Origin of the sequence: Chromobacterium paludis, assembly GCF_008275125.1 — a bacterium.
GTDB classification, from domain to species: Bacteria; Pseudomonadota; Gammaproteobacteria; order Burkholderiales; family Chromobacteriaceae; genus Chromobacterium; species Chromobacterium paludis.
This window is the reverse complement of sequence record NZ_CP043473.1, coordinates 1,988,886-2,043,845: the sequence shown is the minus strand read 5'-3', so window position 1 is coordinate 2,043,845 and position 54,960 is coordinate 1,988,886. Positions and strand designations below refer to the sequence as shown.

The 54,960-nt window shown below is 65.7% G+C and carries 54 protein-coding genes and 6 tRNA genes (2 of these 60 running past the window's edge); 34 read left to right on the top strand and 26 right to left on the bottom strand.

Annotation, left to right across the window (positions count from 1 at the left end; all coding sequences use genetic code 11):
• Both hyfB and FYK34_RS09390 read right to left on the bottom strand, forming a co-directional pair.
• Positions 1-427, bottom strand: the start of a protein-coding gene (gene hyfB, locus FYK34_RS09395) for a hydrogenase 4 subunit B (RefSeq protein ID WP_149296128.1). 1,595 nt of this gene lie to the left of the window's left edge; only the first 427 of its 2,022 coding nucleotides appear in the window; its start codon is at positions 425-427; its stop codon lies off the left edge, out of view.
• A complete protein-coding gene (locus FYK34_RS09390; RefSeq protein ID WP_231137416.1) occupies positions 424-990 on the bottom strand; it encodes a 4Fe-4S dicluster domain-containing protein in 567 nt (188 codons plus the stop codon). The genes hyfB and FYK34_RS09390 overlap by 4 nt, the downstream gene beginning before the upstream one ends.
• 435 nt (positions 991-1,425) lie before the next feature.
• Here FYK34_RS09390 and FYK34_RS09385 point away from each other — a divergent pair, with 435 nt between their 5' ends.
• On the top strand, positions 1,426-2,076 hold the full coding sequence (locus FYK34_RS09385) for a hypothetical protein (protein ID WP_149296126.1): 651 nt from the start codon (positions 1,426-1,428) through the stop codon (positions 2,074-2,076).
• Positions 2,077-2,146: 70 nt separating this feature from the next.
• On the opposite strand, the gene FYK34_RS09380 is transcribed toward FYK34_RS09385, so the two are convergent.
• The 7 genes from FYK34_RS09380 to FYK34_RS09350 form a co-directional block, all read right to left on the bottom strand.
• A complete protein-coding gene (locus FYK34_RS09380) occupies positions 2,147-3,937 on the bottom strand; it encodes a carboxypeptidase-like regulatory domain-containing protein (protein ID WP_149296125.1) in 1,791 nt (596 codons plus the stop codon).
• A 315-nt stretch (positions 3,938-4,252) separates the two neighbouring features.
• Positions 4,253-5,284: a hydrogenase expression/formation protein HypE gene (gene hypE / locus FYK34_RS09375; RefSeq protein WP_149296124.1), complete on the bottom strand. Its 1,032-nt coding sequence runs from the start codon at positions 5,282-5,284 to the stop codon at positions 4,253-4,255.
• A complete protein-coding gene (gene hypD / locus FYK34_RS09370; protein ID WP_149296123.1) occupies positions 5,281-6,420 on the bottom strand; it encodes a hydrogenase formation protein HypD in 1,140 nt (379 codons plus the stop codon). Before hypD ends, hypE begins: the two co-directional genes overlap by 4 nt.
• Before the next feature lie 9 nt (positions 6,421-6,429).
• A complete protein-coding gene (locus FYK34_RS09365; RefSeq protein WP_149296122.1) occupies positions 6,430-6,672 on the bottom strand; it encodes a HypC/HybG/HupF family hydrogenase formation chaperone in 243 nt (80 codons plus the stop codon).
• 10 nt (positions 6,673-6,682) lie between these two features.
• Positions 6,683-8,977, bottom strand: a complete 2,295-nt coding sequence (hypF, locus tag FYK34_RS09360) for a carbamoyltransferase HypF (RefSeq protein ID WP_231137415.1) — start codon at positions 8,975-8,977, stop codon at positions 6,683-6,685.
• On the bottom strand, positions 8,959-9,795 hold the full coding sequence (gene hypB / locus FYK34_RS09355) for a hydrogenase nickel incorporation protein HypB (RefSeq protein WP_149296120.1): 837 nt from the start codon (positions 9,793-9,795) through the stop codon (positions 8,959-8,961). Before hypB ends, hypF begins: the two co-directional genes overlap by 19 nt.
• Before the next feature lie 12 nt (positions 9,796-9,807).
• Positions 9,808-10,149, bottom strand: coding sequence for a hydrogenase maturation nickel metallochaperone HypA/HybF (locus FYK34_RS09350; RefSeq protein ID WP_168209697.1), 342 nt, complete (start codon positions 10,147-10,149; stop codon positions 9,808-9,810).
• Between the two features lie 266 nt (positions 10,150-10,415).
• On the opposite strand from FYK34_RS09350, the gene FYK34_RS09345 reads away from it, so the two are divergent.
• The 6 genes from FYK34_RS09345 to FYK34_RS09320 all read left to right on the top strand — a co-directional run bounded on the left by FYK34_RS09345 (position 10,416) and on the right by FYK34_RS09320 (position 17,195).
• Positions 10,416-10,952 (top strand): 4Fe-4S dicluster domain-containing protein, encoded by a 537-nt coding sequence (locus tag FYK34_RS09345; RefSeq protein WP_149296118.1) that lies wholly within the window; start codon positions 10,416-10,418, stop codon positions 10,950-10,952.
• A 31-nt stretch (positions 10,953-10,983) separates the two neighbouring features.
• Positions 10,984-13,131, top strand: coding sequence for a formate dehydrogenase subunit alpha (gene fdhF, locus FYK34_RS09340; RefSeq protein WP_149296117.1), 2,148 nt, complete (start codon positions 10,984-10,986; stop codon positions 13,129-13,131).
• Between the two features lie 3 nt (positions 13,132-13,134).
• Entirely contained in the window at positions 13,135-14,121 is a 987-nt protein-coding gene (gene moaA / locus FYK34_RS09335; protein ID WP_149296116.1) for a GTP 3',8-cyclase MoaA, read from the top strand.
• A 36-nt stretch (positions 14,122-14,157) separates the two neighbouring features.
• The gene (locus FYK34_RS09330; protein ID WP_149296115.1) at positions 14,158-14,745 is read left to right on the top strand and encodes a HupE/UreJ family protein; all 588 of its coding nucleotides are present in this window, start codon (positions 14,158-14,160) and stop codon (positions 14,743-14,745) included.
• A 179-nt stretch (positions 14,746-14,924) separates the two neighbouring features.
• Entirely contained in the window at positions 14,925-16,088 is a 1,164-nt protein-coding gene (gene zapE / locus FYK34_RS09325; protein WP_149296114.1) for a cell division protein ZapE, read from the top strand.
• A gap of 195 nt (positions 16,089-16,283) precedes the next feature.
• Complete coding sequence (locus FYK34_RS09320) at positions 16,284-17,195, top strand: substrate-binding domain-containing protein (RefSeq protein WP_168209696.1); 912 nt, start codon at positions 16,284-16,286, stop codon at positions 17,193-17,195.
• A gap of 122 nt (positions 17,196-17,317) precedes the next feature.
• On the opposite strand, the gene FYK34_RS09315 is transcribed toward FYK34_RS09320, so the two are convergent.
• The 3 genes from FYK34_RS09315 to FYK34_RS09305 all read right to left on the bottom strand — a co-directional run bounded on the left by FYK34_RS09315 (position 17,318) and on the right by FYK34_RS09305 (position 21,334).
• Complete coding sequence (locus FYK34_RS09315; protein WP_149296112.1) at positions 17,318-18,508, bottom strand: MFS transporter; 1,191 nt, start codon at positions 18,506-18,508, stop codon at positions 17,318-17,320.
• Positions 18,509-18,598: 90 nt separating this feature from the next.
• Positions 18,599-19,987, bottom strand: coding sequence for a CoA transferase (locus FYK34_RS09310; RefSeq protein WP_149296111.1), 1,389 nt, complete (start codon positions 19,985-19,987; stop codon positions 18,599-18,601).
• 78 nt (positions 19,988-20,065) lie between these two features.
• On the bottom strand, positions 20,066-21,334 hold the full coding sequence (locus FYK34_RS09305; RefSeq protein ID WP_168209695.1) for a S10 family peptidase: 1,269 nt from the start codon (positions 21,332-21,334) through the stop codon (positions 20,066-20,068).
• Positions 21,335-21,535: 201 nt separating this feature from the next.
• Between FYK34_RS09305 and FYK34_RS09300 the strand changes: the two genes are divergently transcribed.
• From FYK34_RS09300 to FYK34_RS09285, 4 genes are all read left to right on the top strand, one after another.
• Positions 21,536-22,708, top strand: coding sequence for a flagellin N-terminal helical domain-containing protein (locus FYK34_RS09300; protein WP_149296109.1), 1,173 nt, complete (start codon positions 21,536-21,538; stop codon positions 22,706-22,708).
• 275 nt (positions 22,709-22,983) lie between these two features.
• On the top strand, positions 22,984-25,653 hold the full coding sequence (locus tag FYK34_RS09295; RefSeq protein ID WP_168209694.1) for a M9 family metallopeptidase N-terminal domain-containing protein: 2,670 nt from the start codon (positions 22,984-22,986) through the stop codon (positions 25,651-25,653).
• 167 nt (positions 25,654-25,820) lie between these two features.
• Positions 25,821-26,315 carry a hypothetical protein gene (locus tag FYK34_RS09290; RefSeq protein ID WP_149296107.1) on the top strand — a complete coding sequence of 165 codons (495 nt, stop codon included), beginning with the start codon at positions 25,821-25,823 and terminating at the stop codon, positions 26,313-26,315.
• Positions 26,312-28,045 carry an ATP-binding response regulator gene (locus tag FYK34_RS09285; protein ID WP_149296106.1) on the top strand — a complete coding sequence of 578 codons (1,734 nt, stop codon included), beginning with the start codon at positions 26,312-26,314 and terminating at the stop codon, positions 28,043-28,045. The genes FYK34_RS09290 and FYK34_RS09285 overlap by 4 nt, the downstream gene beginning before the upstream one ends.
• 67 nt (positions 28,046-28,112) lie before the next feature.
• Here FYK34_RS09285 and FYK34_RS09280 read toward each other — a convergent pair whose 3' ends face one another.
• The 8 genes from FYK34_RS09280 to FYK34_RS09245 all read right to left on the bottom strand — a co-directional run bounded on the left by FYK34_RS09280 (position 28,113) and on the right by FYK34_RS09245 (position 35,462).
• Positions 28,113-28,979, bottom strand: a complete 867-nt coding sequence (locus tag FYK34_RS09280; protein ID WP_149296105.1) for a response regulator — start codon at positions 28,977-28,979, stop codon at positions 28,113-28,115.
• A gap of 263 nt (positions 28,980-29,242) precedes the next feature.
• Positions 29,243-31,333: a flagellar biosynthesis protein FlhA gene (locus FYK34_RS09275; protein WP_149296104.1), complete on the bottom strand. Its 2,091-nt coding sequence runs from the start codon at positions 31,331-31,333 to the stop codon at positions 29,243-29,245.
• Positions 31,330-32,469 (bottom strand): flagellar type III secretion system protein FlhB, encoded by a 1,140-nt coding sequence (gene flhB, locus FYK34_RS09270; protein WP_149296103.1) that lies wholly within the window; start codon positions 32,467-32,469, stop codon positions 31,330-31,332. The genes FYK34_RS09275 and flhB overlap by 4 nt, the downstream gene beginning before the upstream one ends.
• The gene (gene fliR / locus FYK34_RS09265) at positions 32,462-33,241 is read right to left on the bottom strand and encodes a flagellar biosynthetic protein FliR (RefSeq protein ID WP_149296102.1); all 780 of its coding nucleotides are present in this window, start codon (positions 33,239-33,241) and stop codon (positions 32,462-32,464) included. Before fliR ends, flhB begins: the two co-directional genes overlap by 8 nt.
• Before the next feature lie 2 nt (positions 33,242-33,243).
• A complete protein-coding gene (fliQ, locus tag FYK34_RS09260) occupies positions 33,244-33,516 on the bottom strand; it encodes a flagellar biosynthesis protein FliQ (protein ID WP_149296101.1) in 273 nt (90 codons plus the stop codon).
• Positions 33,517-33,529: 13 nt separating this feature from the next.
• Positions 33,530-34,267, bottom strand: coding sequence for a flagellar type III secretion system pore protein FliP (gene fliP / locus FYK34_RS09255; protein ID WP_149296100.1), 738 nt, complete (start codon positions 34,265-34,267; stop codon positions 33,530-33,532).
• Complete coding sequence (fliN, locus tag FYK34_RS09250) at positions 34,267-34,608, bottom strand: flagellar motor switch protein FliN (protein WP_149296099.1); 342 nt, start codon at positions 34,606-34,608, stop codon at positions 34,267-34,269. Before fliN ends, fliP begins: the two co-directional genes overlap by 1 nt.
• Before the next feature lie 17 nt (positions 34,609-34,625).
• A complete protein-coding gene (locus FYK34_RS09245) occupies positions 34,626-35,462 on the bottom strand; it encodes a FliM/FliN family flagellar motor switch protein (protein WP_168209693.1) in 837 nt (278 codons plus the stop codon).
• A 228-nt stretch (positions 35,463-35,690) separates the two neighbouring features.
• On the opposite strand from FYK34_RS09245, the gene FYK34_RS09240 reads away from it, so the two are divergent.
• From FYK34_RS09240 to FYK34_RS09155, 18 genes are all read left to right on the top strand, one after another.
• Complete coding sequence (locus tag FYK34_RS09240; protein WP_149296097.1) at positions 35,691-36,032, top strand: flagellar hook-basal body complex protein FliE; 342 nt, start codon at positions 35,691-35,693, stop codon at positions 36,030-36,032.
• 11 nt (positions 36,033-36,043) lie between these two features.
• On the top strand, positions 36,044-37,717 hold the full coding sequence (gene fliF / locus FYK34_RS09235; protein WP_149296096.1) for a flagellar basal-body MS-ring/collar protein FliF: 1,674 nt from the start codon (positions 36,044-36,046) through the stop codon (positions 37,715-37,717).
• Positions 37,701-38,753 (top strand): flagellar motor switch protein FliG, encoded by a 1,053-nt coding sequence (locus FYK34_RS09230; RefSeq protein ID WP_149296095.1) that lies wholly within the window; start codon positions 37,701-37,703, stop codon positions 38,751-38,753. The genes fliF and FYK34_RS09230 overlap by 17 nt, the downstream gene beginning before the upstream one ends.
• The gene (gene fliH, locus FYK34_RS09225) at positions 38,750-39,421 is read left to right on the top strand and encodes a flagellar assembly protein FliH (RefSeq protein WP_149296094.1); all 672 of its coding nucleotides are present in this window, start codon (positions 38,750-38,752) and stop codon (positions 39,419-39,421) included. Before FYK34_RS09230 ends, fliH begins: the two co-directional genes overlap by 4 nt.
• Positions 39,422-39,424: 3 nt before the next feature.
• The gene (gene fliI, locus FYK34_RS09220; protein WP_149296093.1) at positions 39,425-40,738 is read left to right on the top strand and encodes a flagellar protein export ATPase FliI; all 1,314 of its coding nucleotides are present in this window, start codon (positions 39,425-39,427) and stop codon (positions 40,736-40,738) included.
• On the top strand, positions 40,735-41,172 hold the full coding sequence (fliJ, locus tag FYK34_RS09215) for a flagellar export protein FliJ (RefSeq protein ID WP_149296092.1): 438 nt from the start codon (positions 40,735-40,737) through the stop codon (positions 41,170-41,172). The genes fliI and fliJ overlap by 4 nt, the downstream gene beginning before the upstream one ends.
• 84 nt (positions 41,173-41,256) lie before the next feature.
• A complete protein-coding gene (gene fliD, locus FYK34_RS09210) occupies positions 41,257-42,606 on the top strand; it encodes a flagellar filament capping protein FliD (RefSeq protein WP_149296091.1) in 1,350 nt (449 codons plus the stop codon).
• A 25-nt stretch (positions 42,607-42,631) separates the two neighbouring features.
• The gene (gene fliS, locus FYK34_RS09205; protein ID WP_149296090.1) at positions 42,632-43,024 is read left to right on the top strand and encodes a flagellar export chaperone FliS; all 393 of its coding nucleotides are present in this window, start codon (positions 42,632-42,634) and stop codon (positions 43,022-43,024) included.
• Positions 43,011-43,298 (top strand): ABC transporter substrate-binding protein, encoded by a 288-nt coding sequence (locus FYK34_RS09200; protein ID WP_149296089.1) that lies wholly within the window; start codon positions 43,011-43,013, stop codon positions 43,296-43,298. Before fliS ends, FYK34_RS09200 begins: the two co-directional genes overlap by 14 nt.
• Positions 43,295-44,305 carry a flagellar hook-length control protein FliK gene (locus FYK34_RS09195; protein WP_231137414.1) on the top strand — a complete coding sequence of 337 codons (1,011 nt, stop codon included), beginning with the start codon at positions 43,295-43,297 and terminating at the stop codon, positions 44,303-44,305. Before FYK34_RS09200 ends, FYK34_RS09195 begins: the two co-directional genes overlap by 4 nt.
• Before the next feature lie 23 nt (positions 44,306-44,328).
• Positions 44,329-44,766: a flagellar basal body-associated FliL family protein gene (locus tag FYK34_RS09190; protein WP_149296087.1), complete on the top strand. Its 438-nt coding sequence runs from the start codon at positions 44,329-44,331 to the stop codon at positions 44,764-44,766.
• Positions 44,767-44,770: 4 nt separating this feature from the next.
• Complete coding sequence (locus FYK34_RS09185; RefSeq protein ID WP_149296086.1) at positions 44,771-45,466, top strand: RNA polymerase sigma factor FliA; 696 nt, start codon at positions 44,771-44,773, stop codon at positions 45,464-45,466.
• A gap of 15 nt (positions 45,467-45,481) precedes the next feature.
• Positions 45,482-46,345, top strand: a complete 864-nt coding sequence (gene motA, locus FYK34_RS09180; RefSeq protein WP_149296085.1) for a flagellar motor stator protein MotA — start codon at positions 45,482-45,484, stop codon at positions 46,343-46,345.
• Positions 46,346-46,348: 3 nt separating this feature from the next.
• Positions 46,349-47,335, top strand: coding sequence for a flagellar motor protein MotB (locus tag FYK34_RS09175; RefSeq protein ID WP_149296084.1), 987 nt, complete (start codon positions 46,349-46,351; stop codon positions 47,333-47,335).
• Between the two features lie 208 nt (positions 47,336-47,543).
• On the top strand, positions 47,544-48,230 hold the full coding sequence (locus FYK34_RS09170) for a Crp/Fnr family transcriptional regulator (RefSeq protein ID WP_149296083.1): 687 nt from the start codon (positions 47,544-47,546) through the stop codon (positions 48,228-48,230).
• A gap of 96 nt (positions 48,231-48,326) precedes the next feature.
• Positions 48,327-48,587 carry a flagellar biosynthesis anti-sigma factor FlgM gene (gene flgM, locus FYK34_RS09165; protein WP_149296082.1) on the top strand — a complete coding sequence of 87 codons (261 nt, stop codon included), beginning with the start codon at positions 48,327-48,329 and terminating at the stop codon, positions 48,585-48,587.
• Positions 48,587-49,012: a flagellar protein FlgN gene (locus tag FYK34_RS09160; protein WP_149296081.1), complete on the top strand. Its 426-nt coding sequence runs from the start codon at positions 48,587-48,589 to the stop codon at positions 49,010-49,012. The genes flgM and FYK34_RS09160 overlap by 1 nt, the downstream gene beginning before the upstream one ends.
• Positions 48,993-49,703, top strand: coding sequence for a glycoside hydrolase family 73 protein (locus FYK34_RS09155; protein ID WP_149296080.1), 711 nt, complete (start codon positions 48,993-48,995; stop codon positions 49,701-49,703). Before FYK34_RS09160 ends, FYK34_RS09155 begins: the two co-directional genes overlap by 20 nt.
• Before the next feature lie 94 nt (positions 49,704-49,797).
• On the opposite strand, the gene FYK34_RS09150 is transcribed toward FYK34_RS09155, so the two are convergent.
• The 6 genes from FYK34_RS09150 to FYK34_RS09125 all read right to left on the bottom strand — a co-directional run bounded on the left by FYK34_RS09150 (position 49,798) and on the right by FYK34_RS09125 (position 50,918).
• Positions 49,798-49,873: transfer RNA gene (locus FYK34_RS09150), tRNA-Ala, on the bottom strand.
• A 7-nt stretch (positions 49,874-49,880) separates the two neighbouring features.
• Positions 49,881-49,956: transfer RNA gene (locus FYK34_RS09145), tRNA-Glu, on the bottom strand.
• A gap of 23 nt (positions 49,957-49,979) precedes the next feature.
• Positions 49,980-50,055 (bottom strand) — tRNA-Ala (locus tag FYK34_RS09140).
• 11 nt (positions 50,056-50,066) lie between these two features.
• Positions 50,067-50,142: transfer RNA gene (locus FYK34_RS09135), tRNA-Glu, on the bottom strand.
• Positions 50,143-50,149: 7 nt separating this feature from the next.
• A tRNA-Ala gene (locus FYK34_RS09130) sits at positions 50,150-50,225 on the bottom strand.
• A gap of 617 nt (positions 50,226-50,842) precedes the next feature.
• A tRNA-Ala gene (locus FYK34_RS09125) sits at positions 50,843-50,918 on the bottom strand.
• Positions 50,919-51,114: 196 nt separating this feature from the next.
• Between FYK34_RS09125 and hpnC the strand changes: the two genes are divergently transcribed.
• The 5 genes from hpnC to FYK34_RS09100 form a co-directional block, all read left to right on the top strand.
• Positions 51,115-51,927 (top strand): squalene synthase HpnC, encoded by an 813-nt coding sequence (gene hpnC / locus FYK34_RS09120; RefSeq protein WP_149296079.1) that lies wholly within the window; start codon positions 51,115-51,117, stop codon positions 51,925-51,927.
• 65 nt (positions 51,928-51,992) lie between these two features.
• Entirely contained in the window at positions 51,993-52,838 is an 846-nt protein-coding gene (gene hpnD, locus FYK34_RS09115; protein WP_149296078.1) for a presqualene diphosphate synthase HpnD, read from the top strand.
• Positions 52,835-54,106 carry a hydroxysqualene dehydroxylase HpnE gene (gene hpnE / locus FYK34_RS09110; RefSeq protein ID WP_149296077.1) on the top strand — a complete coding sequence of 424 codons (1,272 nt, stop codon included), beginning with the start codon at positions 52,835-52,837 and terminating at the stop codon, positions 54,104-54,106. The genes hpnD and hpnE overlap by 4 nt, the downstream gene beginning before the upstream one ends.
• Positions 54,103-54,864: an SDR family oxidoreductase gene (locus FYK34_RS09105; protein ID WP_149296076.1), complete on the top strand. Its 762-nt coding sequence runs from the start codon at positions 54,103-54,105 to the stop codon at positions 54,862-54,864. Before hpnE ends, FYK34_RS09105 begins: the two co-directional genes overlap by 4 nt.
• A gap of 14 nt (positions 54,865-54,878) precedes the next feature.
• On the top strand, positions 54,879-54,960 hold the 5' portion of the coding sequence (locus FYK34_RS09100) for a hypothetical protein (RefSeq protein ID WP_149296075.1). It continues 452 nt past the right edge of the window; the window shows 82 of its 534 coding nt (coding positions 1-82); it begins with the start codon at positions 54,879-54,881; its stop codon lies off the right edge, out of view.

Sequence of the window (54,960 nt, the reverse complement as noted above, 5' to 3'; positions counted from 1 at the left end):
ACAGGATCAGGAAGTAAAACGCGTTGTCCATCGCCACCAGCCCTGTCATCGAGGCGATGAAGGCATTGGCGAAGAATCCCATCGCGCCGATGCCGCGGCCGCGGTATTCCCGCACATACGACCAGCCATACAGCGAGGCGAGCAGCGTCAGCGCCGAAATGGCCAGCAGCAGCAGCGCGGCCAGCGGGTCCAGCCGCGCGGCGAAATGGGCGAATGCGAACGGTCCGTCCATCACCAAGCGTTCTACCGTCCCGCTTTGCAATACCGGCAGCGAGGCGGCCAGTCCGCAGGCCGCGCCGGCGATGCCGAACAGCGACGACGCGGCGATGGCCAGCGTTTCCAGGCGGGCCAGCAGCAGGCTGAGCAGCGCGCCCGCGCCGTACAGACAGACGGCCAGCAACAGCCATTGCAGGGGCGCGAGGCTCATGGTCTTTCCTCCGGCATGTCCCACTCCGCGCCCAGCGCGAACAGCGCCGCCTGGCGGCGGACATCGGCGGCGCGCGCGAGCGCATCGTTGTCTTCCATCCGCAGCGCCCGCGTCGGGCACACCCGCATGCATTCCGGGCCATCGGCCAGGCCCTGGCACAGGTCGCACTTGATGGCGATGGCCTTCACGCCAGGCTCCCAGGCCAAGAGCGAGGACAGCGTGGCGTTGCTGTCGCGCGGCGCGGCGGCCGGCTCGGTTTCCGCCGGCGGCGGCTGCCAGGCCGGGCTGACGGCGGCCACGCCACCGCACGGCGTGCCGGAGAGCTGGATGGCGCCGAAAGGACAGGCGATGGCGCATAGCTTGCAGCCTATGCACAGCGTTTCATTAAGATCGACGGAATGGCCGGACAGCGAGATCGCCGCCACCGGACAGACGCGCGCGCAAGGCGCGTCGTCGCAATGGCGGCACAGCACCGGCGCGGTGACGGCGGCCGTGCGGGTGACGGCCAGTCGCGGATGCGCCTGCAGGCCGGCCGCGCGGTGCAGCGCGGAACAGGCGGCCATGCAGGTGTTGCACCCATTGCAAAGCTCGGGCTCTGCAATGACGAAGCGGTTCATGATTCCCCCAAGTAAAGCCAGGCGGGGCCCGGGATGGCTTGTGACTTGCAGGAGACGTGCCAGATGTGGGGCGTGCTGAAACTGTGTTTATTTTCAGTGGCTTGGCTTCGGCGCGGTGGCGGTGGAAGTGTCGAAGCGGTGTCGGCGGGTAAGCGGCGTCGTCAGAAGTGACGAAGGTGGAAGATAAAGACGGGGCGATGGCGCGGGTAAGGCTCTTGGTCTGCCTGCCTACTCGCTTGTACGGAGGGGCGTAAACAAAACATTCACGGTATTATGCTATTGGAATGATATATTGTTGATGTCCTTTTCTGGAATGTTTGATTTCAGAGGACTTCCAAATTTTCCATCATTTAATTTGTTTTTTGTCGATTAAATATCACCATGTTTAGGGATGATTTTATGCGATTTTTATTATTGTTTTCCCTTTTTTTAAGTTTTCCTGCTCTTGCCCAGATACAGTGTGACCAAAAGTCATGGTTGTCGACCGCTACTTGTGAAAACCTGGAAGTGAAAAAACTTATAGATGAAGTTTCAGCGGCGATATCCATGAAAAACTGTAAGGGTGATGACGCAATCGAAATGAAGGATTTGGCAAGGGCATGGGGTCGGGAGCAGTACCATTGTGGGCTGGAAGAGGGGGAGGCTGCTTGTGTCGAAGAGAGATTGAAAGAAGAGCTCAGTCTGTACGGGAAAATAGAAGGGTGCGATTTATCGAATCATGCGGTATTTTTTAAGCAGGTTGAGCCATTTTATTTATTAAAACATCTAGATTTTTATGCGGGGAAAGAGGTTGCAATGATTGGCCGCATGAAGGTTAACCACTGTGATGATGAGAGCGCATTCTCAGGCTCTATATCGGATATCGATTCTCATGTTGTTATTCCGGTGTTGTTTAAAGGCTTGGATGGCGATAAGAAGACTTTGCTCTGTCGATATGGCGAGGTTGTGTCAGGCTGGGATGGCAGGGTAATGATGGATTCGTCTAAGCATGGAGTCTTTATTGTCGGCGGTAAATCTCAGGAGGGAGATTAATTCCCTACCTGTCAAACTGTTAGGGATAATAATGCGGGCACGGCAATTGCGCGCCCGCTCAGGGTATTCCTTAGTTGAAGCTGTAGTTGCTCCAGATGTTGCGGCCATAACGGTCGAAGCCATATATATTCAGCGACAACTGGGTGTAAGTGTTCTGGCCAGCCTGTTTGTTCTGGCTCAATTTTCCGCTGAACTTGGCCGGGCTCGCCGGGTCGCTTGTCATATACTTGGCTGTGATGGACTCGTAGCGCGGTTGCGAGACACCATACATGGTCATTTCCAGAAGCCTGGGGGCGATGCCGGATGGCTGCTTCCAACTCAGGGTAATGTCGCTGCCAAGGTTTGCGTTGGACAGCGTCGAGATACTGGCGTCGTCCAGCTTGGCGTAGTTGCTGTTATCCATTGAGTCCGGCAGAAAAACGGGTTGGCTCACGGTAATATCCTTGGCCAATGCCTGGGTGAAGTCTGGTTGGGAAAATAGGCGCACTTTTACCTGACCGGTGCGCATAGCCTGATTAATTTGAAGCGCCACATTGTTCGGGAAGTAAAAACTGAAGCTGCATTTTCCACCCATGCTGTATTTGTGCTGGGTGTCGACCAGTAGGTTGCTGCCGCAAGTCTTGTCTTCTGCCAACGACAGTAGTGGCTGGCCATTCACCAACATTTGGGCGCTGCGCACTGTCGGGGTCGGGCTGTTATTCCCCAATGGCCATTGGCCGATTGCTAGCTGGAAATCGACGGAGAAGTTGACGCTGTTTTTAAGCGTTTTGCGGTCTATCTGGTGAAAGGCTTGCGACTCCGACATGATGGACATGTCTACAGGGTAATCATCACCGGCGATCTTCCATTGATTGCCTTCTCTGCTAACGATGTAGTTCTCCCGCTCGGCCCCCTCATTGATGGTGAATACCACTTCGCAACGATTTGCGCTCTCGCAGTTCAGCAGTTTCGGTTGGCCAAAACGTACGCCGACTAAAGGTGTTGGGCGATTATTCAGTTGAGCCAGAAACTGTGAGGCATTGGCTCCTGAATAGTTGAAGTCCTTGCTCAGCAGCGAGCCTATTCGGCCGGATTGGCCATCTGCAGTCTTGTATGCGTCGGTCAATTGCGCAGCCAGGATATCGAGCCCTGCGATATCCGGTGCGCCACCGGCCGGTATGCTTATTTGTGCTGGTTTTTGCTGTCGACTGACGCTTACGGCGGTGCCGCCCAGCTTGCTTTTCACCACAATGCTGCCCGGTTTGTCGCCGGCGCTGATGTCCACTAATTCCAGCAACTTGTCATGGCCAGTCTTGTTCGGCGTGAAAGCAGTAGATATCCAGTCGGACTGATCATCTAGCGCCAGGGCTTGGCTCAATGGAGACAATGCGGTTTTGAGGTTAGCCTGACTCTGCTTCAACGCGTCTGCGCTGATTGTTTGGGCGCATTTGTCTGCTTGCGCGAAGCATTGGCCAGCGTTATTGCCGCTGGTCAGCGTGACGATCGCCTCGGTCAACGGGGTGATATTGACCACACCATTTGAAGTGGCGACGGAATGCAGCAGCAGCGGGCTACCATTGACCACGCCGCTGGCTTCCAGCAACAGCGGCCCGGTGGCATTACCTATGTTGATGTTGCTGAAAGAGCCGTTGGCATCAGTCTGTAAAGACTTTATCACTTGGCCTTGAGCGTTTTTAACCGTGATTTGGGCATTGGCCATGGGTGAGCCGGTAGCTACGGTACCGCTGATATTTTGGATGGCGCTGACACTGAGTTGGTTAGTGTTTGCAGAGGTGTTTGCGTTGTTATTGTCGGAGCCGCCGCCACATGCGGAGAGCAGCAACATACAAGCGAGTGCGATGGGGCTTAACTTGGCATTCATGTTTAATCCGGAACTTGATATCAATATGAAATGAAAGGGCAAGTGCTCGGACATGTATATCACAATTTATGAAACATTTAAATGACAATGGATATTTTTTTGATGGCAATAAATGTCATTTGCAATAAAGTTGCGAGAGGTGGGTTTTATGTGAGGGGAAGCTCTGTAAGGCGAGGTGAGTGGCATCTTATGGCGATGAACCGTTGTTGAGTTATCAGCCAGATAGAGCGGGCTGCTGATTGGTGGCCCTGCGCTATCTGTTTTTGCGGCAGTAGGACAGTGCTGGCTTGCCAAGTGGCTTTGAACAGCAGCGGCTCAACAAATCCTCGGCAGCTGCTCGCCGTTGATCCAGTCCACCATCCGCCGGCCGCCAAAGGCGGTTTCCATCTGCACAAACTGGTTGGCGTCGGCGATGGCTTCACCGATGACGGCGGCGTCGCGTCCTTGCGGGTGGGCGCGCATGGCGGCCAGCAGCGCGTCGGCGTCTTCCGGCGCGCAGACGGCCACCAGCTTGCCTTCGTTGGCTACGTAAAGCGGGTCTAGTCCCAAGAGTTCGCAGGCGGCGGTGACTGCCTGGCGTATCGGGAGCGCGGACTCGCGGATATGCATGCCGCAGCCGGCTTGCTGGGCGAACTCATTGAGCACGGCCGCCAGGCCGCCGCGGGTCGGGTCGCGCAGGCAGCGCAGGTCCGGCGCGGCGCGCAGCATGTCCGCCACCAGCGTGTGCAGCGCGGCGCTGTCGGATTGCAAGGCGGTTTCGAAGCCCAGGTTCTCGCGCAGCGACAGGATGGCCACGCCGTGGTCGCCCAGGTGGCCGGACAGCAGGATTTTGTCGCCGGGGCGGATGCGGCGCGGCGAGATGTCGACGCCGGCCGGCGCGTAGCCGACGCCGGTGGTGGTGATGAATACGCCGTCGCCCTTGCCTTGCTGCACCACCTTGGTGTCGCCGGTGACGACGGCCACGCCGGCCTCGCGCGCGGCGGCGGCCATGGATTGAACGATCCGGCGCAGATCGGCCAGCGGGAAGCCTTCCTCCAGAATGAAGCCGGCGGTCAGATACAGCGGCGCGCCGCCGCACATCGCCACGTCGTTGACGGTGCCGTGCACCGCCAGGCTGCCGATGTCGCCGCCGGGGAAGAACAGCGGCGAGACGACATGGCTGTCGGTAGCCAGAATCAGCCGGCTGCCGGCCGGCGGCAGGGGCAGGGCGGCGCCGTCGTGTTGCGCGCCCAGATAGCCGTTGTCGAACTCGGCGACGAACAGCTGCTCGATCAGCTTGGCCATGGCGCGTCCGCCGCTGCCGTGGCTGAGGTCCACCCGGCCGTGGGCAAAGTCTATGCGGTTCATGCCGCGTCTCCGTTGTGATCGGCCGCGCGGAAGCGGCCATAGGTGAAATGGGCGGCGCAAGCGCCTTCGGACGACACCATGCAGGCGCCCAGCGGCCGCTCCGGCGTGCAGGCGGCGCCAAAGGCGCGGCAGTCGGCCGGCTGTTTTTGGCCGCGCAGGATGGCGGCGCACTCGCAGGCCTTGTGGTCCGGCACCTGGCGGTAGGGCAGGGCGAAGCGCTGTTCGGCGTCCAGGTCCGCGTATTCCTCGCGGATGCGCAAGGCGCTCAGCGGCACTGTGCCCAGGCCGCGCCAGTCGTATTCGTCGCGCAGCTCGAACACTTGTTCGCATATCGCCTGCGCCTTGCGGTTTCCCTCGCGGCTGACCACGCGGCTGAACTGGTTTTCCACTTGGGCGCGGCCTTGGTTGAGCTGGCGCACCAGCATGAGGATGGACTGCATCACGTCCAGCGGCTCGAAGCCGGAAATCACCACCGGGCGGCGGTATTGGGCGGCGAAGCCCTCGTACGCGCCGTAGCCTATCACCGTGCTGACGTGGGCGGGGCCGATGAAGCCGTCCAGCGCCACCGCGTCCGGATCGCCTTGCGATTCCATAATGTGCACCATGGCGGCAGGGGTGAGCACGTGGTTGCAGAACACGCTGAAATTGGCCAGGCCCAGCTGGCGCGCGCGCTGGATGACGGCGGCGGTGGGCGGCGTGGTGGTTTCAAAGCCGATGGCGAAGAAGACCACCTGGCGGTCTGGATGGGCCTGGGCGATGGCCAGCGCGTCGTCGCAGCTGTACACCATGCGCACGTCGGCGCCGGCGGCGCGGGCCTTGAGCAGGGAAACGCCCCCGCTGGCCGGCACGCGCAGGGTGTCGGCGTAGGTGCACAGGATCAGCCCAGGCTCGCGCGCCAGCGCGATGGCGCTGTCTATGCGGCCGGTGGGCAGCACGCATACTGGGCAGCCGGGGCCGTGGATCAGGCGGATGTTGGCGGGCAAAAGGTCCGGCAGGCCGTAGCGGGCGATGGCGTGGGTGTGGCCGCCGCAGAATTCCATCAGCCGGTATGGCCGCGCGGGATCGGCCTCGGCATGGATGGCGGCGGCCAGCCGCCGCGCCAGTTCGCCGTCGCGGAACGCTTCAATGTATTTCATCTGGTTTTCCTAGCGGTAGGCCGCGGGGTTGTCCGGCATGGCGCCCATTTCGGCCAGCAGGGCCAGGGTGCGTTCCGCTTCGTCTGGGTCCAGTTTGCCGATGGCGAAGCCGACGTGGACGATCAGGTAGTCGCCCAGGCGGACGTCTTCCACCAGCGCGGTGGAGATGGTTTTTTGAATGCCGCCCAGCTCCACCTTGACCCGGTCTGAGTCCAGGATTTCGGTGACGCGGGCGGGGATGGCCAGGCACATAAGGGTGTCCTCAAGAATGGAAATGTCTTTGCGCCACCCAGGCCTGGCCCAGGGCCAGGCCGCCGTCGCCGGCCGGCGCGAGGCGCGCCTGCAGCATGGACAGGCCGCGCTTGCCCAGCGCGGCGTGCAGGCCGCGCGCCAGGATGGCGTTTTGCAGGCAGCCGCCGCCGCATGCCACGCGGCGCAGGCCATGACGGCGCGCCGCCTGGGCGGCCCAGTCGGCCAGGGCCTCGATCAGGCAGGCATGGAACAGCGCCGCGCCTTCGGCCGGGGCCATGCCGTCCGCCAGCCGGCGCAGCAGCGGCGACAGGTCCAGCACATTGGCGGTGTCGATGCGGTGCAAGCGGGGCGGTTTGGCCGGCAGGCCGCCGCGTTCGGCCAAGCCTTCCAGCCGCATGGCGGCCTGGGCTTCGAAACTGGTGCGGGCGGCGACGCCCAGCAGCGCGGCGGCGGCGTCGAACAGCCGGCCCAGGCTGCTGGTGCGCTGCAGCGCCTTGCCCTGGTTCAGCCAGCGCGCCAGTTGCGGCGCGGTGGCTTCGTCGGGAAAGCGCGCGGCGATGGCGGCGTCGTCGCCCCAGCTGTGCAGCGCGGCGGCGGCCATGCGCCACGGTTCGCGCGCGGCGCGGTCGCCGCCGGGCAGCGCCAGCGTGGCCAGGTGGCCCAGGCGCTGGCAGTGCGCGCCGTCCACCAGCAACAGCTCGCCGCCCCAGGCGCCGCCGTCGTCGCCCAGGCCCACGCCGTCCAGCGCCAGGCCCAGCACGGTGTCGTCGCATTGCTGTTCGGCCAGGATGGCGGCGATGTGGGCGTGATGGTGCTGCACGGCCAGCGCCGGAATGTTCAGCCGCTCGGCCAGGTTCCGCGCCAGGCGGCTGCTGAAGTAGTCGGGGTGCAGGTCATGCGCGATCAAGGCTGGGCGCGTGGCCAGCAGGGTTTGCAGGTGCGCAGCCGCCGTCTCCAGCGCCTGGCAGTTGGCCACGCGGTCCAGGTCGCCGATGTGCTGGGACAGGAAGGCCTCGTTGCCGCGGGTGAGGCACAGCGTGTTTTTGAGGTGCGCGCCCAGCGCCAGCACGGACGGGCCGCCGCGCGACAGGCCGACGGCGCAGGGCGTGTAGCCTCGGCCGCGGCGCAGGAACTGCGCATGGCCGTGGCAGCCCACGCGCAGCACGCTGTCGTCGCAGCGGGTGACGATGTCGCGGTTGTGCTCCAGCACGGCGTCGGCCAGTTGCGGCATCAGGGCGCGCGCGTCTTGGTTGCGGGTGATCAGCGGCTCGCCATGCGGGTTGGCGCTGGTCATCACCAGCAGCAGCGGCTGTGGTTCCGCCAGCCATGCCGAGCCGGCGGGCCGGCCCGCGGCCTCGTGGAACAGCAGGTAGTGCAGCGGGGTGTAGGGCAGCATGGCGCCCAGCCAAGCCACATCCGGCGCCACGCCGGGCAGCGCGTCATCGCAGCCGGCGCGCTTGGGCAGCAGCGCGATGGGGCGTTGCGGCGAGCGCAGCAGGCGGCCGGACAGCTCGTCCATCCGCGCCAGCCCGTCCAGCGAGGCGGCGTTGGCCGCCATGATGGCCAGCGGTTTTTCCTCGCGCGCCTTGCGTTGCCGCAGCCGGGCCACGGCGGCGGGATTGCGGGCGTCGCAGGCCAGGTGGAATCCGCCCAGGCCCTTGATGGCGATGATCTCGCCGCCTTGCAGCCGCCTCAGCGTTTCCGCGATGGCGTCGCCGGCCACCGGTCCCGTCGCGTCCAACAGGGCGAGGCTGGGGCCGCAAATCGAGCAGGCGTTCGGTTCGGCGTGAAAGCGCCGGTGCAGGGGATCCCGGTATTCGTCCAGGCAGGCCGGGCATTGCGGAAACTCAGCCATGCTGGTCTGGGCGCGGTCATAGGGCAGACGTTTGACCAGGGTGTAGCGCGGGCCGCAGTCGGTGCAATTGATGAAAGGGTAGCGGTAGCGGCGGTTGGCCGGGTTGAACAGCTCGGCCAGGCAGGCGTCGCATACGCAGCTGTCCGCGCCTATGGCGGCATGGCCGCCGCCGGCGGCGCTGGCCAGTATGGCGAAGCCGTCGGCCTGCTCCTGTTCCGGCAGCGGCTGGCGCAGCACCTGGTCTATGCGCGCCAGCGGCGGGCGCTCCGCCAGCAGCCGTGAAGCGAAGCCGTCCAGCCGCGCGTCGTCGCCTTGCAGCTCCATGGTCACGCCGTCGCCATCGTTGCGTATCCAGCCGGACAGGGCCAGTTCGCCGGCCAGGCGGTAGACGAAGGGACGGAAGCCCACGCCCTGCACAATGCCTCTTACCGTCAGTTGTTCGCGCGGCATGGCCAGCCTCCTTCGCCGCAGCCGTCCGCCAGCCAGGACAGCCATTCATCGCAGCCTTCGCCGGTCTTGATGGACAAGCGGATCACCGGCAGGCCCGGCCGGACCTGGCGCGCCATGCGGATGGCGGCGTCCACGTCGAAGTCCAGATAGGGCAGCAGGTCGGTCTTGCTGATGATCAACAGGTCCGCCGCGCGGAACATGTCCGGGTATTTGAGCGGCTTGTCCTCGCCCTCGGTCACGGAAAGAATGGCCACCTTGTGCGCCTCGCCCAGGTCGAAGGCGGCGGGGCAGACCAGATTACCCACGTTTTCAATCAGCAAGAGGCCGCCGTCCGGCATGGCCTGGTCCTCTTGCAGCCGCTCCAGCGCCTGGGCCACCATGCGCGCGTCCAGATGGCAGCCCTTGCCGGTGTTGATCTGCACCGCCGGCGCGCCGGTGGCGCGGATGCGCTCGGCGTCGTTGGCGGTTTGCTGGTCGCCTTCCACCACCGCCACCGGCCTGCGGCCGGCCCAGCGGCGCAGGGTGTCCACCAGCAGGCTGGTTTTGCCGGAACCGGGGCTGGACACCAAGTTGAGCGCGAAAATGCCGCGTTCCGCCAGCAGGCGGCGGTTGCGCGCGGCGCGCGCGTTGTTGTCGGACAGGATGTCCTGCTCGATGGCGATGATGCGTTCGGCCGGGGTGTCCGGCGCATGGACGGCGTCCAAGGGGCCGTGCGCCTGAGCGGCCAGCCGGTAGCCGTTCCGGGGCGCGCCGTGGCTATGGCCGCGCTTGCCGTTGATGCGGATTTGTCCGTGGCCGCAGCCGCAAGTTGTGCACATGATGCTGTCCTCCTAGCTGATTCCAATATCCACCACTTTCATCTCTTCGCCACCCCAAAGCTTGAGGTTCTGGCTGCCGCAGCGCGGGCAGCGGGCCGGCAGGGCGGTCAGCTCGGCATCGCAGCCGCAGTCGCCGCATTGGGCCTGGGCCGGGCGGCGTTCGGTCTGGAAGTCCGCGTCGGCCGCCAGGCTGTCGCGCGCCGCCAGCCGGCAGCAATAGAGCAGGGTGTCTGTCTCCACATGGGCCAGCAATCCCAATGCCAGCCGGACGCGGGTGACTCGGCGGGCGCCGGCGCGGCGCGCGGCGGTCTCGGCGATGGCGACCACGCTTTCCGCAAGTGTCAGTTCGTGCACGGGTTTTTCCTTTATTTGACCGCCTTCTCGCCTGCCAACCCATTGCAGGCTGCGCGGTGTCGAGGCGTCGACACTTTTGACGAGGCGCGGCGGGTGTCGAAGCCGTCGTCACGCGTCGCTGCGCGTTTTTGCAAGCGGTTGTCACAAGAAAACAATGGCTTGCGTGGGTGTGGCGCGGCTGGCATGGCTTATGCAACGTCATGGGCGTGAATTCGCAACGCTTGCAATCGACGTTCGGGCGGCTGCCGCCGCTTGAGGAGGCTGAAATGAATCGGTTCATCATCGCTGAACCCCAAAACTGCATCGGCTGCCGCACCTGCGAGGTGGCGTGCGCCTTGGCCCATGCGCCAAGCCCCGGCGAACCATTGTCGCCTGACACCTTCCACCCGCGGCTGACGGTGATCAAGAGCGCGCGCATCAGCACGCCGGTGCTGTGCCGGCAGTGCGACGACGCGCCCTGTCTGAACGCCTGTCCGAGCGGGGCCATCGTCTACGCCGGCAATAGCGTGCAGGTGCTGCAGGAGCGCTGCGTGGGCTGCAAGACCTGCATGGTGGCCTGTCCTTACGGCGCGATGCAGGTGGTGACCGAGCCGCAGCGGCCGCAGCCCGGCAGCTTCGCCACGCGCCAGCTCAAGGCCAAGGCTTTGAAGTGCGACTTGTGCGTAGGGAAGGCCGGCGGGCCGGCATGCATCGCCACCTGTCCCACCAAGGCGCTGCGCATAGTGGAGCCGCAGGCGCTGGAGGCCGCCATGAAGAAACGCCGGGAGCAGGCCGCGCTGGACACGCCGGCGCTATCGCTCTGAATCGAACGCAACGCGCAAAAGGACAGGAAAAATGGAGAAGGTGATTTCGGTTTGCCCGTACTGCGGTTCGGGCTGCAAGCTCAATCTCTTGGTGGAAAACGGCAAGATCGTCGGCGCGGAAGGCGCGGATGGCGTGACCAACCAGGGCGAGCTGTGTTTGAAGGGCTATTACGGCTGGGACTTCCTCAACGACACCAAGCTGCTGACGCCGCGTTTGCGCCATCCGATGATACGCCGCCGGCGCGGCGGCGAGTTCGAGCGCGTGAGTTGGGACGAGGCGGTGGCCTTCGTGGCGGGCAAATTGGGCGAGATCAAGCGCGAGCATGGTCCGGATTCCATCATGTTCACCGGCTCCTCGCGCGGCACCGGCAACGAGTCCAACTACATCGCGCAGAAGTTCGCCCGCGCGGTGATCGGCACCAACAACATCGACTGCTGCGCCCGGGTCTGCCACGGGCCGTCGGTGTCCGGGCTGATGGCCACGCTGGGCAACGGCGCGATGAGCAACTCGATCTGCGAGATCGAGGACACCGACTGCATCCTGGTGTTCGGCTACAACGCGGCCGATTCCCACCCCATCGTCGCCCGCCGCATCCTCAAGGCCAAACAGAAGGGCGCCAAGATCATCGTCTGCGACCCGCGCTACATCGAAACCGCGCGCGTGGCCGACTTGCATCTGCAATTGAAGAACGGCTCCAATATGGCGCTGGTCAACGCCTTCGCCCATGTGCTGATCAGCGAAGGCTTGTACAAGGCGGATTTCGTCGCCGAGCACGCCGAAGGCTTCGAGGAATACAAGGCCGCCGTCGCCAAGTACACGCCGGAATACGCGGCCGAGATCACCGGCCTGCCGGCCGAACTGATCCGCCAGGCCATCCGGATGTATGCCGCCGCGCCCAGCGCCACCATTCTGTGGGGCATGGGCGTGACCCAGTGGGGCCAGGCGGTGGATGTGGTCAAGGGTTTGTCCAGCCTCGCCACCCTCACCGGCAACCTGGGGCGGCCGCATGTCGGCGTCGGCCCGGTGCGCGGCCAGAACAACGTCCAGGGCGCCTGCGACATGGGCGCGCTGCCGAACACCCTGCCGGGCTATTACGATGTCAGCGACGCCGAGGCGCGCGCCCGCTTTGCTGAGGCTTGGGGCGTGGATAGTCTGCCGGCGGAGAAGGGCTGCAGCATCACCGAGGTGGCGCACCGCGTCGAGGCCGGCACGCTGAAGGCGTATTACATCTTCGGCGAAGACCCGTTGCAGACCGAGCCGGACCTGGGCATGATGCGCCGCGCTTTCGAGAAGCTGGACCTGATCATCGTGCAGGATATCTTCATGACCAAGACGGCGATGGCCGCCGACGTCATCCTGCCCGCCACCTCCTGGGGCGAGCACGAAAACGTGTTCTCCAGCGCCGACCGCGGTTTCCAGCGCTGCTACAAAGCCATTGAAGCGCCGGCCAACGTCAAGGATGACTGGGAAATCTACAGCCTGATCGCCACGGCCATGGGCTACCCCATGCATTACGACAACGCCCAGCAGATCTGGGACGAGCTGCGCGGCCTGTGCCATCTCTATGCCGGCGCCAGCTACGACAAGATGGCGGGCCTCGGCTATGTGCAATGGCCGTGCCCAAGCGAAGACCACCCCGGCACGCCGTGGCTGTACGAGGGCTATCAGTTCGACACGCCTAGCGGCAAGGCCAAGCTGTTCGCCGCCGAGTGGCGCCCGCCGCTGGAGAAAGTGGACGCTGAATATCCCTTGGGCCTATGCACGGTGCGTGAGGTGGGGCACTACTCCTGCCGCTCGATGACCGGCAACTGCGCGGCGCTGCAAACCTTGGCCGACGAACCGGGCTTTGTGCAGATCCACCCGGATGACGCTGTGAAATACGGCATCGCCGACCAGGCGCTGGTGTGGGTGGCCTCGCGCCGCGGCAAGGTGATCACCCGCGCCAACCATAATCCGCGCGTCAACGCGGGCGCGGTCTACATGACCTACCAGTGGTGGATAGGCGCCTGCAACGAGCTGACGGTGGACCACCTGGACCCGATCTCCAAAACCCCGGAGCTGAAGTACTGCACGGTGCGCGTGGAGCCGATCGCCGACCAGGCCTGGGCGGAAAACCACGCGCGCGGCGTCTACGCGCGGCTGAAGGCGGACCTGCGCCAGGCCGCGCTGGCGGAGTAGGGCATGGACAAGCCGCCGCTGATCGACCGCCACGGCCGGCGCATCGCCTATCTGCGGCTGTCGGTGACCGACCGCTGCGATCTGCGCTGCCGCTATTGTCGGCCGGCGGGCGACGCGTCCTACGCCGAGCGGGCGGATTGGCTGAGCTTCGCCGAAATCCGCCGTCTGGTGGGCCTGTTCGCCGCCATGGGCGTGGGCCGGGTGCGGCTGACCGGCGGCGAGCCGCTGCTGCGCGCCGGCATCGTCGATCTGGTGGCGGACTTGGCCGCCGCGCCCGGCGTGCGCGACCTGTCGCTGTCCACCAACGCCACCCGGCTGGCCCGGCACGCCGCCGCGCTGAAGGCGGCCGGCCTGGGCCGGGTCAATGTCAGCCTGGATTCGCTCAGGCGCGAATGCGTGAGCGCCTTGTGCGGGCGGGACAGCCTGGACGCCACGCTGGCCGGGCTGATGGCGGCCAAGACGGCCGGACTGGCCCCGATCAAGCTGAATATGGTGGCGCTGCGCGGCGTCAACGACGGCGAGATCGAGTCGATGGCGGCATTTTGCTTCGAGCATGGCTTCATCCTGCGCCTGATCGAGGCGATGCCGATGGGCGAGGCCGGCCGCGCCGCCGCCTACCTGCCGTTGGACGGCGCGCGGGACCGGCTGGTGGGCCGCTTTGACCTGCGGCCGTGCGCCAGCGAGTTGGGCGGCGGCCCCGCCCGCTACTGGCAGACGGCGGACGGGCGCGGGCAGGTGGGTTTCATCACGCCGCTGTCCCAGCACTTCTGCGCCACCTGCAACCGCGTGCGGCTGGCAGTGGATGGCGCGCTTTATCTCTGCCTGGGCCAGGAGCATAAGCTGGAATTGCGGCCGCTGCTGCGCGGCGGCGCCGATGATGGCGAGCTGGAAGACGCCATCCGGCGCGCGGTGGCGGACAAGCCCTGGGGGCATGATTTTGCAGCCGCGCCCAGCCGGGTGCTGCGCTTCATGTCGCACACCGGAGGCTGAGCGAACAATGAAATTGACTGACCTGAGGACGCAAAAATGAAAACACGCATCTGGATCACGCTCCCCTTGATGGCCTTGCTGCCGGGCCTGGCGCTGGCCCACATCGGCAGCGATGCCGGCATCCACCACGGCACGGCCTTTTTCATGGGATTTGTCCACCCGTTCACCGGTCTGGACCACTTCGCCGCCATGCTGGCGGTGGGCGTGTGGAGCGTGCTGGCCACGCGCCAGGTATGGGCCATGCCGTTCGCCTTCGCCGGACTGCTGCTGGCGGGCGGGTTGATCGGCTTCACCGGCGCGGCGGTGCCGGCGGTGGAGCCGATGATCGCCGTCTCTTTGCTGGTGCTGGGCCTCTTGGTGTGCGCGCGGGTGAAGATGGCGCTGCCCTGGGGGCTGGCGGTGGTGGGGCTGTTTGCGCTGTTTCACGGCATCGCCCACGGCGGCGAGCTGCCGGCGGCACAGGCCGTGGCCGCGTTGAGCGGCATGGCGCTGGGCACCATGGTCCTGCACCTCGCCGGCATGGCCATAGGCGCCTTCTTCAAGCAACGCAGCGCCTGGTACGCCCGGGCGCTGGGCGGCGGCATCGCCCTGCTGGGCGCCGGCTATCTGGCCGGGGTGCTGTAGCGTAAATGGCCCTTCCGGCGCAGCCGCCTGCCGCCGGGCATGGCGAAGTCCCTGCGGCAGACGCCGGACGCCATGCGCCAGGATCGCAGCCTGCCGCTGACAGCGGCGGGGAGGCGTCAAAGCGGTTATCATGAGCGCATTCGGCCGCAGCGGCGGCGCAGCGCAGAACAAGCATAACCATGTCGCAACACACATTCTCCCCGGACGAGAACGTCCATTGCAGCCCCAAGGGCTGGTATCAGCTGGCCAGCGAACGGCCCGGTTTCATCCATGACGAGGCGCAGGCCGCCGCCATAGAACAGTTGGACAGGCTGTGGCATGCGCTGATGGACTTCAAGGCCAAGCGCAACCGTTTCCTGGGCCGCAGCCTGCGCAGCCCGGAAGTGCCGCGCGGCCTGTATTTTTGGGGCGGGGTGGGCCGCGGCAAGAGTTTCCTGATGGACGCTTTCTACGCTTGCGTGCCTTATCGCCGCAAGCGCCGCATCCACTTCCACAATTTCATGGCGGAAACCCACCGCGAGCTGCGCAAGTTCGCCGGCGTCAAAGACCCGCTGCTGGCCTATGCCGACCAGATCGCCAAGGCCACGCGGCTATTGTGTTTCGACGAGTTCCACGTGTCCGACATCGCCGACGCGATGATACTGGGCAGGCTGATGTCGGCCTTGCTGGAGCGCGGCGTGGTGGTGGTGACCACGTCCAATTACGCGCCGGACGATCTCTATCCGAACGGCCTGCAGCGGCAGAACTTTCTGCCGACTATCGAACTGATCAAGCGCGAGCTGGACGTGCTGAACGTGGATGGCGGCCACGACTACCGCCTGCGCGAGCTGACGCGGGAACCGCTGTTCCTGGTGCCGGCGGATGCCGACAGCGAGCGGCGCATGGAGCAGATGTTCGTGCGCCTGGGTTCCGGCGCCGAGCTGCCGCAAAAAACCATCACCGTGCTGGAGCGCGAGATCGCGGTGAAGCGGCTGTCGCCAGGCGTGGCCTGGTTCGACTTCATGGCGCTGTGCGACGGCCCGCGCGCGCAAACCGACTATCTGGAAATCGCCAGCGAATACCATACGGTGTTCCTGTCCGGCATCCCCAAGCTGTCGGCCAAGCAGGCCTCCATCGCCCGGCGCTTCACCTGGCTGGTGGATGTGTTCTACGACAACCGCGTCAAGCTGATCGCCTCGGCCGACGCGCCGCCGGAAGAGATTTACACCGAAGGGCTGCAATCCGGCGAGTTCTTCCGCACCGCCAGCCGCCTGACCGAGATGCAGTCCAAGAGCTATCTGGAGCTGCCGCACCAGTCCATGGCGCAAAGCCATGACCAGCCGCCGCCTGGCGTGGCGCTGTAACAGGGCGGCGCTGGCCGCGTGAATTTGCACGAGTGGACATTTTCCCGTCATGCGCGCCGGGTCGGGGCGGTATGTTTGCATGTTGTCCCGGTGGGCGTCCGCCCTCGCCGGCGGCGACGCGACATATTTCTTTCACGCGCGATGGCTATCGTGAGCGGATTTGCCTCATCGCCGCCGTCAGATAGGAAGCTGGACATGAAATGCATCTTCAAATGCCTAGGATTCATCATGCTGTGCGTCGGCTTGGCGGGATGCGGCGGCGGCGATGCGCAAGAGCAGGCTGAAGTGCGCGTGGCGCTGGCGCTATCGAATTTGCGCAATCCGTTTTTCCAGGAGCTGCGCGACGGCGCGCTGGCCGAGGCCGCCAAGCAGGGCGTGGCGCTCACCGTGCTGGATGCGGGCGACGACCCGGCCAGGCAGAGCGAGCAGATCGCGGCGCTGGCGAAGCGCCGGGTGGCGGTGATCCTGTTGAACCCGGTGGGCGCTCAGGCCGTGACCGCGGCGGTGCGCCAGGCGGTAGCCGGCGGCGTCAAGGTAGTGTCGCTGGATCGCAGCCTCCATGGCGAGCCGCTTAGCTCGCATATCGAATCCGACAACATCGCAGGCGGCATGCTGGTTGGCCAATACCTGATGAGCAGGCTGGGCGCGCGCGGCCGCATCGCCGAGTTGACCGGCACGGCCGGGTCCTCGGTCGCTCACGATAGAGACGCCGGCTTGCGGCAGGCCTTGAGCGGCCATGCCGACGCGGCCTTGCTGACCCGACGCGGCGCGGATTTCGACCGCGGCAAGGGCCAGCGGGAAATGGCCAGCCTGTTGCGCCAGTATCCCGATATCCGAGCCGTATTCGCGCAGAACGACGAGATGGCGCTGGGCGCGGTCGCGGCCTTGCGCCACGCCGGGCGGCGCAATGTGGCGGTCGTGGGATTCGATGCGATTCCCGAGGCCGTGGCGGCGGTGAAGGCAGGCGAGCTGGCCGCCACGGTGCGGCAGCAGCCGGGCCTGATGGGACGTTACGGCATTCAGGCCGCCAAGCGGCTGGCGGCGGGGCAAGGCGTGGATACCTACATCGCCGTGCCCTTGAAGCTGATTACCCAGGCCGACCATTAATGCCCGCTGCCAGGCCCTGATCCGGCCTTGCGCCGCCTGGCCGCGCGACTTGCACGGCCTGCGCCGGGGCGCCTTGGGCTAAACGCTTCAACGCGTTTTCGTCGGCGGCACCCAGGGCCGGCTCAGGTGGTTTGCGCCGCCGCGCCGCGCGCGGGCGCGCGGGCCGTTTCCGGCAATAGCAGGGAACCTATCAGGAAGGTGGACGACAAGGCCGCGGCAAAAGCCGTCGCCCAGTCGTAGTCGCCATGCCGCATGTCCACCAACAGGCCGAAGACATAGGGCGCCACGGTGGCCACCAGATAACTCAGGAACCAGAACAGGCTGAAGGTGACGGCCACTTTTCGCGGCGTCATGCCGGGTTGTTCCTGCGCCAGCGTGATCAGGCTGGCGATGGGCAGGAAAATGAAGAAGCCGGCCGCCAGCGCGCTGGCGGAGACCAGGCGCTCGTCGTCGCTCCAGCCCCACAGCTGGGCGTGCAGGCCGATGATGGCCAAAAGTTGCAGCAAGCCCGAGACCTGCAGCAAGGGCAGCCGCCGGCTCATTCTCTTCGCCAGCCAGATGCCGGCCGCCGCGCCGAACAGGCCGGCCAGCACTACCAGCTTGGCCTGGCGGATGCCGGCGTTCTGGTAGAAACCGAACAGCAAGACATAGAAGGCCAGCGTGCCGCTGTAGGTCAGGGCCAGCAGCCAGTTGAAGCGCTCGGACAAGCCCTGGCGCAGGGTGTAGGGCGTTTCGTCGGCGTTGTCGGAGGCGACGCCGTCCGCGCCGAACGCCAGCCACAGGGCGAGGCAAAGCGCGCTGCCCAGCGAGATGCACAGCAGGGCTGTGCGCCAGCCGCCCGTCCATTGCAGCAGGGCGGGCAGGCCGAACATCGCCGCGGCGGTGCCGACATTGAAGGCGACCGAATTCAGCCCGTTGACTACAGCGCGCTCGCGCGGCTCGAACCACAGCATCACGATGGGCGCGAAATACACCACCACCAGCGCGCCGCCCAGACCGGTGAGGAAACGCAGCAGCAAGAGCGCGGGGTAGTGCTGGACGAAGGGAATGAGCGCACCCAGCGACATCAACGCCAGGGCTAGCGCCACCGCGCGCTTGGCCAACAGCCGCGCCAGGATGGCGGCGGCGATGAAGGAGCCCAGCAGCTTGGCCGCCGCCACCGCGTTGCTGATGTGCGAGCCGGCAGCCAGGTCATGGATGCCCATGTCGCGCATGATTTGCGGAATGAAGGCGCTGCCGGCTGCCCAGCTCATGCCGAACAGCGCATAGCTGGCGAACAGCAATGTTTCGATCAGGTATTTGTTGGTTTTCATGCAGGCCTCGGCGCGGGAAGGGCGCCGCCCGGGCGGCGGCGCGATACCCCGTCAGTTTCTGCGAGCCTCCCCGACAAGAAACCTGTCTTTTCAGACAGCCCATGCCGGCGCGTGGCTGTCCAGCGGCATGGATGGCAGCGTCCAGCGCGCGGGCGTCAGCGACAGCCTGGTCGCATGGCTCACCGCCAGCAGGCGGCCAAAGCCGGAGTCCGACTCTTCCAGCCAGGGGCGCACGTCGTCCAGCGCCGGCACGGCCAGGCCCATCGCGCCTTCCACCCGTCCCAGACCGCGCAGCCAGTGGCCGGCTTGCGCCAGCGAAACCTCCACATGCCAGCTGCCGCCTTCTTGCTGCTGGCGGTGCAAGGCGGCGAGCGCGCCTAAGGCCGCGAAATAGCCGGCGATGTGATCCAGGGCCTGGGCGGGGAAGGCGCGCGGCGTGTCCGATCCCGCCGCGGCGGCCTCGGCAATATTGAAGCCGCTGGCCGTCTGTGTCAGCGAATCGAAACCGCGGCGTCCGGCCCACGGGCCTTGCTTGCCGTAGGCGCTGAGGGAGACATAAACGATGCCGGGCCGCGCGCGGGCGGCGTCTTCCGGAGAGAAGCCCCGCTCCGCCAGCCCGCCGGGGCGGTAGCCCTGGAGGAAGATGTGGGCGTCGGCCAGTAGGCGGCGCAGTGCCGCGCAACCGTCCGCTTGGTCCAGGTCCAGCTGCGCATTGCGTTTGCCGCGGCCCATGTCCATGTCCAGCGTGGGAATGGTGGGCAGGCGGGGAGACGTGATGTGCAGCACGTCCGCGCCATGGGCCGCCAGCACGCGGCCGCCCAGCGGGCCGGCGATGATGCGGCTCAGGTCCAGCGCGCGCACGCCGCCCAAGGGGCGGTCGGCGGCGGGCAGGGCCTGCGGTGGTGCATCGCCGATGCGGCTGATGGAGAACACCGGCTGTGCCGCCACGGCCACCCCTTGAGGATGGGCATCCCATTCCTCGAAGCTGCGCAGCGCCGTGGCCACCAGGCCATGGGAGGCGGCGGCGTCCTCGAAGTCAAAGGCTTTCCAGTCCTGCAGCGCCTCGGCCACCGCGGTCTTGTCGTACTCGCATTGCAGCAGCCGCAGCACGCCCTGGCAGTGGTGCGGGAAATTGGTATGGATGCGTAGCCAGCGGCCGTCGCCGCAACGATAGATGCCGGCGATCTTGTCCCAGGGGTCGGCCGGCTGGCTGCCGTCCACCCGCAGGTAATGCTCGCTGCGGAACTCTGCCACGGCATGGCGCAGGTCCACGGCCACCGTTTGCTTTTCGCCGCTGCGCAGGTGATGGAAGGAGGCGGCGGCCAGTCCGCTGGCGGCAAGACAGGCTTGGGCGGCGGCATCCAGCGCGAAGGAGGAGGGCAGAATGGGACCGTGGCCGCTCAGCCGCAGTTGCGGCAGCCAGGCGGGATCCAGCGCGCAGTGGCGCCAGAGGTGTTGGATGGCATCGAGAGAGGACATGGCATGGTCTTTATTGGTTGGACATGCCATTTGATTTTGGTTGAGCTGTCGAGTCAAGCATTTTGTCCTGGCGCCGCTTCAAATGATGTAGGGCGCAGGGTAGGCGATCGCTTCCTTGGTCTGCAGATACTGGCGCAGCATGGCCAGCGCATTGGCCGGTTGATCGCGGGCGATGTGTTGGCCGGAGTTGTGGATGAGCACATGGCTGAGGCCGCTCAGCCTGCGGATGGTGCCGGCCGGCAGTCCGTAGGGGCGCCACTCTGTCGGTTTTTGCTGACGGAACGCTTCCGCCTGGCTCCAGAGCAGGGTGTTCAGCCAGACATCGAGTCCAAGATGGTTGCCCAGCATGCCGTATTCGCCGTGGAAGAACAGGATGTTCAGCTTCTCCAGCAAGGGAGGAAAGAGGGCGCTGGGGGACTCCAGCCAGGATGATTGGGGCCAGGGCGCGGTGCTGGCCTGGGCGCGAGGGTCGATGTGCAGCGCCTGGCGCGTGCCGGGCTTGTCCAGAAAGTCGGCCAGGCGCGAGGCGGCGCGGCGCGGCGGCTGGCGGATGTCTCGGGCGTCGCGGCCGCTGCAGCGCTCCAGATAGGCTTCCAGCTCCAGGGCCAGCCGGGTGCTGCGTTGTTGGCGCAGCGGCGATGTGGATGCCAGGACTTGCCGGAAGTCCTGCAGCAGGGCCTGAGCCTTGCCCAATTCGTCGCCGCGGATCAGCCGGTGCTGGGCAGCGAATTCGATTTCGCTCTGCAGTTGAATCTCGGGCGCCAGCCAGGCATTGCCCAGGCCGAGGCCCAACAGATGGATTTGCGGCTGGCCGCACTGGTTGCCGTCTAGAATGCGGCGAGCCAAGTGGGCAATGGTGTGGCAGGCCTGTCCCAGGCCGAATAGATAGCATGCCTGCTGGCGGTAGCGCGGCCAGCGCAGGAAAAACTCCTGCAAGGCGAGATACACCTGTTGGCTGCCTTCCGCATGATTTTCCGGCTGATAACGCGGATGGATGGCGAAGGACAGGCCGTGGCCCAGCGGCTGGTCGATGATCAGATAGTGCGCGTGCTGGTGCCAGCTGAAGGGGTTGGCATGCACCCGCCCGCCGTCGCCCAGCAAATAGGGGCCGTGGCCGTCGAACAGGCAGCCCAGGGCGTTTTGCTCCGGCGCATGGTTGATCCAGATGATCAGCGGCGCGGACTCCGGGGCGATGGCGGCTTCGCTGAACCAGAAATACAGCCAGCCGCCGCCATCGTCCCCGACGGACAGATAGCCGGCCAGTTGCCTGGCGCGCGTCGGGCCGAAGCCGGGAAACTGGCTCAGCACGGCGCTTTCGCTCAGAAACGGGTTGCTTTGGGAGTGCATGGTCCTGTCCATCCCATTCATGATGATGGATTGCCGTGATTTACCCTTTTATAGACTTGATATGGCGCTTGGACGTCGAGGTTTTGAAAGCGCGCGTGATTTTTCACATTTCGCAATGCTTAAGCGCCACGCCTGCCGCGCCGCCTTGCTTCGGTAAGGGCAGAGATGCCGATTCACGACCAACCCTGACGGAGCACTTCCATGCTGAGCCTGTACACCAATATCGCCGCGCTGAACACCAAGTCCAATATGAATTCCACTCAGAACCAGCTGTCCAGCGCCATGACGCGCCTGGGCACGGGTCTGCGCATCAACTCCGCCATGGACGACGCGGCCGGCCTGCAGATCGCCACCCGCCTGGACGCGCAAAGCCGCGGCATGCAAGTGGCGATGAAGAACGCGCAAAACGGCATCTCCATGATGCAGACCGCCGAAGGCGCGCTGGGCGAAGTGACCAACATCCTGCAGCGCATGAAGGACCTGTCCACCGAAGGCGCCAACGCCACGGCCACCGCCTCCGACAAAACCGCCATGCAGGCTGAGTTTGACCAGTTGGGCAAGGAACTGACCAACATCATGAAGAACACCTCTTTTGGTGGCGAAAAGCTGCTGCAAGGCGGCAAGCTGACCAAGGCCCTGAGCTTCCAGATCGGCGCGGCCTCCAGCGAGTCTATGGGTGTTGATCTCTCCGGCGACTTGACCATTTTGGATACCGCGCTGGGCAATGTTTCCAAGAAATACGAAAAAGATGTTTCCACCATCGGCGGCGCGGCTCCTACGCCGACGGATGCAGACAAAGTCGCGGCTAAGAAACTGGCCGTTGATGCCGCGTCTGCAGAACTGAACCTTGATCCGACAAACGCAACGAAGAAAACAGCCTTCACCACTGCAATCACGGATATGACGGCCATTACCAGCGCGAGCACCAATAAAGATGTCAAGGACGCGAGCGATGCCGTGACTGCCGCAACGACTGCTTGGACGACTGCTGCAGGTGGCGCTGACCCAGTAGCCACTGCAAAAGCCAAAGAAGCGCTGGATCGCTCCATCACCGCTTATGCGTCTGTTGTCGCTGCTGGCAACTCGGATGAAGTTGGTAAGAGTTCGACTATCGATGCGATTGGCAAGGCGCTGGATGCTGTTGGTAACGTCCGCTCCTCGCTCGGTGCAAACGCCAACCGGCTGGATCACGTGGTCAACAACCTGAACAACGTGAACAACAACACTCTGGCCGCCAAGGGCCGCATCATGGACACCGACTACGCCAGCGAAAGCTCCACCATGACCGCCAAGCAGATGCTGATGCAGGCCAGCACCTCCATGCTGAAGCAAAGCGGCAGCATGAACAGCCTGGCCATGTCCCTGTTGCAATAAGCTCCGTCTCCTGGCTGAGGATCCCAAACCAGCGGCTTTGCCGCTGGTTTTTTTTTGTGCGCGGACGGCGCTTGCATGGCCATGGCCTGGCGGCGCCTTGGTCTTGAGTGAAAGATTGCGTAGTTGCATGGGTTTGTGAAAATTGCCGCCATTAAGTGCCGGTTAAATCTTAAAAACTGGTCTTAAACACAATGATAAAGGTACGATTAATCCATTATGATTTTAAATTCGTACAATAAAATTTGTGCGTCATTTAATAGAAAATGGATGACAGAATGAAAAATACATCTAGCCTCCGCCGTTGCCGCGCGTGGGGGCTTTCCGTGATCGCCGCCGCTTCCTTGTCCGCCTGCATGGCGACGGACGGCAAGCAAGCGCCATCTTCCAGCCAGCCCGCGCCGCAGGCCAACGCGCCCGCAGCTCGCTTTTCCTCGCACTCCCCGGCTTTGTCGGAAAAACCGATTTATCCGCATGGCCTGCCGCCGACGGCGCCGGAAAACGGAGGCGCTCAGCCCCCCGCCAAGCCGCGGGGCTTGCAGGGACTGGCCGCGCGCCAGTTGGCGTCGTCCCCGCCGGCGGCGCCCCGCTATGCCGATTGCGACGAAGCCAGGCTCGGCCAATTGAGCGGCCAGGCGCTGGTGCGCTACGTGGCCAGCGTGGACGGGACTTGCATGAACCGCCTGTTCCAGGCAGACGGCTTCAGCTACCGCGTGGTGTCGCCGGCCAATATGCAGCTGGTGGCGGCCGAGGCGCGCCAGCGCGCGACCGCATGGGACGGCCAGAACGCCAACGGCCTGTGGCCGCTGGCGGTGTTCCTGAAAGCCGGTTACTTCCTGCAATACAGCCACGCCAAGGAGGTGGGCGATTACGGCGCAGCGGTGGACCAGCCGGTGATGCGGGCGGTGGAGGCGCTGGCGGCCAACCCGGCGCTTTGGAACGTCAGGGCGCAGGACGGCGATGGCGACGCCGATGGTTGGTATCGCGCGCGCGACGCGCGCCAGAGTGTGGCGGAAACCCTGATCCTGGCCGACTCCGTGCGCAAAGCCGATTACGCGCTGCCGCTGCTGGGCCGTTTCTTTGGCCGCTACCGCGCGGCGGTGAAGGACAGCTGGGCGCGTTACGCCCTGCATCCGATGCAGACTTTGCTATTCAACATGCATTACCAGCCGGACTTTGCGCAGAAGGTGGAGCAGGGGCAGCTGGATGGCCTCGTCGCCAGCCTGGCGGGGCTGACGCGCGCCGGCCAGCCGGCCTTTGCCGATGAGCAGATGTTCCTCAACACGCTGCGCGAGACCGGTCGCTTCCTGCAGTATCCGCGTACCGCGCCGCAGGCCGAGTCCGCCGTGGCGCTGCATCTGCAGGGCGAGAAATACGGCGCGGCCTGGGCCGAGGCGGTGTATGCCTTGAAGAAAATGGGCAAGGTGCCCTGCGAGCGCTATGGCATCTGCCAGGCGGAGCAGGAGCTGCGCGCGCATCTGTTCCCCAACCGCTGGCGCTTCGATAACGGCAATCTGGTATTCGAAACGCCGCTGAGCCTGGCCGATGTCGAGCCCTTGTATTATGCGATGAAGCAGGTGCAGTCCCAGCTGTTCCGCGTGGCCGGCACCCGCAATCCGGTGCCGGACGACGCCAATGCCAGGCTGCGCATGGTGATCTACGGCAGCAAGACCGATTACCAGCGCTTCCAGGGCCTGCTCAATGAGCTGTCCACCGATAACGGCGGCATCTACATCGAGAAAGACGGCGCCTTCTACACCTTCCAGCGCGAAGTGCCGAAGGAAAGCTATCTGTCGCTGGAAGAGCTGGTGCGCCATGAATACGTCCACTATCTATCCGGCCGCTACATCCAGCCCGGCATGTGGGGCACGTCCGAGTTCTACCGCGACGAGCGCCGCATGCCGTGGTATGACGAAGGCTTTGCCGAGTTCATGGCCTGGAGCACGCCGCGCGACGGCATCAAGGTGCGCGGCCATGTGGTGGACGTGGTGGCGGGCGGCTGGCCCGGCAGTTTCCTCGAGCCATCCCGCATCATGCGCTCCAGCTATGGCGATGGCTGGGACTTCTACAGCCATTCCGCGCTGTGGTTCTACTACCTGAATCAGAAACAGCCGGGCAAGATCGCCGACATCCTGGCCGCGCTGCGCGCCGACGATGTCAGCCGCTTTGACGCGCTGGTGCGCGACATGGGCGGCGACGCCGCCTTGAGCGCAGGCTTCCGCGCTTACGTGGACCAGCAGGTGAAATTGGCTCAGGCCGGCCAGCTGGGCAATACCTCCACCACCGAAGGCGTGGACTGGTTCGCTGCCGATAAATGGCAAACCGGCGACGCCGCCGCCGTGGAGGCCGCAATGCGCCGCGCGCTGCCGGTGGCTTGCCAGGTGTGGGCCGACGGCAAGGACAGCGTCTTGCGCCGCTTCGAATGCCAGGGCACGTTGCCGCTGAGTGCGGCGGACCATGCCCAGGCCAGGCAAGAGCTGGACCGCGCGTTGGATGGCGCGCTGCAAGGGCTGGTCAAAACCGGCGGACTGAACAATCTGTTGGCCGCCAATTGCGCCGCCACCGATTACGACTTCCAGCGCAAAACCGCCGCGCTGCGTTGCGAAGGGCCGCTGGGTCCGTCCGGCGGCAAGCCGCAGCCGCCGTTGCCCGGCGAGCTGGGCCTGGCCAAGACCCGCTACGGCAGCGCGGTGCGCTGCCTGCGCGGCCAGTTGCAGGGCGTGGGCGGCGTGGAACGCTACCAGCTGGCGCAAGGCCCGCTATTGGGGCGCGCTCAGGTGGCGGAGTGGGGCGCGTTCAATTACCGGCGCGACGCCGACGAACCGGGCAAGGCGGACCGCATGATCGTGCGCGTGAGCAAGGGCTCGCAGTCCCGTGATGTGGTGGTGGAGCTGCGCGCCGCGCCGCGCGATGTGCCGGAAGCGCAGTGCTGGGCCGAGGCCGGCTAAGCGCAGGGGAAGCCGGGGTCGCCCGGCTTTTGCCTTGCTACGGCCGCCAATCTGATGCATTTCCGCCTGCCCAAGGGCGCGGATGCGGCGGATTTTCCGCGCAAGGCTGGTTGAGCGGGAGCCTGGGCGAATATAATCTCATTTTTTTGCGTTGTTGAAGAATGAGGATGGCTATGCGTAAGGCCTGCTTGATGGTGTTGGGCCTGTGCCTGGGCGCTTGCGCCGTGGCGAATGCCGATCCGGTGATCTTGACGGTGTCGGGCAAGATCGGACGCTTTACCGATGCCAAACGCGGAATCTACCAGTTCCGCGACAGTGATCTGGCCAAGCTGCGACAAGTGAATTTTCGCACCGCCACCAGCTGGACGCCGATGGTGAGCTTCAGCGGGCCGCTGGTGCGGGACATCCTGGCCAAGGTGGAGGCCAAGGGCAGCACGGTACGGGTGCTGGCGATCAATTATTACCGCTATGACATAGCCGTTTCGGAACTGAACAGCCGCAATGTGGTGCTGGCGCGGCGCATCGACAACAAGCCTTTCGATGTCGCCCACTACGGCCCCTTGTGGCTGATGTATCCCTTGCCCGACATGCCGGACGCCGACAAGGGGCCTGCGCTTGACGCCAAGCTGGTGTGGCAGGTCGAAGCGATGGAGGTGATGTGACGCAGGGAAAGCTGAAACGCTATTTGCAGGCGCCTTGGTGGCTGATGCTGCCGCTGCTGGTGTTGCTGCTGGCCGCGGTGTGGAACTTCTACCGCATGGACCACGCCAGCCAGAGCCTGATCGACAGCGGCAAGAGCGAGCAGCTGTACTGGAACGTCGCCCAGTTGCATATCGAGCTGGAAAAGACCCGGGCTGAACTGATCGGCTATGCCGCCGATCCGCAGAATCAGCCCGCGGTGAAGCGGCAGCTGCAGCTGCTGCAAAGCCGTTATCAGGTATTCGAGGCGCCGGACACCGTGCTGGTGCACCGCCAGCTGCGCGGCGTGCCGGGCTTCGAGGCGATGACCAGCGCGCTGGGGCCGGTGCTGAAAGATCCCGAGTGGAGGCAACTGACGCCGCAGAGCGCGCGCAATATGGTGGTGCGCATCGACGCCTTGCGTCCCGTCCTGGCCAATTTCGCGGTGCAGAGCCGCGAGGTGGAGGTGGCGACGCGCATGGCGCGCACCCGCGCCCTGGCCAGCCAGCGCTCGCAGATGCTGGCCTTGCAGCTGGTGTTGTGCGGCGGCATCTGCGGCATCCTGCTGATGCTGATGCGCTATCACGAGGTGAAGACGCTGGCGGAGGCGCGCCAGGCTTTGCTGGACCAGGAGCGCGCCGCGCACCAGGCCACGGTGGCGCTGGAGCTGGATCGCACCACTTTCCTGGGCGCGCTGGGCCATGAAATCCGCTCGCCGCTGCAGTCCATGCAGATGTGCATGGAGCTGGTGGAGCCGGCCGTGCTGCCGGAGCCGGCCGCCCAGTTGGCGCTGAAGCGCATGAAGACGGGCATGGCGCAGCTGACCAGCCAGGTGCACGACATCATGGACGTGTCGGCCATCAAGAACATGCAGCTGCGTTTGAATCCCGGTCGGATGAGCCTGTCCGGCGTGCTGCGCACCGTGATGGACGTGATGCAGCCGCTGGCCGACGCCAAGGGATTGGCCTTGCGCTGCGAGACCGCGGATTTGCCCGACATGGTGATGATGGATGAGATCCGTCTGCGCCAGATTGTCGGCAATCTGGTGTCCAACGCCATTCGCTACACCGATCAGGGCGAAGTGAAGATACTGGCGCGCGGCGTGAGGCGAGACGAGCTGCTGGAACTGTGGCTGGACGTTAGCGACACCGGCATCGGCATCGCGGAGGAGGACCGGGAGCGTCTGTTCCAGCCCTTCAGCCAGGGGCGCAACCGGCGTCCCGGCAGCAGCGGCCTGGGCTTGTCCATCGTCAAGGAGTTGGTGCGGCTGTTCGGCGGCCATATCGAGATGGACAGCGTCGTGGGCAAGGGCTCGATCTTTACCGTGCGTCTGCCGCTGCGCGAGGTGGTGGGCGGGCGTGGCGGGCGCAGCCTGCTCTTGGTGGACGACGACGCGCAAATCCGCTCGTCGGTGGCGGAGTGGCTGACACAGGACGGCTTTCAGGTGCGTTGCGCCGCCAGTCTGACCCAGGCGGCCGATTGCCTGGCCCAGCAGCGTTTCGACATCCTGTTGCTGGACATGCAGCTGGGCGCGGACAGCGGCTATCTGCTGGCCGAGCTGGCGCGCAAGCAGGCGCAGCGCCCGCTGATGCTGGCGATGAGCGCCAATCCCGCGGAATTTTCCGACAACCGCGCCAGCTGGTTTTCCGCTCGGCTGGGCAAGCCTTTTGACGGCCAGCAGCTGCGCGCGGCGCTGGCATCCTTGCCCCAGTAGACAAGCTGGGCGCGCAAAAACAAACAGGCTCCTGAGGAGCCTGTTTTGCTTTGCGGCGCGGTGGCGATCAGGCCGGTTCCAGCGCGTTGGTGACCATGTTCTTGATCTGCAGCGCCAGGATGGAGCCGGGCGCGGGCTTGCCGATGTAGTAGACGCCGCGCATCTGCAAGGCTTTGGACAGCTCGCTCTCGTGTTCCAGCGCATAGCCGGTCAGCACGATGATGGGCACATTGGGCTTGTGCCGGCGTATGGTTTCGATCACCTCCATGCAGCTGGCGGATTCGTCCAGCACCCAGTCCAGCACGAAGGCGTCGAAGTCTTCATGCGTCAGAGACTGCAACAGCGCGGCGGAGTTGTAGTAAGGCAAGGCGAACAGGCCCTGCTGCACCAGGATGGCGGACAGCAGGTCGGCGTCCTTGTCGTCCAGCACGCCGACGAGCAGGCGCTTGCTGTTGGCGCGCTTGGGAGGGCGTATGGTCAAGTAGCTGACCTCGTGGCCGTCTTCGCCGTCGAACTGGGTGCCGGGGAAGACGTGCCAGCAGTCGTGCAGGCGCTTGGCCAGAAACAGCGGCGCGCACGAGTCGTCCGCCAGCCGCTCTCCCAGCAGGATCCAGCAATGCGCTTCGCCGCTTTGATTGTTCAGGTGCAGGATGGCCGGCACCAGGTCCTGTTCCGGGGTTTGCGGCTGTTCCGGCTGCGGCGCCTCTCCCACCAGCAGGGCGGAGGTGGAAATATTCAGGTAATGGGCGAGCTTTTCCACCTGGGCCAGCTGCCATGGGCTGCTGCCGTTGAGCTTGCGGTAGGCCTGAGAGGTGCTCAGGCCCAGGATCTGTTCGATCAGGCCGGCCTGCTGGGCTTCCGGCCAGTGAAATTTTTCCAGCTGCTTGCGGATGTTGTCGCAGATGATCTGGTTAGCGGATTTGGCGTCGGTCATGGTGGCTGCCGTGACAAAGTCGTGATGGCTTGAATGCTATCATCGGCTGCGCAGACATGTCGCTGTAATGTGCATCAAATGAAAAAATTTTCTTATTTTGCGATGCATGCGTATGCATTTTCACAACATGCAAAAAAGTACGTGTGAGTATCGCTATGGCTGGCAAGGTTTGCGAGCCAAGCGGCTTCCATGTGCGCGTCGCAAAGCATGCGACGATCCGCCGCGCCCAAGGCGACCGGCATTTGCCATGAAATGCGAGAGACTCAACCCAGGGTGCCGCTTAGGCTGACCTGGCGGGTTTCCGGCACCTCGTTGTAAGACAGCACGTGCAGCCCGGGCGCGAACAGGCGGCCGTAGCGCGCCAGCAGCGGCCGAATCTGCGGCATCACCAGCAGCACCGGGGGCAGGCCTTGCTGTTTCATCTGGTCGCGCACCGCCGGCATATTGGCCTGCAGCTGCTGCAGCACATTGGGGTCCACCGGGAAGCTGTCCAGCTGTGGCTTGCCGGTCTGCTGCGCTTGCGACAGCGCGCCGAGCAGCAGGTTTTCCAGCTCGGCGGACAGATTGAAGGCGCGGATCTCGTCGCGCGGGCCGACAATGGCCTGGATGATCTGCCGCTTCAGCGCGCAACGTACTTCCGCCGCCAGCATGATGGGGTCCTTGGTGGTATCGCTGGCTTCCAGCAGGGCGGTGGCGATGGGCACGATGTCTTTCAGCGACACGTGGTCCTGCAGCAGCTGTCGATAGGCGCGCAATTGCTGCACCGGGGTCAATGCCTGGCCCAGCGCCGTGGCCAGCTTGGGCGCCAGCGCGGCCAGCCGCTCGCCCAGGGCGGCCACGTCGTCGTGGCGGAACAGCTCGGCCAGGTTCTCGCGCATGGCCTTGTTCAGGTGGGTGGCCATCACGCTGGCGCAGTCCACCACCTGATAGCCCAGGCCCAAGGCCTTGCTCTTGTCGGCCTGGGCGATCCAGGTGACGGGCATGCCGTAAGCCGGGTCGATGCCGGGTATGCCGTCGATGTCGCCGTAGACTTCGGGCGAGGGGATGGCCATCAGCCGGTCGGCGTAGACCTCGGCTTCCGCTACCGTGGCGCCGGAAATCTGGATGGCGTACTGCGAGGGCTTGAGGCGTAGGTCGTCGCGCAGGCTCACGGCAGGCAGCAAGAGGCCCATCTGTTCGGACAAGCTTTGCCGCACGCCCTTGACGCGCTTGGTCAGCGGCGCGCCCTGGCCGGCGTCCAGCAGCGCCACCAGCCGGTAGCCCAACGTGATGCCCAGGGTGTCGGAATACGGCAGCGTGCTCCACTCCAGCTCGATTTCCGCCTCGCCCTGGATGGCGGCCTTGACCGCGGTTTGATTCAAAGCGGCGGCGGCCGGCGGCTGGCGCGCGTGCATGCGCCAGGCCACATAGCCCAGCAGCGCGGCGAAGCCCAGGAAGGTGGGCCAGGGCATGCCGGGGATGATGGCCAGGATCAACATCATGCCGGCGGCGCTCATCAGCACGGTGGGCGAGGCCAGCATCTGGCTGCTGACCTGTTGCGGCATGTCGGCTTCGTCGTTGATGCGGGTGACGATGATGGCGGCGGCGGAGGACAAGAGCAGCGCCGGAATCTGCGCCACCAGGCCATCGCCTATGGTCATCAGCGCGTACTGGCGGAAGGCGTCGCCCACGCTCAGATTGTGCATCAGCGCGCCGATGGCCACGCCGCCGAACAGGTTGATGATCAGGATCAGGATGCCGGCGATGGCGTCGCCGCGCACGAATTTGGACGCGCCGTCCATCGCGCCGTAGAAATCGGCCTCGGTGGCGATGTCGCGGCGGCGTTGCTGCGCCTGCTCCTGGTTGATCAGGCCGGCGTTGAGGTCGGCGTCGATGGCCATCTGCTTGCCCGGCAGCGCGTCCAGCGTGAAGCGGGCCGAGACTTCCGATATCCGTTCCGCGCCCTTGGTCACCACCATGAAGTTGATGATCATCAGGATGACGAACACCACCATGCCAACCACGAAATTGCCGCCTATCACCACATTGCCGAAGGCCTCGATCACTCGGCCGGCGGCATGCGTGCCTTCATGGCCGTGCAGCAGCACCACGCGGGTGGAGGCCACGTTCAGCGACAGCCGCATCAAGGTGGTGGCCAGAATGATGGTGGGAAACACCGAGAAATCCAGCGGCCGCCGCGCCGACACGCTGACCAGAATCACGATGATGGCCAGCACGATGTTGAAAGTGAACAGCATGTCCAGCGCCAAGGGCGGCAGCGGCAGCATCACCATGGCCAGGATGGCCAAGAGGAACAACGGGGCGGCGAGCTTGTGGCGGCCGATGTCGGCCAGCAGTTTGGTCAGCGAATTCATGTTGCGGGATCGGGATCGGACAGTTCACGCGGGACCGCCAGTTCCGGCAGGGTGGGCCGGCTGCGGCGGCTGCCCGCCTGGAATGCCTTCAGTTGCAGGACATAGGTCAAGACCTGCGCCACCGCGCGATACAGCGGCGCGGGGATTTGCTGGTTGACCTGGGTGGTGTGGTAGACGGCGCGCGCCAAGGGCGGCAATGGCAGCACCGTCAGTTTCAATTCGTCCGCCAGCTGGCGGATGTACAGCGCCATCTCGTCCACCCCCTTGGCGATGATGAAGGGCGCTTCGGCGCGGTCTTCGTCGTATTTCAGCGCCACGGCGTAATGGCTGGGATTGACGATGACCACATCGGCCTTGGGTAGCGCCTTGCGCACGCTGCGCTGGGCCAGCTGGCGCTGCAACTGGCGGATGCGCTGGCGCACCTCAGGGCGGCCTTCGGTGTTTTTGTACTCTTCCTTGATTTCCTGTTTGCTCATTCTTTGTTGTTTCAAGAACAGGAAGACCTGCAGCGGCAAGTCGGCCAGCGCGAACAACAGGAACACGGCGGAGAGCTTGAGCAGACAGCTCAGCAGCAGATCCGCCGCGCCGGCCAGCTTGGGCAGCAGCGGCATGCTGTGCAGGGCGAAGAAGTCATGCAGCGAATCGCTGGCGATGCGGTACAGCAGCCAGCTCAGGATCAGTGCCTTCAGTATGGATTTGCCGATCTCGCTGGCGTGTTTGGGCGAGGCCAGCCGCGACAGATGCGCCAGCGGGTTCATGCGCTCGAACTTGGGGCCGATCAGGGACAGCGCGAACACCCAGCCGCCCGGAAACAGGCTGACCAGCAGCATGGCGGCCGGAATGATAGCCAGCGGCGCCAGCATTTTCAGGATCAACAACAGCGTGCCGCCGAACAGCTTGGACCCGCTGTTTTCCAGCGCGCCCTGGCCGGAGAGCGGGGCGAAGGCCAGCGCGAACAGCTGGCGGAAGTCGTCCAGCCAGCCGGGCGCCAGCCAAAACATCATCTTCAGCGCCAGCAACAGCCCCAGCGCGGCGGCCAGATCTTTGGAGCGCGGCACCTGGCCTTGCTCGCGCGCCTTGCGCAGCCGCTGCGGCGTGGCCTTTTCGGTTTTGTCACCCGCGTGCGCCTCAGCCATGGCCCATGCTCAGCAATTGGTCCAGCAGGCGCAGCGTCTGCCCGCTCAGGCTCAGGTATTGCGGCGGCAGCACCTGCATCAACAGGGTCAGGGTGGAAAGCCCGAACAGCGTCACCACCGGGAAGCCCAGGGAAAACAGATTCAGCGCTGGCGCCACGCGGTTGATCATGCCGAAACCGGCCTGCACCACGAAGGTGGCGAACACCACCGGCAGCGCCAATACCATGGCCGCCGACATCACCCAGCCCACGCTGGCGGCCAGTGCCGTCAGCGAGGCTTGCGGGATGCCCGCGCCCAGCGGCCAGGCGCGGAAGCTGGCGTAGACGACTTGAACCAGCACCAGATGGCCGTCCATGGCGAAAAACAGCAGGGCGGCCAAGAGGTAGAGCAGGCTGGACACCACGTCGGAGCCGCTGCCGTTGCCAGGGTCGTTCATCACCGCCATGGACAGGCCCATCTGCGAGGACAGCAGGAAGCCCAGCAAGGCGAGGATGGACAGGGTCAGCTGGAAGGCGAGGCCGAACAGCAGGCCGATGACGACCTGCTCCACGCTGGCGGCCACGCCGTGCAGCGTGAACGGGTCTATGGGGGAGTGGGCCGGCATGGCGGGAATGCAAGCCACGGCCAGCGCCAGCGCCAGGCCGACGCGCGCCGGCAGCGGAACGATGGCGTCGCCGATGAAGGGCGCGACGCTGAAGGCCGCCAGCAGGCGGCAAAACGGCCACCACACGGCGGGGAGCAGGTTAAGCCACTGCGCGTACAGGTCCTGCACCGTCAACCCACCTGGCTCGCGGCGCGCTGGAACATGGCGACGCAAAAGTCCATCAGATAGCCGGTGATCCAGTGTCCGGCCAGCGCGATGGTGAGCAGCACCACCAAGAGGCGGGGCAGGAAGGACAGCGTCTGCTCGTTGATCTGGGTGGCGGCCTGGATCAGGCTGACCACCACGCCGACGATCAGGCTGGGCAGCACCAAGAGCACCACCAGCGTCACCACCACGCGCAGGCTGTCGTTGACGATGTCGACCGCGATATCGGGAGTCAGCATGCCTTCCGTCCTTTTAGTAAGGCTGTATCGAGGTGACCAGGGTGTTGACGGTCAGCGACCAGCCGTCCACCAGCACGAACAACAGCAGCTTCAAGGGCAGCGAGATCACCAGCGGCGACAGCATCATCATGCCCATGGCCATCAGCACGCTGGACACCACCAGGTCTATCACCAGGAAGGGGATGAACAGCATGCAGCCGATCTGGAACGCCGTTTTCAATTCGGACAGCACAAAGGCGGCCAGCTTGACGGTGAAGGCATGGTCTTCGGGTTTGGCGACGTTCTCTTCGCCGGACAGCTTGGCCACCTGGGCTAGCGCGGTCTTGCCGGTCTGGGCCAGCATGAAGCGGCTGACCGGCTTGGCGGCGATTTCCAGCGCCTGCTGCATGGTGATCTTGTCCTGGTCGAAAGGCACCATGGCCTCGCTCCACACCTGCAAGCCCACCGGCCGCATCACCAGCAGGGTCAGGATCAGCGCCACGCCGGTGATCAGGCGGTTGGGCAGCCCTTGCTGCAGGCCCAGCGCCTGGCGCAGCAGGGACAGCACGATGACGAAGCGGGTGAAGCTGGTCATCATCAGCGCCAGCACCGGCAGCAGGCCCAGCGCCGTCATCAGGATCAGGATCTGGGTTTTGATCGTGAAGTCCGGCGCGCCGGCGGCGGACAGCAGCTTCAGCGGCTCGGCCCAGGCCGGCGCGGCGAGCAGCAGGCCGAATGCGACGGCGGGCAGCCCGGGAAGTACGCGCTTCATCAGGCCAGGCTGTCCAGCTGCAGGTCGTTCAGCTCCACCACGCGCAGGCCGTAGTTGTCGCCCGATACCACCACCTCGGCGCGGCCTATGGTCGTGCCGTTGACCTTGATGTCCAGCGGCTCGCCGGCGATTTTGTCCAGTTCGATGACCGAGCCGGAGCCGATGCGGCACAGGTCGGCCAGCGAGATGTCGGCGCCGCCCACTTCCAGCGTGAGGCGGACGGGAATCTTGCGCAAAAACGGCGTCATGTCGCGGGCGGGCGCGGCGGTCTCCGTGGCGGACGCTTCGGCATCCAGGCCATCGAAAATGCCGTCCAGATCGAATTCTTGTTTGTGGTCCATCAGGTTTCCTTCGGTGCTCATTCGATGTCGGCAAAGCCTGCCAGGCACAGCTTGCCCTGGCGTTCCGCCACGCTGGCGCGGAACAGCGCGGCGTCGCGCACGCAGACTTCCGCGCCGGGCGGCAGCGATACCGGCAGCACGCTGCCGGGCTTCAAATCCAGGATGAGGCCCAGCGGCAGCTCCTGCTGCAGCAGGCGCGCGCTCAGGCGCAGCCGCAATTGCTCGTCGAAGCGCGTGGCGGCGGCGGCCGGCAGGCGGGGGCGCTGGCCGCTCAGGCTTTGCAGCAGGGCGTCGAAGGCGGCGTGATCCAGCCGCAGCCTGAGCGCGCCCAGCGGCCTGTCAGCATCGGCCACGTCGATTTCCAGCTGCCAGGCCGCCTGCGGAGCCAGGCCTAGCGCCTGGGGCGAGGCCAATGGCGGCTCGCGCCCGCTCAGGCCATGCACGGCGCGGGCGAAGCGCGGCAGCAGCCGTTCCGCCAGCATGCGAGAGAGCCGGCGTTCGGTTTCGGTCTCCGCGGGCGGGGCGCCGTCGGGCGCGGCGCCGTTGGCGCCGAAACGGTAGTCGAGTATGCCCAGCAGCAGGGCGCGGTCGATATGGCTGCCCAGTTGCCAATCGCCCAGCGCGTGCCATTGCCAGCGCCGCTCGTCCGCCTCGGGCAGCTGTTGCCGCAGCGGCGACAGGCGGAAGCCGGCGTGGTAGCGCCGGTTCAGCTCGCGCTCGAAAAAGTCGGCCAGCTCCTGTTGAAAGGTGCGGGCGAACAGCGGCAGCAAGTGGGTGGGCCGGCCCAGGGTGCGCAGATCCAAGGCCTGCAGGCGGGCGCCTTCTGCCGGCGCAACGATTTTGGCTTTGGGCATGGAGTGTTTCGTTTGTGCGGAGGCCGGGCAGCCCCCGGCTATTGCTGGGAGTGTGCATCTTACTGGCTGTCCGCCTTCGGTAAAGGGGGAAAATTCACGCTTGCGGTTGTGAAAAGTACCGGCTCTCAAATAAATCATTGAGTTTAAAATCCGCCGGCCTGCTCATGGTTTGTTAGCGCTATCGCCATGAGCGGCGTTGTCTCCGATGCAAATACATAAGGATGGAAAATGGCCGCCAATCTCGGTTTGATGATTCATGCCGACCGCAATCAGCTGCTGGGCGAGATGAGCGCGCTGGGCCAGGGGGCCGCCGCCGCGCCGCGACCTGCCCAGGAGACTGCGCCCGCCGCGCAGGGCTTCGGCCAGGCGATGATGGCCGCGGTGCGCGACGTCGATCAGCAAAACCGGCTGGCCTCGGAAAAAATGACCGAGGTGGACAGCGGCCAGAGCGACGATCTGGTAGGCGCCATGCTGATGAGTCAGGAAGCCAGCCTGTCGTTCTCCATGCTGATGCAAGTGCGTAACAAAGTGGTCGGCGCGGTGGACGAGCTGATCAAGATGCAGCTGTAAGGGGCGGTCAAGTGGTCAAGCAATTGCGCAGCGGGTTCGCCGCCGTACAACAAAGAATGGCCGGCCGCCGCCTGCTGCCGGACAACGCCTGGCGCACCCTGCTGCCCATCGTGCTGTTGGCCATAGGCCTGAGCGTGGTGGCCACGCTGTGGCTGTGGCGGGACGACGCCAGCTACAAGCCGCTGTTCGGCGCCCAGGAGAAGGTCAGCAGCGCCGACATGATGGCGGCGCTGGACGCCGACAAAATTCCCTACCGCATTCATCCGCAGACCGGCCAGGTGCTGGTGCCGGACGCCGAGCTCGCCCGCGCGCGCATGCAGCTGGCGGCCAAGGGCGTGGTGGCGCAGCTGCCGGCGGGTCTGGAGCTGCTGGACAAGAACGACCCGCTGGGCGTCAGCCAGTTTGTGCAGGACGTGCGCTTCCGCCGCGGCCTGGAGGGCGAGCTGGCGCAGAGCATCATGGCGCTGGACCCGGTGGCCGGCGCGCGCGTGCATCTGTCGCTGCCGCGCAGCACGTCCTTCGTCACCGTGGGCGGCGAGAAGGGTTCCGCCTCGGTGGTGGTGACGCTGAAGCCGGGCCAGCAATTGTCCAATGAGCAGATCGCCGCGGTGGTCAAACTGGTGGCGGGCAGCGTGTCCTCGCTGGAGGCGTCGCAAGTGACGCTGGTCGATCAGGCAGGCGAGCTGTTGTCCGGCCGCATCGACCTTGGCGACGGCAGCCTGGCCTCCAACGGCAACGAGGCGGCCAAGCGCTTCCGCCAGGAAGCCTTGCAAAATGTGCGCGACCTGTTGGCGCCGGCGCTGGGCGCCGACAATTTCAAGGTCAGCGTCACCGCCGACGTCGACAATGACCGCGTGGAGGAAACGCGCGAGAAATACGGCGAGGCGCCCAAGGTCACCAACGAGGCTTCGCGCGAGGAGACCAGCACCGAGCGCGCGGCGCTGGGCGTGCCGGGCTCCTTGAGCAATCGCCCGGTCAATACCGACGCCTCCGGCGGCGCGGGCGAGAAAGCCGGCAACAGCAAAAACGCCGTCACCCGCCAGTACGCCTACGACCGCAACATCACCAATATCAAGAAGGCGCGCGGCACGCTGCGCCGCCTCAGCGTGGCGGTGGCGCTCAATCAGGCCGCCGCGCCGGGACGCAAGGGCTGGCAGCCGGCCGATCTGGCCAATATCGACAAGCTGCTGCGTAACGGCCTGGGCATCAACGCCGCGCGCGGCGACGTGCTGGTGGTGTCCACCTTGAATTTCGCCGCGCCGCCGCGCGAAGAGCCGATCTGGCAGCAGCCGGAAACCTGGTACGAGGGCGCGCGCTGGATCGGCTACGCCGTGGCGCTGCTGCTGGCCTACCTGTTGCTGGCGCGGCCGCTGCTGAAGATCGCGCGCCAGTTGGCGGATCGCAAGCTGAGCGATTACACGCCGGACGAGCTGGATGTGACGCCGGACGATCCGCTGCTGGACAACCGTTCGCCGCGCGAGGCAGCGGCCCAGCGCCAGGCCGCGCTGGCCGCGGCGCCAGGGAACAGTCCGGTGGTGCCGCTGTTGGAAAACTACGACCTGCCGCCGGCCGGATCGCCGGTGGATGTGATGGTGGAGCACCTGAAGGGGCTGGCGGCCAAGGAGCCGGAGCGCGTGGCGGAAGTGGTCAAGCAATGGGTGCAGAACAATGGACGCAAGCAATAATCCCGCGCCGGAAGCCCCGGCTTCTATTCCCTCCGCGCCGCCCGCCGGCCAGATGAGCGCCATCGAGCAGGCCGCCGTGCTGCTCTTGTGCATGGGCGAGGAGCCCGCCGCCGCCGTCTTGCGCTGCCTCAGCCGCGAGGAGCTGCTGCAGGTGACGCAGGCCATGTCCAGCATGAGCGGCATCAAGGTGGACGCGGTGAAGACCACCATGCAGCGCTTCTTCGACGAATACCGCGAGCAAAGCGGCGTGCACGGCGCCAGCCGCAGCTTCCTGAAGCGCTCGCTGGAGCTGGCGCTGGGCGGCGACATCGCCGGCAGCGTGCTGGACACCATTTACGGCGACGCCATCCGTCCCAAGATGGCGCGGCTGCAATGGGTGTCGCCGCAATGGCTGGCCGATCGCATCGCCGCCGAGCATGTGCGCATGCAGGCGGTGTTCCTGGCCTTCCTGCCGCCGGCGCTGGCCGGCCAGGTGGTGGACGCCTTGCCGGCCGCCAGCCGCGACAGCGTGCTGGTCAACGTGGCGCGGCTGAAGGATGTGGACCGCGAGCTGCTGCAGGAACTGGAGGAGCTGGTGGACCGCTGCCTGGAGAGCCTGCACACGCAAAGCACGGCGGTGGAAGGCATGCAGCAGACCGCCGACATCCTCAACCGGCTGCCGGGCGACCGCGGCCGCATGATGGAGCTGCTGCGCGCGCACGATCCGGACATCGTCGACGAGATAGAGGCGCGCATGTACGACTTCTTCATCCTGTCGCGCCAGACCGAGGAAGTGTTGACGCGCATATGCGAGGATGTGCCGCTGGAGCAGTGGGCCATCGCGCTGAAGGGCGCGGAACCAGCGGTGCGCGACGCGATTATCCAAACCATGCCGCGTCGCCAGGCGCAAAATTTCGAGGCCACCATGCGCCGCTCCGGCCCGGTGCCCAAGAGCCGCGTGGAAGAGGCGCGCCGCGAGGTCATGGCCCAGGTGCGCCAACTGGCAGACGCCGGCGAGATCGACCTGCAGCTGTTTCCTGAGGAAGTGGTCGAGTGAAAACCTGGCGCCCCTTCCGTTTTCCGCCCTTGATCGAGGGCGCGCCGCTGGCGCCGGACGCCGCGGCCGAGGTGCAGGCGTCGGCCGCCGACGGCTTCCGCCAGGGCATGGACGCCGGTTATCGCGAAGGCTACGACAGCGGCGAGGCGGCCGGCCGCGACGCGGGCTACCAGGCGGGCCTGGAGCAGGGCCGCGCCGAAGGCGCCGCCGCCGCGCGCGCCGAGACCCTGTCCGGCCTGGAAACCTTGGGCGCGCCGCTGGCGGCGGCCATCGAACAACTGAACAAGCTGTGCCGCGACTACCAGGCCGCGCAGCGCGACGAGGTGGTGGAGCTGGTGGCCAAGGTGGCGCGCCAGGTGATCCGCTGCGAGCTGGCGCTGAAGCCGGTGCAGATTCTGGACCTGGTGGAGGAAACGCTGGCGTCGCTGCCGCAGGGCGCCCACAGCCAGGGCGAGGTGGAAGTGCTGCTGAATCCGGAAGAATGCCAGCGCATCCGCGAGCTGGCGCCGGAGCGCGCCGCGCAGTGGAAGTTGAACCCTGATTCAACGCTGGCGCCGGGCGAGTGCCGCGTGCGCGGGGTGGAGTTCGAGGCCGACGCCGGCTGCCGCCAGCGGCTGGCGCATTGCGTGGACAGCCTGCGCGAGCAGCTGCTGGCGGAGGAGGCTTAAGCCATGCTGCGCCAGGCCCTGAGCCAGCTCTCGGTGCCGGAGGCCCCGGTGGCCACCGTCAGCGGCAAGCTGGTGGGCGTCAGCGGCCTGCTGCTGGAAAGCGTGGGCTGTCCGCTGCAAACCGGCCAGCGCTGCCTGGTGGAAACCGCCGGCGGCGGCTGGCTGCAGGCGCAGGTGGTGGGTTTCCGCCGCGAAGTGTCCTTCCTGATGCCGTTCAAGAAGCCGGTGGGCCTCGCCACCGGCGCGCGGGTGCTGCCGGCGCCGGATAACGGCGGCCTGATGATAGGCGAGAGCTGGCTGGGCCGCATCGTCAATGGCCTGGGCGAACCGCTGGACGACAAGGGCCGCCTGGGCGGCGATTCTCCGCTGGCCGCTCACCCGCCGCAAATCAATCCGCTCAAGAAAAAACCGGTGGACACGCCGCTGGACGTGGGCGTGCGCGCCATCAACGGCTTGCTGACCCTGGGCCGCGGCCAGCGCGTGGGGCTGTTCGCTGGCTCCGGCGTGGGCAAAAGCGTGCTCTTGGGCATGATTACCCGCCACACCGAGGCCGATGTGGTGGTGGTGGGCCTGATCGGCGAGCGCGGCCGCGAGGTGCGGGAGTTCGTCGAGCATGCGCTGGGGCCGCAAGGCTTGGCCAAGGCGGTGCTGGTGGTTGCGCCGGCCGACGAGTCGCCGCTGATGCGGCTGAAAGCCACCGAACTGACCCATACCATCGCCGCCCATTTCCGCGACCGCGGGCACAACGTGCTGTTGCTGGTGGATTCGCTGACGCGCTACGCCATGGCGCAGCGCGAGGTGGCGCTGGCCCTGGGCGAGCCGCCGGCCACGCGCGGCTATCCGCCTTCGGTGTTCGGCCTCTTGCCCAGCCTGGCCGAGAGCGCCGGCAACGGCGAGGGCGGCGAAGGCAGCATGAGCGCCATCTACACCGTGCTGGCCGAGGGCGACGACCAACAGGACCCGGTGGTGGACACCGCGCGCGCCATTCTGGACGGCCATATCGTGCTGAGCCGCGAGCTGGCCGAGCGCGGCCATTATCCAGCCATAGACATTGGCCGCTCAGTCAGCCGCTGCATGAGCCAGCTGATCGATGAAGAACACGCCGCCGCCGCGCGCGAGCTGCGCGGCGCCTGGAGCCGCTATCAGGAAGTGCGCGGCCTCTTGCCGCTGGGCGCCTACGTGCCCGGCGCCGACCCCGCCACAGACCGGGCCTTGCGGCTGCAGCCCGCGATTGAAGCGCTATTGCGCCAGGCGGCCGGGGAGGCCGCGCCATTCGGACACACCCGCCAACACCTGCAGGAGCTTGCCCGCGCATGAATCCATCCATACGCCAATTCGACCTGCTGCTGACGCTGCGCCGGCGCGACGGCGAAAAGCTGGAAACCGAGCTGGCCGCCAAGTGGCGGCTGCAGGAGCGCTACCGCCGCAATATCGAGCGGCTGGAGCAGCTGTCCGCGGCCAGCGGCGCCACGGCGGCGGCCGGCCATCCGGCGCTGGCGCTGAACTGCGCCGGCTACAAGAGCCATCTGAGCGGCCTGGCGCAAGCGCAGCGCCAGGACTTGAAGCTGGCCGAGGCCGACGCCGAAATCAGCCGCGGCCGGCTGGAAGCCGCCCGCCGGCGTGAAGAGCAGGTGCGGCAACTGCGCGATGAGGCCGTCTCCGGCTGGCGGGCCGAGCGCAGCCGCGCCGAGCAGAAGCGAACCGACGAAGCGGCGGGCCAGGCCTGGCTCAGGGGGCGCGGCGCATGGTGAATATTCACGGCGGGTTCAGCCGCCGCGCGCGGCGGTCGCCCTTTCATGGCGCAGACCATTGAATAGCGGACGAAAGGGATAGCGATGGCGATAGATTTCAACGCGATGCCGCCCAGCACTTGGGCGGACAATCTCGCCAAGAGCAGCCTGGGCAATATGCAGAGCGCGCTGGACAGTCAGACCAAGGCCTCAAAGGCGCGCAGCGACGCGCTGAGCCAATTGCAGAAGGCGCTGCAGGACTATAAGAGCAGCCTTTCCACCTTGAACGGCAAAAAGAGCCTGGTGGCGATGAGCGCGACGGCGAGCCAGGACGGCATCGCCAGCGTCAGCGCGGCCGGCAACGCCCAGCCGGGCAGCTACAGCCTGTTCGTCGAGCAGACCGCCAGCGCGCAGCAACTGGCGATGGGGGATTTGAGCGCGGCAACGGCGCAGTCCGGCGACAAATTCACCGTCAAGCTGGCCGGCGGCGACAGCTTCGACGTGTCCATGAGCGGCGCGGATCAAAATGGGGACGGCAAACTGTCGGTCACCGAGCTGGCCATGGCCATCAACCGCGCCAACGGCAACAGCGGCAAGGTCAGCGCCATCGTGCTGAACAACAACGGCGCGAGCCAGTTGGTGCTGTCTTCCGGCAAGACCGGCCAGGCCGGCGCCATCTCCCTAGACCTGAGCCAGGTCGGCGACGCCGGCCTGAAGGCGGGGCTGTCCAGCTCGCAGACCTTGACCGCGGCGCAGGACGCGGTGGTGTGGCTGGGCGGCAAGGGAACAGGCGTGCGCATGCAGCAGGCCTCCAATACCTTCACCAACATCGACGGCGTCAACCTCACCGTCAACAAGGCGATGAAGGACGGCGACGCGCCGCTGCAAGTCACGGTGAGCCGCAGCGACAGCGACACCAACGCCAACCTGCAGTCTTTCCTCGACGCCTACAACAAGGTGTTCAAGGCCATCTCCGACCTATCGCAGCCGGGCAGCAGCGGCAAGCCCGGCGCGGCCTTCGCCGACGACTCCAGCGTGCGCGCGCTCAAGGGCCAGCTCAACACCATCCTGCGCCAGTCTTACGACGGCATCACCCTGGGCCAGCTGGGCATCAGCGCCAGCCGCGACGGCACCCTGACGCTGGACAGCAAGAAGCTGGGCGACGCGCTCAAGGCGTCGCCGGACGCGCTGGACCGTTTTTTCAGCGGCCAGTCTCAAAACGGCGCGCTCAAGCAAAGCGGCGACTATCTGGACAAGTGGCTGAACGCCAGCAGCGGCCTGATCAAGCAGCGGCGCGACAGCGGCGACCGCCAGCAAAAAGACCTGGACCGCCGCCAGGACGCGCTGCAGCAGCAATACCAGCGTCTGTACCAGCGCTATCTGACGCAGTTCACCCAATTGCAAAGCATGCAGGACCAGATGACCCAAACCCTGGGCATGCTCAACTTCAACTGATTACAAGACAGGCGGGATCAAGACAGTGGATTACGAAGCCTACCGCAGTTACCACGCGGTCAATTTGGAGTCGCAGACGCACGCCGCCAGCCAGGTGGAGCTGGTGCTGGTGCTGTTCGACGGCCTGCTGGAAGAGATCGCGCGCGCGCGCGGCCATCTGCAACATCGCCGTTTCGAGGCCAAGGGCGAAAGCATCAGCAAGTGCATCAACATTCTGAACGGCCTGTCCAGCGCGCTGGACTTCGAGTCCGGCGGCGAAGTGGTGGCCAGTCTGGCGCGTTTGTACGACTACTGCGCGCATCGCTTGTACCAAGCCAGCGTGGAGCTGGATGTGGCGGCGCTGGACGAGGCGGAGACGCTGTTGGTCACCTTGAAGGGCGGCTGGATAGGCGTGCGGGACCAGCATGCCGCGGCCTGAGGTGGACGCGCTGTGCCAGGCCATCGCCGCCGCCGGCGCGCGCCGCGACTGGCAGACGCTCTCCGGCATCGATCAGCGCCTGCGCGACAGGCTGGCGGCGCCGGACGCCGGCTGGGACGACGAGGACAGGCAGGCCCTGGCCGCCGCTTACCGCGGCGCGCTGGCGCGCAGCCAAGCGGAGTCAGATGCATTGCGGCACAGGCTGGCCGCCATCGGCCAGCAGCGCGAGGGCCAGCTGGCCTACGCGCAATTCAGTGAATGGGAACCAGCATGAGCAGAGTGGCACCGCCGCCTATCCAGAACCCGGCGCCGGCCCCGCTGGACGATATCGTCGCGCCGGGTCGGGACGAGCGCTCGCAAGCCGATGACGCGTCCAGCGTCGATTTTGCCGAGGCCTTGCAGCAAGCGGGGCAGGTGACGCCGGCCGACGCTCAGGACAAGACCGCCGACACGGACCCGAAGACGCCGCTGTCGTTCTGCGGGGCGCCGCAGGCCGCGCCGCTGGCGCCGCCGCCGCAAGCGCGGGCGGCATCGGAGCGGGACGCCGTCAAGCCGCGCCAGGCTGACCCGCTGGCGCTGAGTCCGGCGATGCGGCCGTCCATCGCGTGGCAGGCCATCCTGCCGCAAGGCGCTGCCGTGCCTGCCCAGGCGTCGTCCGACGGCCCAGGCCTGGCGGCGGACGCGGCCGGGGCCGCTCAGGCCAAGCTGGCTGCGCCGCTCGGCGCGGTTGCCGGCAAGGCGCTGGCGGCGCAACTGGCCGAGTCGTCCTTGCCGCAGGAGGCTGCGGCGGCGCCCTTGCCTTCCCTGATGCCGCTGGCCGCGCATGCGGCGGAGCCGGGCAAACCGGCCGAGAGCGTCAGCCTGGCCTTGCCGGCCGCGCAGCCGGAAAGCTGGGGCGGCAAGCTGCAGGCGGCGCTGGGCGAGCGGCTGCAAGTGCTGTCCAGCCAGAACCAGGACCGCGCGACGATACGTTTGGACCCGCCGGCGCTGGGTTCGCTGGAGATCGCCATCCGCCATCAGGCCGGGGTCCTGACCGTGGAGCTGACTGCCTCCCACGGCGAAGTGGTGCGGCAGCTGCAGAGCATAGGCGATGCCTTGCGCCAGGACCTGGGCAGCCGCCAATACACCCAGGTGGCAGTGGACGTGAAGGAAGGCATGCCGTCCGGCCATGGCCAGGGCGGCCGCCACGGCCGCGAGCCGCAAGCGCGCGAGGAGCCGGGCCGGGCCTTGAGCCGGGAAGGCTGGCGCGCGGCGGGCGGTTTCGAGCTGGAGCAGGGTTGAAGCGTTGAGGAGGTAGGGCACACATGAATGGCAAAACCCTGATCGCGGCCGCGCTGGCGGCCGTGTTGGCCGCCGGGGCGGGCGTCGGCGGCTGGTGGTATGTCCAGCGCGCGGAGCGCGCCGCGCCCCGGGCGCCCAAGCCGGCGGACTATCGCTATGTCACGCTGGACAAGATCATCGTGATGCTGCGCGCCGACGCCGGCGGCGATCCGCGCTACATGGCGGTGGATCTGGTGTTCCGCAGCAGCCCGGACAACGAGGCCAAGGTGAAGGAACAGCTGCCGCTGCTGAAGAGCGTGGCGGTGCGCGCGCTGTCCCAGCTGAGCCGCGAGCGCGCCGGCGCCTTGAGCATAGACGACTACCAGAGCCTGCTGAGCAAGGCCTACCGCGCGTCCTACGCGCGCGAGCAGGGCGAGCCGCCGTTCAGCGAGGTGATGGTGGGCAAGCTGATCATCGAGTAAGCCGATGTACGCCGAAAGCTATGCCCAGCCGGCCCAGGCGCGGGACGAATCCCGGCACCTTGCCGCTTACGCGCCGCTGGTCAAGCGCGCCGCGCGCCAGCTCTCCAGCCAGGCTGGCGGCGTGTTCGACCGCGAGGACATGGAGCAGATCGGCCTGATGGCGCTGTTGGACTGTCTGCGCCGCTATGGCGGCGAGCCGGACGAGCGCTTCGCCGGCTTCGCCATGCTGCGCATCCGCGGCGCCATCCTGGACGAGCTGCGGCGGCTGGACTGGCGGCCGCGTTCGGTGCGGCAGGAGGCGCATCGCGTGCGCGACGGCCTGCGCGAGCTGCGGCGCAAGCTGGGCAGGGAGCCGTCCGAGGCGGAGGCGATGAGCTTGCTGGGACTGGATGCCGACGCTTACCGCGAGGCGCTGTTGGCGGAAAACGCCGAGGCCATGGCCAGCTTTGATGAGCTGGTGGCATCGGGCGTGGAGCTGGCGGGCGAAGGCTCGCCCGAGGCTAGGCTGGAGCGGCAGAGCGAGCTGGCGCGCGCGCTGACCGCGTTGAACGAGCGCGAGCAACAGGTGATCCAGCTGTATTACGAGTTCGAACTGAGTCTCAAGGAGATCGCGGCGGTGCTGGAGCTGACCGAGGCCCGCATCTGCCAGATCAACAAGAGCGCCCTGAAAAAAATGCAGGCGTGCCTGATGGCGGCCTGAGGCAAGGAAATTCCCATGCAGCAATTGTTTGGCATTTTGATCGTGCTGGTTTGCGTATTCGGCGGCTTCATGCTGCACGGCGGCGTCTTGTCCATCATCTGGCAGCCGACCGAGCTATTGATCATCTGCGGCGCCGCCATGGGCGCCATCGTGCTGGGCAATCCGCCGCATGTGCTCAAGGAAATGGGCAGCCAGATCAAGCGCGTGGTGGTGCGCAAGAAGCAGGGCGCGGAATTCCAGCGCCAGCAGCTGTTGCTGATGTACGAGCTGCTGATCACCGCCAGCCGCGGCTTGAAGGCGCTGGACCAGCATGTGGAGGCGCCGCGCCAGAGCCCCTTGTTCAATCGCTATCCCATGGTGCTGGAAAACCGCAAGCTGCTCGCCTTCATCGTCGACAACTTCCGGCTGATGGCGATGGGCAAGATCAACGCCCATGAGCTGGAAGGCGTGCTGGACCAGGAGCTGGACGCGATCCACGAACAGCTGAACCAGCCGTCCAAATCTCTGCACAAGATCGCCGAGGCCATGCCCGGCTTCGGCATACTGGCCGCGGTGCTGGGCATCGTGATGGCGATGAACACCGTCGCCCAGGGCGCCAGCGCCGGCGAAATCGCCGCCAGCGTGGCGGCCGCCATGGTGGGCACCTTCATCGGCATTTTCTTTTGTTACGGCGTGCTGGACCCGCTGTCCAACGTGATGAGCCAGCTGGTCAAGGAAGAGCTGTCGCACTTCGAATCGGTCAAGGTGGTGTTGACCACGCACGCCTCCGGCAAGCCGCCGCTGCTGGCCATCGACGCCGGCCGCCGCCTGGTGCAGCTGAACACCAAGCCCAGCTTCTCCCAGCTGGAGTCGTGGATCAACGCGCTGGAGGGCGTGTAAGCGATGGCGCCGCTGAAGAACAAGGATGGCCATGAGGGCGCGGTCATCAAGCGCGTGTCGCGCCGCCATACCGAGGAGGCCCACGGCGGCGCCTGGAAAGTGGCGTTCGCCGACTTTGTGCTGGCGCTGATGTGCCTGTTCCTGGTGCTGTGGGTGCTGGCCGCGCGCGACCAGGAAAACCTGCAGCAGCTGCTGAGCGCCTCCGGCGGCAAGCCCATGATGGAAGGCGCCAGCCGGCAGATCGACCACCTGGGCAATCCGCCCGGCAGCCTGATTCCGCGCGACCCCGTTCCCGGCCCCAGCGGCAGCCAGGCGGCCAGCAAGTCTGCCGTGCGCAATACCGACAAGCGCACGGTGGATGATCCGCCGGAGTTGATGCGGCATAGCTATGACAGCGAGGCCGATTTGCGCAAGCTGGCCCAGGCTTTGTCCGAGATGAGCCGCCAGGCGGGGCTGGCCAGCAATCTGCAGACCGTGATTACGCCTTACGGCCTGCGCGTGACGCTGCATGATACGGACAAGCAGGGCATGTTCGAGCGCGGCAGCGCCATCGTCGAGCCCAGGTTCCGCAAGTTGCTGCTGCAGATCGGGGGCATGCTGGGCGAGATCGACAACCGCCTGCTGATCGTCGGCCACACCGATGCCGCGCAGTACCACAGCGCTGGCTTCGGCGCGCTGTCCAATTGGTCGCTGTCCAGCAGCCGGGCCATGGCGGCGCGCATGCACATGATGCAGGGCGGGCTGGCCGGCGAATCCGTGCTGCAGGTGGTGGGCATGGCCGAGCGGGCGCCGCTGGATGCGGGGCATCCGCTGGCGGCGCTCAATCGCCGCATCGAGTTGCTGATCCTGACTTCCAAGCAGGCGCGCGCGGTGGTGGCGATGTATGGCGCGGGCGGAGAGCAGGGCGGTCCCATGCCCGGGGTGTCGGCGACGCAATACGACGCGGCGGGCGAACGCGCGGGTCCCGAAACGGCGACTGGCATGAAATAATTAAACGTCCATGTCTCATTCATGAAAATCCTTGCTATGCAAGGATTTTTTTTGTGAGAATTCCACACAAATTTTAAGTAAATTATTTACAATGTGCGCGTCTTTGATAAGAATATCGCTGTTTGAGTCATTTCTCATACAATTAAGATCATAAAATGACAGGGACGTGTCCATCGGCATGATCCCGTGTCGGGGACGCGTTACCGAGATGAAACAAGAACAAGCCTTGCAGATGTTGCGGCAGACGCCGCTATTTGGCCATTTGTCTGACGATGCTCTGGCTGGGGCGCTGGCGGCGGCGGAGTCGATCCGCTTGGCAAGAGGCGAAACCCTGTATGCGGAGGGCGAGGCCTCCGACGAGGTCTATCTGTTGTGCGCCGGCTGCATGCAGTCGTTTGTCGCTGCGCCGGGCGGCAAGAAGTACGTGTTGCAGGTGAGCATGCCCGGCGACATGCTGGGCATGGAGTCTTTTGTCGATGGCGGCGAGCGCAACAGCAGCGCGGTGGCCGACGAAGAGAGCGTGGTGTTGAAGTTTTCGCGGCCCGTGCTGTGCGCCTTGTTCGGCAGCGAGGACGGCTTGCCGGGCTGCGATAAGGTTCGCGTCGGCATCATGTGCTATCTGGTGGCCCTGGTGCGCCACATGACCACCCTGGCGCGCAATCTGGCCTTGCTGGACGTCTACGGCCGCGTGCGCATCCTGATCAATCAGATGCTGGTGGAGCAGGATGGCGTGCTGATGCTGCGCAAGCAGTTGACGCAGCAGGAAATCGCCGACCAGATCGGCTCCTCGCGCGAGATGGTGGCGCGCATCCTGAAAGAGCTGATCTACGGGCATTACATCCGTCTGGAAAACCGCCGCATCGTCGTGTTGAAGATGCTGCCGGAAAACTTCTGAATCCCGACGCGCGGCTTTTTGCCGTCGTTCGTTTAAGTTCGGCGCCCAGCTGTCGCCTTGTATCGGTAAACACCGTATGCAAACGCAGGTCACTCGATGCAAATCACATCCCACACCTCACGCCGCGGCGAATTGAGCGCCGTCGACAAGACCGACGCGCCGGCGGCGGCCGAGCCTGCCGCGCGCGGCGCGGCGGCGCAAATGGCGCCGGCTTCGCCGGCCTCCGCGTTGCGGGCCATGCCTGAAATCGACGCCTCCCGGGTGGAGGCGGTGCGCGCGGCGCTGGCGCGCGGCGAAGTCCGCTTCGACGCGCAGCGCCTGGCGGGCCTGATCGAGCAATATCATGGCGGCCGTTGATGGATAGAAGGCAGGCCTATCGCCAGTTGTTCGATACCGTCGCGGCCGATCTGTCGGCCTATCCGCAGCTTGCGGCGCGGCTGGAGGCGCAGTTTGAAGCGGCGCTGCGGCATGACGCGGCCGGTTTGCAGGATAGCGCAAGCGAAATCGCCGAGCTGTGCGCCAGGCTGGAGCGCAGCCGGCGCGAGCGAGCCGGTTTGCTGCGGGTCTTGCTGCCGGCGGGCGAGCCGCTGTCCATGGCATCGGCGTTGGCGGTTCTGCCTCCGGCCTTGCGCGAGCGGGCGGACGCGATGTGGCAGAGCTTGCGCGGCTGGATAGCCGAATGCCGGGAGCGCAATCGCCGCAACGGCGAGTTGTTGACGCAGCGCCGAGAACTATTGCGGCGGGTGCTGGAAGGAGAGTCCGATGTTTACGCTGCGCAGTGAGCGGGTCGCCGGGTCTGGCGCGGCGGCGGGCGAGGGCATCGCCTTGCCGCTCGATCTGCCTGGGGCGGGCGCCGGATTTGCCGAGCAGTTTGCCGGGCTGCGCGCCGAGGTGGAGCGCTTCATCTCGGAAGGCGGGGCGGATGCGCCCATGCCGTTGACGCCGGAGGCCGGCCGCTTGAGGCAGCAGCTGCGGGCCGGGGCCGACGCATCGGCCGCCGGCGCGGATCGACAGGCTTTCTTGGTCGAGATGTTGCCGCATGCGCAACAGGCCGCCGCCAAGCTGGGCGTGGCGCCGGACATCCTGCTGGCGCAGGCCGCGCTGGAGTCGGGCTGGGGGCGCAAGCCGCTGGCCAAGTCCGATGGCGGCAACAGTCATAACCTGTTCGGCATCAAGGCCGGCGCGGGCTGGCGCGGGGAAGTCGCCATGGCGTTGACCTCGGAGTTCGAGCATGGCCGCAAGGTGGCCAGGGTGGAGTCGTTTCGCGCCTATCCGGACTATCAGGCGGCTTTCGACGATTATGCGCGGCTGCTGGCCAGTCAGCCGCGCTACCGCGCCGCCTTGGGGGTGGGCAATGACGAGCAGGCGTTTGCCGAGGCCTTGGCGCGGGGCGGCTATGCCAGCGATCCGGCTTATGCCGACAAGCTGGGCGGCCTGGTTAGGCGCTTGCGGGAGAGTCGCGGGGGTGGTTGAGAGTGAGGGGGCTTTGGAGCGAGTTTTGCTTTTATGCTCGCTTTTTAAAAATAAATAAAGAAAAAGCCGAAATCTTTCGATTTCGGCTTTTGACTGGTGGAGGTAAGCGGGATCGAACCGCTGACCTCTTGCATGCCATGCAAGCGCTCTCCCAGCTGAGCTATACCCCCAGTATGCTGGCGTCCCCACGGGGATTCGAACCCCGGTTATCGCCGTGAAAGGGCGGTGTCCTAGGCCTCTAGACGATGGGGACAAGTGTCCTACTAAATTGTGGTGTGGTGGAGGTAAGCGGGATCGAACCGCTGACCTCTTGCATGCCATGCAAGCGCTCTCCCAGCTGAGCTATACCCCCACGTAAAACTATGGCGTCCCCACGGGGAGTCGAACCCCGGTTATCGCCGTGAAAGGGCGGTGTCCTAGGCCTCTAGACGATGGGGACTAAATTGTGGTGGAGGTAAGCGGGATCGAACCGCTGACCTCTTGCATGCCATGCAAGCGCTCTCCCAGCTGAGCTATACCCCCACGAATTCCGTCGATTTCGCTTTCGCGCCGACCGTTCTGTCTCGACAGGAAGCGAACTATACATGGGCAATTTACCCATTGCAAGTGGTTTGTAAGAAAAATTCGACGAAATCAATAAAATAATCAAATGTCATTTAAATGGGTGCGTGCTTGCGACAAAGGCGCTGCCATTGGCTGCAGCCGGCGGGTTGCGGAATGGGGCGAGAGGCTTGCTGAGGTGGGCGGCGGATGGCGTTGGGGCGTGTCCACTATCCTTGTGGCTTTGCATTCCCTCGGCGGATAGTCATTTTCCTTGCCGGGTCTGCATGGGCGTGCGGGATGGGGGTGTCTGCCGAGAGGGGCGGCATGCCGGATGTTCCGGCCCAAGTCGCGCCTGGGGCTTGTCGCCGGGTTCCGCCGGATCCGAGTCCGCGAATTCTTGATTCGCATCGGCGATGCGAGCCAAGAGCGCGGGGCTTGGGCATGTGGCCGCTTAAGTCCCTGGGGGTCTGTCGCCCGGCGGAGGCTTGAGGGGGGGCATGGAGCGCGTGTTTTATGCCCACGGCTCAAAAGCCGAATGATTTGGAACGCAAAAAAGCCCGCTTGCGCGGGCTTGATCGTCTTGTGAAGCAGGTGACTGGTGGAGGTAAGCGGGGTCGAACCGCTGACCTCTTGCATGCCATGCAAGCGCTCTCCCAGCTGAGCTATACCCCCGTTGGATGTCGCTGCGTTCACAGTGCTGGGCATTCTAGGCCCGTATGGCTGGCTTGTAAATACCCTGTGCAACAAAATTGAAAATTTTCCTGCGCGGCAGGTTTCAGCGCGCCGGCGCATGGTTCCGTCAGCCTATGGGACGCTGTCACGCCGGCTCGGGTATAATCCGCAGCCGGATCAGGCATGAGAGGCGGCGATGTCGGTTGGCCATTACGAGAATTTCCCGGTGGGTTCCATCCTGTTGCCGCGCCGCATGCGGCGCGCGGTGCATGCCATTTACCATTTTGCCCGTTATGCGGACGATGTGGCGGATGAGGGAGAGGCCGAGGCGCATGAACGATGGGCCGAGCTGGACCGGCTGGAGGCCGACCTGGACCGCATCGCGCGGGGTGAGCCGCCGCGCATCGCGCTGATGGCGCCGCTGGCGGCGGCCATCGTCGAGCACGCGCTGCCGCTGCAGCCGTTCCGCGACTTGCTGTCGGCCTTCCGCCAGGATATAGGCAAGACGCGTTACCAGAGTTTCGGCGAGCTGGTGGATTACTGCCGCCGCTCGGCCAATCCGGTGGGACGGCTGATGCTGGCTCTGTATGGCGAGACCGATGCGCGCAGCCTGGCGCAGTCGGACGGCATCTGCACGGCGCTGCAGTTGATCAATTTCTGGCAGGATGCGGCCATTGATTGGCAAAAAGGCAGGGTGTACCTGCCGCAAGAAGACTTGGCGCGCTTCGGCGTGACGGAAGAGCAGATCGCCGCCGGCCGCTGCGACGCGAAATGGCGCGCGCTGATGCGTTTCGAAATCGAGCGCGCGCGCAAGATGCTGCAAGCCGGCGCGCCGCTGGGGCGCACGTTGCGCGGCCGGCTGGGCCTGGAGCTGCGGCTGATCGTGATGGGCGGCGAGCGCATCCTGCAAAAACTGCACGCCAGCGATGGCGATGTGTTCCGCCAGCGGCCCAGACTGAACGGCCGCGACTGGGCATACATGATATGGCGGGCGTGCCGGGCCAGATAAGCCGGCGCGCCGCTGAAACGGAATTCCGCCGGCGGCTTGGCCGGCGATAGCAGGGGGAGAGGCGCGTGACGCCGGATCAGTATTGCGAGGACAAGGCCGCGGCCAGCGGCTCCAGTTTCTATTACAGCTTCCGCTTCCTGCCGGAAGAGCGGCGCCGCGCCATCACCGCGCTGTACGCCTTCTGCCGCGAGGTGGACGACGCGGTGGACGAATGCCAGGACCTGAACGTGGCCAAGGCCAAACTGGCTTGGTGGCGCGGCGAGGTGGGGCGGGCCTATGTGGGGCAGGTGGACCACCCGGTGATGCGCGCGCTGCAGCCGCATCTGAAAACCTTTCAGCTGCCGCAGTCGCAGCTGGAGGAAATTCTGGACGGCATGGAGATGGACCTGCACATGGTGCGCTACCAGCGCTACCAGGACCTGCTGCTGTATTGCCACCGCGTGGCCGGCGTGGTGGGCCAGCTGGCCGCCCGCATCTTCGGCTACCGCGACGAGCGCACGCTGGAGTACGCGCATGAGCTGGGCGTGGCCTTCCAGCTGACCAACATCATCCGCGATGTCGGCGAGGACGCGCGGCGCGATCGCATCTATCTGCCGATGGAAGAGTTGCAGCGTTTCAACTGCCCGGCCATGGACATCTTGCATTATGAGGAAAGCGAGGCCTTCAAGGCCTTGATGGAGTTTCAAATCGAGCGGGCGCAACAGCAGTACCGCAAGGCCTGGGAGCTGCTGCCGGCAGAGGACCGCAAGACTCAGCGGCCCGGCTTGCTGATGGCGGCTATCTACCGAGCCACGCTGGAAGAGATTCGGCTGGACGGGCCGGCCAAGGTGTTGAACCAGCGCCTGTCGCTGACGCCGCTGCGCAAGCTGTGGCTGGCGTGGAAAACCTGGACTTTCGGCTACCAGTCGTGAAGCCCCGTGTAGCGGTGGTGGGCGCCGGCTGGGCCGGCCTGGCCGCGGCGGTGGAGTTGGCGGACGCGGCCGAGCTGACCGTCTACGAGGCCGGCCGGGAGCCGGGCGGCCGCGCGCGCTGCCTGGGCAGGGATGAAGACAGGTTTGACAATGGTCAGCACATCCTGTTGGGCGCTTATGCAGAATGCCTGCGCTTGATGCGCAAGGTTGGCGCCGAGCCTGACCATCTGCTCAGGCGGCTGCCCATGCAGTGGCTGCGCCAGGGCGGCTTGGACATGCGCTGCCCGCGTTTGCCCGCGCCGCTGCATGTGGCCGCCGGGCTCCTGCTGGCGCGCGGACTGTCCTGGGGTGATAAAGGCAGACTGGCGCGGGCGTTGGACGCCTTGAAGCGCGCCGGCTACCGCTTGCCGGCGGATGTCGGCGTGGAGTCATGGCTGTTGCGGCACGGCCAGAGCGAGGCCTTGCTGCGCGATTTCTGGCGGCCGCTGGTGGCCTCGGCCCTGAATACGCCGCTGCGGCAGGCGTCGATGCGCGTGCTTGCCGCGGTATTGCGAGATAGCCTGGGCGCGGGCCGCTCCGCCAGCGATCTCTTGCTGCCGATGCAGAATGTGTCCGCGCTGTTTCCGCAACCCGCCTGGCGCTGGCTGGGCGAGCGCGGGGTCGAGCTGAGGCTTGGCCAGCGCGTGGCGGCGATCGCGCCGGGAGACGGCCGGCCACGCGTCGACGAGGCGGAGTATGATGCCGTTATCGCGGCGGTGGCGCCTTATCATGCGGACGCGTTGCTGGCTGAGCCGGCATTGCGGCAACGCGCCGCCGCGTATCGCTACTGTCCCATCGCCACGGTCTACCTGCGTTACGGACAATCGCCGCGCCTGCCGGCGCCCATGCTGGGCGTCAGCGGCGGCGCGGCGGATTGGCTGTTTGATCGCGAAGCCTTGTGCGGCGAGGCGGGCTGGCTGGCGGCCGTGCTGAGCGCGCCGGCATCGCTGCCGCCGCAGGCGGAGCTGGTTCGCGCCGTGGCGGAGGATGCGCGTCGCGTCGCGCCATGGCTGGGCGAGCCGCAGCAGAGTAAGGTCATCGTGGAGAAGCGCGCCACTTTTGCCAGCGAGGTCGGTCTAAACAGACCGGATGTGCGCCTGGCCTGGCCTGGAATGTATCTCGCCGGGGATTGGGCGCATCCCGAGTATCCGGCGACGCTGGAAGGCGCGGTGCGCAGCGGGGTGGCCGCGGCGGCTGCGGTGAAACTGGATTTACGGATGGAACCATGACAATGAAGACAGAATACTCTCAAGACGCCCTGGCGGGACGCGTGATCCTGGTGACCGGCGCCTCGCAAGGCATAGGCCGCGAGGCCGCGCTGACGTTTGCCCGCCATGGCGCGACCGTGGTTTTGCTGTCCCGCAGCGTCAAGGGCCTGGAGAGGGTCTACGATGAAGTGGTGACTGGCGGCGGACCGGAGCCGGCCGCCATTCCGCTGGACTTGCTGAATGCCGGCGAGAACGAGTTCAACAACCTGGCCTTGACCATACACCGCGAGTTCGGCCGGCTGGACGGCATCCTGCACTGCGCGTCCCATTTCTTCGCGCTGTCGCCGCTGAGCAATCAGACGATAGAAGAGTGGATGAACCAATACCGCATCAATACGGTGGCCCGCTTTGCCCTGACCCGCGCCTGCCTGCCGCTGCTGAAAGCGGCGCCGGACGCCTCGGTGCTGTTCGTCGGCGAGCATCACGCGCTGTATCCGGCCGCCTACTGGGGCGCGTTCGGCGCCTCCAATGCCGGCCTGGCATACTTGACCCGCGTGGCCGCGGACGAGTGGGACATGTTCCCGGATCTGCGCGTCAACCTGCTGCTGCCCGGAGCGGTCAATTCGCCGCAGCGCAACCGCACCCATCCGGGCGAGGACAAGAGCGAGCGGGGCGACTTGGCTGACCTGATGCCGCATCTGCTGTACTGGATGGGCCATGACAGCCGCGGCCGCAGCGGCGAGGTGATCGAACTGGATCTGCGCAAGCCGCGCGACTGATACGGGGAGAAGGCATGAAGAAACTGCTGCTGATGGCCTGCGTCTTGCTGCTGGGCGGCTGCAACTACGTGAACAGCGTGACTGGTCTGAGCAAGG

What these genes read in the sequence shown, in the direction of transcription:
- FYK34_RS09320 (WP_168209696.1), top strand. Translation starts at nt 16,284, where the DNA reads ATGAAATGCATCTTCAAATGCCTAGGATTCATCATGCTGTGCGTCGGC.
- fliN (WP_149296099.1), bottom strand. Translation starts at nt 34,608, where the DNA reads ATGGACCACAAACAAGAATTCGATCTGGACGGCATTTTCGATGGCCTG.
- hypF (WP_231137415.1), bottom strand. Translation starts at nt 8,977, where the DNA reads ATGCCGCGCGAACAACTGACGGTAAGAGGCATTGTGCAGGGCGTGGGC.
- FYK34_RS09345 (WP_149296118.1), top strand. Translation starts at nt 10,416, where the DNA reads ATGAATCGGTTCATCATCGCTGAACCCCAAAACTGCATCGGCTGCCGC.
- fliI (WP_149296093.1), top strand. Translation starts at nt 39,425, where the DNA reads ATGCTGCGCCAGGCCCTGAGCCAGCTCTCGGTGCCGGAGGCCCCGGTG.
- hpnC (WP_149296079.1), top strand. Translation starts at nt 51,115, where the DNA reads ATGTCGGTTGGCCATTACGAGAATTTCCCGGTGGGTTCCATCCTGTTG.
- hypB (WP_149296120.1), bottom strand. Translation starts at nt 9,795, where the DNA reads ATGTGCACAACTTGCGGCTGCGGCCACGGACAAATCCGCATCAACGGC.
- FYK34_RS09295 (WP_168209694.1), top strand. Translation starts at nt 22,984, where the DNA reads ATGAAAAATACATCTAGCCTCCGCCGTTGCCGCGCGTGGGGGCTTTCC.
- motA (WP_149296085.1), top strand. Translation starts at nt 45,482, where the DNA reads ATGCAGCAATTGTTTGGCATTTTGATCGTGCTGGTTTGCGTATTCGGC.
- FYK34_RS09330 (WP_149296115.1), top strand. Translation starts at nt 14,158, where the DNA reads ATGAAAACACGCATCTGGATCACGCTCCCCTTGATGGCCTTGCTGCCG.
- flgM (WP_149296082.1), top strand. Translation starts at nt 48,327, where the DNA reads ATGCAAATCACATCCCACACCTCACGCCGCGGCGAATTGAGCGCCGTC.
- flhB (WP_149296103.1), bottom strand. Translation starts at nt 32,469, where the DNA reads ATGGCTGAGGCGCACGCGGGTGACAAAACCGAAAAGGCCACGCCGCAG.
- FYK34_RS09390 (WP_231137416.1), bottom strand. Translation starts at nt 990, where the DNA reads ATGGCCGCCTGTTCCGCGCTGCACCGCGCGGCCGGCCTGCAGGCGCAT.
- fliD (WP_149296091.1), top strand. Translation starts at nt 41,257, where the DNA reads ATGGCGATAGATTTCAACGCGATGCCGCCCAGCACTTGGGCGGACAAT.
- FYK34_RS09185 (WP_149296086.1), top strand. Translation starts at nt 44,771, where the DNA reads ATGTACGCCGAAAGCTATGCCCAGCCGGCCCAGGCGCGGGACGAATCC.
- FYK34_RS09190 (WP_149296087.1), top strand. Translation starts at nt 44,329, where the DNA reads ATGAATGGCAAAACCCTGATCGCGGCCGCGCTGGCGGCCGTGTTGGCC.
- hypE (WP_149296124.1), bottom strand. Translation starts at nt 5,284, where the DNA reads ATGAACCGCATAGACTTTGCCCACGGCCGGGTGGACCTCAGCCACGGC.
- FYK34_RS09300 (WP_149296109.1), top strand. Translation starts at nt 21,536, where the DNA reads ATGCTGAGCCTGTACACCAATATCGCCGCGCTGAACACCAAGTCCAAT.
- FYK34_RS09155 (WP_149296080.1), top strand. Translation starts at nt 48,993, where the DNA reads ATGTTTACGCTGCGCAGTGAGCGGGTCGCCGGGTCTGGCGCGGCGGCG.
- FYK34_RS09380 (WP_149296125.1), bottom strand. Translation starts at nt 3,937, where the DNA reads ATGAATGCCAAGTTAAGCCCCATCGCACTCGCTTGTATGTTGCTGCTC.
- FYK34_RS09385 (WP_149296126.1), top strand. Translation starts at nt 1,426, where the DNA reads ATGTTTAGGGATGATTTTATGCGATTTTTATTATTGTTTTCCCTTTTT.
- FYK34_RS09365 (WP_149296122.1), bottom strand. Translation starts at nt 6,672, where the DNA reads ATGTGCCTGGCCATCCCCGCCCGCGTCACCGAAATCCTGGACTCAGAC.
- FYK34_RS09280 (WP_149296105.1), bottom strand. Translation starts at nt 28,979, where the DNA reads ATGACCGACGCCAAATCCGCTAACCAGATCATCTGCGACAACATCCGC.
- FYK34_RS09240 (WP_149296097.1), top strand. Translation starts at nt 35,691, where the DNA reads ATGGCCGCCAATCTCGGTTTGATGATTCATGCCGACCGCAATCAGCTG.
- moaA (WP_149296116.1), top strand. Translation starts at nt 13,135, where the DNA reads ATGGACAAGCCGCCGCTGATCGACCGCCACGGCCGGCGCATCGCCTAT.
- fdhF (WP_149296117.1), top strand. Translation starts at nt 10,984, where the DNA reads ATGGAGAAGGTGATTTCGGTTTGCCCGTACTGCGGTTCGGGCTGCAAG.
- fliJ (WP_149296092.1), top strand. Translation starts at nt 40,735, where the DNA reads ATGAATCCATCCATACGCCAATTCGACCTGCTGCTGACGCTGCGCCGG.
- FYK34_RS09175 (WP_149296084.1), top strand. Translation starts at nt 46,349, where the DNA reads ATGGCGCCGCTGAAGAACAAGGATGGCCATGAGGGCGCGGTCATCAAG.
- zapE (WP_149296114.1), top strand. Translation starts at nt 14,925, where the DNA reads ATGTCGCAACACACATTCTCCCCGGACGAGAACGTCCATTGCAGCCCC.
- FYK34_RS09275 (WP_149296104.1), bottom strand. Translation starts at nt 31,333, where the DNA reads ATGAATTCGCTGACCAAACTGCTGGCCGACATCGGCCGCCACAAGCTC.
- fliQ (WP_149296101.1), bottom strand. Translation starts at nt 33,516, where the DNA reads ATGCTGACTCCCGATATCGCGGTCGACATCGTCAACGACAGCCTGCGC.
- FYK34_RS09195 (WP_231137414.1), top strand. Translation starts at nt 43,295, where the DNA reads ATGAGCAGAGTGGCACCGCCGCCTATCCAGAACCCGGCGCCGGCCCCG.
- FYK34_RS09305 (WP_168209695.1), bottom strand. Translation starts at nt 21,334, where the DNA reads ATGCACTCCCAAAGCAACCCGTTTCTGAGCGAAAGCGCCGTGCTGAGC.
- FYK34_RS09105 (WP_149296076.1), top strand. Translation starts at nt 54,103, where the DNA reads ATGACAATGAAGACAGAATACTCTCAAGACGCCCTGGCGGGACGCGTG.
- FYK34_RS09315 (WP_149296112.1), bottom strand. Translation starts at nt 18,508, where the DNA reads ATGAAAACCAACAAATACCTGATCGAAACATTGCTGTTCGCCAGCTAT.
- FYK34_RS09160 (WP_149296081.1), top strand. Translation starts at nt 48,587, where the DNA reads ATGGATAGAAGGCAGGCCTATCGCCAGTTGTTCGATACCGTCGCGGCC.
- FYK34_RS09290 (WP_149296107.1), top strand. Translation starts at nt 25,821, where the DNA reads ATGGCTATGCGTAAGGCCTGCTTGATGGTGTTGGGCCTGTGCCTGGGC.
- FYK34_RS09200 (WP_149296089.1), top strand. Translation starts at nt 43,011, where the DNA reads ATGCCGCGGCCTGAGGTGGACGCGCTGTGCCAGGCCATCGCCGCCGCC.
- fliP (WP_149296100.1), bottom strand. Translation starts at nt 34,267, where the DNA reads ATGAAGCGCGTACTTCCCGGGCTGCCCGCCGTCGCATTCGGCCTGCTG.
- FYK34_RS09230 (WP_149296095.1), top strand. Translation starts at nt 37,701, where the DNA reads ATGGACGCAAGCAATAATCCCGCGCCGGAAGCCCCGGCTTCTATTCCC.
- FYK34_RS09170 (WP_149296083.1), top strand. Translation starts at nt 47,544, where the DNA reads ATGAAACAAGAACAAGCCTTGCAGATGTTGCGGCAGACGCCGCTATTT.
- hypD (WP_149296123.1), bottom strand. Translation starts at nt 6,420, where the DNA reads ATGAAATACATTGAAGCGTTCCGCGACGGCGAACTGGCGCGGCGGCTG.
- FYK34_RS09245 (WP_168209693.1), bottom strand. Translation starts at nt 35,462, where the DNA reads ATGCCCAAAGCCAAAATCGTTGCGCCGGCAGAAGGCGCCCGCCTGCAG.
- FYK34_RS09310 (WP_149296111.1), bottom strand. Translation starts at nt 19,987, where the DNA reads ATGTCCTCTCTCGATGCCATCCAACACCTCTGGCGCCACTGCGCGCTG.